Annotated in this window: 37 protein-coding genes and 2 pseudogenes; 20 read left to right on the top strand and 19 right to left on the bottom strand. The window is 61.6% G+C overall.

Annotation, left to right across the window (positions count from 1 at the left end; genetic code table 11):
- Positions 1 to 105: 105 nt before the first annotated feature.
- The 4 genes from gor to K288_RS0133570 form a co-directional block, all read right to left on the bottom strand.
- Positions 106 to 1,497, bottom strand: a complete 1,392-nt coding sequence (gene gor / locus K288_RS0133585) for a glutathione-disulfide reductase (protein WP_027583494.1) — start codon at positions 1,495 to 1,497, stop codon at positions 106 to 108.
- A 106-nt stretch (positions 1,498 to 1,603) separates the two neighbouring features.
- Positions 1,604 to 2,146, bottom strand: a complete 543-nt coding sequence (locus K288_RS0133580; protein ID WP_027583493.1) for a DUF2059 domain-containing protein — start codon at positions 2,144 to 2,146, stop codon at positions 1,604 to 1,606.
- A gap of 25 nt (positions 2,147 to 2,171) precedes the next feature.
- Complete coding sequence (gene rpiA / locus K288_RS0133575) at positions 2,172 to 2,864, bottom strand: ribose-5-phosphate isomerase RpiA (RefSeq protein WP_027583492.1); 693 nt, start codon at positions 2,862 to 2,864, stop codon at positions 2,172 to 2,174.
- A gap of 266 nt (positions 2,865 to 3,130) precedes the next feature.
- Positions 3,131 to 3,964: an SDR family NAD(P)-dependent oxidoreductase gene (locus tag K288_RS0133570; RefSeq protein WP_027583491.1), complete on the bottom strand. Its 834-nt coding sequence runs from the start codon at positions 3,962 to 3,964 to the stop codon at positions 3,131 to 3,133.
- 204 nt (positions 3,965 to 4,168) lie between these two features.
- Between K288_RS0133570 and gph the strand changes: the two genes are divergently transcribed.
- From gph to nhaD, 6 genes are all read left to right on the top strand, one after another.
- Positions 4,169 to 4,855 carry a phosphoglycolate phosphatase gene (gph, locus tag K288_RS0133565; RefSeq protein WP_027583490.1) on the top strand — a complete coding sequence of 229 codons (687 nt, stop codon included), beginning with the start codon at positions 4,169 to 4,171 and terminating at the stop codon, positions 4,853 to 4,855.
- A 150-nt stretch (positions 4,856 to 5,005) separates the two neighbouring features.
- Positions 5,006 to 5,488, top strand: a complete 483-nt coding sequence (locus K288_RS0133560) for a hypothetical protein (protein WP_043161399.1) — start codon at positions 5,006 to 5,008, stop codon at positions 5,486 to 5,488.
- A 233-nt stretch (positions 5,489 to 5,721) separates the two neighbouring features.
- Complete coding sequence (gene moaA / locus K288_RS0133555; protein ID WP_027583488.1) at positions 5,722 to 6,756, top strand: GTP 3',8-cyclase MoaA; 1,035 nt, start codon at positions 5,722 to 5,724, stop codon at positions 6,754 to 6,756.
- Between the two features lie 337 nt (positions 6,757 to 7,093).
- Entirely contained in the window at positions 7,094 to 7,633 is a 540-nt protein-coding gene (locus K288_RS0133550; protein ID WP_027583487.1) for a TRAP transporter small permease subunit, read from the top strand.
- A complete protein-coding gene (locus K288_RS0133545) occupies positions 7,630 to 9,231 on the top strand; it encodes a TRAP transporter large permease subunit (protein WP_027583486.1) in 1,602 nt (533 codons plus the stop codon). The genes K288_RS0133550 and K288_RS0133545 overlap by 4 nt, the downstream gene beginning before the upstream one ends.
- A gap of 248 nt (positions 9,232 to 9,479) precedes the next feature.
- Positions 9,480 to 10,760 (top strand): sodium:proton antiporter NhaD, encoded by a 1,281-nt coding sequence (gene nhaD, locus K288_RS0133540; RefSeq protein WP_027583485.1) that lies wholly within the window; start codon positions 9,480 to 9,482, stop codon positions 10,758 to 10,760.
- A gap of 100 nt (positions 10,761 to 10,860) precedes the next feature.
- On the opposite strand, the gene K288_RS0133535 is transcribed toward nhaD, so the two are convergent.
- A complete protein-coding gene (locus K288_RS0133535) occupies positions 10,861 to 12,213 on the bottom strand; it encodes an adenylate/guanylate cyclase domain-containing protein (protein ID WP_064737379.1) in 1,353 nt (450 codons plus the stop codon).
- Positions 12,214 to 12,347: 134 nt separating this feature from the next.
- Between K288_RS0133535 and K288_RS0133530 the strand changes: the two are divergent.
- Positions 12,348 to 12,665 (top strand): annotated as a pseudogene (locus tag K288_RS0133530) (sodium:proton antiporter); the annotation flags it as partial.
- Between the two features lie 327 nt (positions 12,666 to 12,992).
- Here K288_RS0133530 and K288_RS0133525 read toward each other — a convergent pair.
- Together K288_RS0133525 and K288_RS0133520 are read right to left on the bottom strand one after the other, a co-directional pair.
- A complete protein-coding gene (locus tag K288_RS0133525) occupies positions 12,993 to 14,114 on the bottom strand; it encodes an FUSC family protein (protein WP_027583482.1) in 1,122 nt (373 codons plus the stop codon).
- 21 nt (positions 14,115 to 14,135) lie between these two features.
- Positions 14,136 to 15,086: an HlyD family secretion protein gene (locus K288_RS0133520; protein ID WP_027583481.1), complete on the bottom strand. Its 951-nt coding sequence runs from the start codon at positions 15,084 to 15,086 to the stop codon at positions 14,136 to 14,138.
- Between the two features lie 253 nt (positions 15,087 to 15,339).
- On the opposite strand from K288_RS0133520, the gene K288_RS0133515 reads away from it, so the two are divergent.
- The 5 genes and pseudogenes from K288_RS0133515 to K288_RS51095 form a co-directional block, all read left to right on the top strand.
- The gene (locus K288_RS0133515; protein WP_027583480.1) at positions 15,340 to 16,209 is read left to right on the top strand and encodes a LysR family transcriptional regulator; all 870 of its coding nucleotides are present in this window, start codon (positions 15,340 to 15,342) and stop codon (positions 16,207 to 16,209) included.
- Positions 16,210 to 16,648: 439 nt separating this feature from the next.
- On the top strand, positions 16,649 to 17,092 hold the full coding sequence (locus K288_RS0133510; RefSeq protein WP_027583479.1) for a universal stress protein: 444 nt from the start codon (positions 16,649 to 16,651) through the stop codon (positions 17,090 to 17,092).
- Positions 17,093 to 17,268: 176 nt separating this feature from the next.
- A complete protein-coding gene (locus tag K288_RS51100; RefSeq protein WP_084799910.1) occupies positions 17,269 to 17,550 on the top strand; it encodes a hypothetical protein in 282 nt (93 codons plus the stop codon).
- A 37-nt stretch (positions 17,551 to 17,587) separates the two neighbouring features.
- Entirely contained in the window at positions 17,588 to 17,818 is a 231-nt protein-coding gene (locus K288_RS0133505; RefSeq protein WP_027583478.1) for a hypothetical protein, read from the top strand.
- 131 nt (positions 17,819 to 17,949) lie between these two features.
- Positions 17,950 to 18,117 (top strand): annotated as a pseudogene (locus tag K288_RS51095) (sodium:proton antiporter); the annotation flags it as partial.
- A 994-nt stretch (positions 18,118 to 19,111) separates the two neighbouring features.
- Here the strand turns inward: K288_RS51095 and K288_RS0133495 are convergent.
- Together K288_RS0133495 and K288_RS51085 are read right to left on the bottom strand one after the other, a co-directional pair.
- Positions 19,112 to 20,293 (bottom strand): radical SAM protein, encoded by a 1,182-nt coding sequence (locus K288_RS0133495; protein WP_027583477.1) that lies wholly within the window; start codon positions 20,291 to 20,293, stop codon positions 19,112 to 19,114.
- A 580-nt stretch (positions 20,294 to 20,873) separates the two neighbouring features.
- Complete coding sequence (locus K288_RS51085; RefSeq protein WP_084799905.1) at positions 20,874 to 21,197, bottom strand: septal ring lytic transglycosylase RlpA family protein; 324 nt, start codon at positions 21,195 to 21,197, stop codon at positions 20,874 to 20,876.
- 67 nt (positions 21,198 to 21,264) lie between these two features.
- Here K288_RS51085 and K288_RS52835 point away from each other — a divergent pair, with 67 nt between their 5' ends.
- Entirely contained in the window at positions 21,265 to 21,468 is a 204-nt protein-coding gene (locus K288_RS52835; RefSeq protein WP_152535794.1) for a hypothetical protein, read from the top strand.
- A gap of 273 nt (positions 21,469 to 21,741) precedes the next feature.
- On the opposite strand, the gene K288_RS0133485 is transcribed toward K288_RS52835, so the two are convergent.
- Positions 21,742 to 23,037 (bottom strand): serine hydrolase domain-containing protein, encoded by a 1,296-nt coding sequence (locus K288_RS0133485; protein ID WP_051334875.1) that lies wholly within the window; start codon positions 23,035 to 23,037, stop codon positions 21,742 to 21,744.
- A gap of 399 nt (positions 23,038 to 23,436) precedes the next feature.
- On the opposite strand from K288_RS0133485, the gene K288_RS0133480 reads away from it, so the two are divergent.
- Positions 23,437 to 24,690, top strand: a complete 1,254-nt coding sequence (locus K288_RS0133480) for an MFS transporter (RefSeq protein ID WP_256378865.1) — start codon at positions 23,437 to 23,439, stop codon at positions 24,688 to 24,690.
- A 66-nt stretch (positions 24,691 to 24,756) separates the two neighbouring features.
- Here the strand turns inward: K288_RS0133480 and K288_RS0133475 are convergent, their stop codons facing one another.
- Entirely contained in the window at positions 24,757 to 25,845 is a 1,089-nt protein-coding gene (locus K288_RS0133475; RefSeq protein WP_027583473.1) for a TRAP transporter substrate-binding protein, read from the bottom strand.
- Between the two features lie 458 nt (positions 25,846 to 26,303).
- Between K288_RS0133475 and K288_RS0133470 the strand changes: the two genes are divergently transcribed.
- On the top strand, positions 26,304 to 27,470 hold the full coding sequence (locus K288_RS0133470; protein ID WP_244443351.1) for a nucleotide disphospho-sugar-binding domain-containing protein: 1,167 nt from the start codon (positions 26,304 to 26,306) through the stop codon (positions 27,468 to 27,470).
- An 83-nt stretch (positions 27,471 to 27,553) separates the two neighbouring features.
- On the opposite strand, the gene K288_RS0133465 is transcribed toward K288_RS0133470, so the two are convergent.
- The 3 genes from K288_RS0133465 to K288_RS0133455 form a co-directional block, all read right to left on the bottom strand.
- Positions 27,554 to 28,642, bottom strand: a complete 1,089-nt coding sequence (locus K288_RS0133465; protein WP_027583471.1) for a TRAP transporter substrate-binding protein — start codon at positions 28,640 to 28,642, stop codon at positions 27,554 to 27,556.
- A 196-nt stretch (positions 28,643 to 28,838) separates the two neighbouring features.
- Entirely contained in the window at positions 28,839 to 29,972 is a 1,134-nt protein-coding gene (locus K288_RS0133460) for an Mrp/NBP35 family ATP-binding protein (protein WP_027583470.1), read from the bottom strand.
- Positions 29,973 to 30,090: 118 nt separating this feature from the next.
- Positions 30,091 to 30,528 (bottom strand): VOC family protein, encoded by a 438-nt coding sequence (locus K288_RS0133455; RefSeq protein WP_027583469.1) that lies wholly within the window; start codon positions 30,526 to 30,528, stop codon positions 30,091 to 30,093.
- Positions 30,529 to 30,721: 193 nt separating this feature from the next.
- On the opposite strand from K288_RS0133455, the gene K288_RS0133450 reads away from it, so the two are divergent.
- The gene (locus K288_RS0133450) at positions 30,722 to 31,591 is read left to right on the top strand and encodes an NAD(P)-dependent oxidoreductase (RefSeq protein ID WP_027583468.1); all 870 of its coding nucleotides are present in this window, start codon (positions 30,722 to 30,724) and stop codon (positions 31,589 to 31,591) included.
- 233 nt (positions 31,592 to 31,824) lie between these two features.
- Here the strand turns inward: K288_RS0133450 and K288_RS0133445 are convergent, their stop codons facing one another.
- The 3 genes from K288_RS0133445 to K288_RS55035 all read right to left on the bottom strand — a co-directional run bounded on the left by K288_RS0133445 (position 31,825) and on the right by K288_RS55035 (position 35,179).
- Positions 31,825 to 33,150, bottom strand: coding sequence for an adenylate/guanylate cyclase domain-containing protein (locus K288_RS0133445; RefSeq protein ID WP_027583467.1), 1,326 nt, complete (start codon positions 33,148 to 33,150; stop codon positions 31,825 to 31,827).
- A gap of 74 nt (positions 33,151 to 33,224) precedes the next feature.
- Positions 33,225 to 34,028 (bottom strand): class I SAM-dependent methyltransferase, encoded by an 804-nt coding sequence (locus K288_RS0133440; RefSeq protein WP_084799903.1) that lies wholly within the window; start codon positions 34,026 to 34,028, stop codon positions 33,225 to 33,227.
- Positions 34,029 to 34,177: 149 nt separating this feature from the next.
- Positions 34,178 to 35,179, bottom strand: coding sequence for an alpha/beta fold hydrolase (locus K288_RS55035; protein ID WP_275451081.1), 1,002 nt, complete (start codon positions 35,177 to 35,179; stop codon positions 34,178 to 34,180).
- 455 nt (positions 35,180 to 35,634) lie between these two features.
- On the opposite strand from K288_RS55035, the gene K288_RS0133430 reads away from it, so the two are divergent.
- The 3 genes from K288_RS0133430 (at position 35,635) to K288_RS0133420 (ending at position 38,291) form a co-directional block, all read left to right on the top strand.
- Positions 35,635 to 37,236, top strand: a complete 1,602-nt coding sequence (locus tag K288_RS0133430) for a HAMP domain-containing sensor histidine kinase (protein WP_027583464.1) — start codon at positions 35,635 to 35,637, stop codon at positions 37,234 to 37,236.
- A gap of 271 nt (positions 37,237 to 37,507) precedes the next feature.
- Positions 37,508 to 37,711: a DUF1289 domain-containing protein gene (locus K288_RS0133425; protein ID WP_027583463.1), complete on the top strand. Its 204-nt coding sequence runs from the start codon at positions 37,508 to 37,510 to the stop codon at positions 37,709 to 37,711.
- 25 nt (positions 37,712 to 37,736) lie between these two features.
- A complete protein-coding gene (locus K288_RS0133420) occupies positions 37,737 to 38,291 on the top strand; it encodes a TIGR02281 family clan AA aspartic protease (protein WP_027583462.1) in 555 nt (184 codons plus the stop codon).
- Here the strand turns inward: K288_RS0133420 and dusA are convergent.
- Positions 38,253 to 39,212, bottom strand: coding sequence for a tRNA dihydrouridine(20/20a) synthase DusA (gene dusA, locus K288_RS0133415; RefSeq protein WP_027583461.1), 960 nt, complete (start codon positions 39,210 to 39,212; stop codon positions 38,253 to 38,255). The genes K288_RS0133420 and dusA overlap by 39 nt on opposite strands.
- 169 nt (positions 39,213 to 39,381) lie before the next feature.
- On the opposite strand from dusA, the gene K288_RS0133410 reads away from it, so the two are divergent.
- Positions 39,382 to 40,470 carry a site-specific integrase gene (locus K288_RS0133410; protein WP_027583460.1) on the top strand — a complete coding sequence of 363 codons (1,089 nt, stop codon included), beginning with the start codon at positions 39,382 to 39,384 and terminating at the stop codon, positions 40,468 to 40,470.
- Between the two features lie 372 nt (positions 40,471 to 40,842).
- Here K288_RS0133410 and K288_RS0133405 read toward each other — a convergent pair.
- Positions 40,843 to 41,095: IS5/IS1182 family transposase (locus tag K288_RS0133405; protein WP_027583459.1), on the bottom strand; the 253-nt coding region annotated here is incomplete at its 5' end.

Here is a 41,095-nt window from a genome sequence, read left to right as displayed (position 1 = left end):
CATCTGGCCCTCCACGTGCCAAATATTGAATCTCTTCAATTACTTGATTCTCAGCCCCAAAAGACCGCGACCGCTTGACTCAGTAGTGCTAACCCGCCCTACGCGCTACGGCGCTACGGCGGCCTGTCTAACGTAACGCACGGTCGGGGTGCGCATGGTCACGAGTTCTTCGGCGGCGGTCGGATGCAGTGCGAAGGTCGCGTCGAAATCGGCCTTGGTTGCTTTCATCTTCACCGCGATCGCGACCGCCTGGATGGTCTCGGCGGCGCAATCGCCGACGATGTGACAGCCGAGCACGCGGTCGCTGACGCCGTCGACCACGAGCTTCATCAGCACGCGGGTGTCGCGGCCTGACATGGTCGCCTTGATCGGCCGGAAGCTGGTCTTGTAGATGTCGACGTGGCTGAACTGCGCGCGCGCCTCGGCTTCGGTCAGACCGACCATGCCGACCTCCGGCTGCGAGAACACCGCCGTCGGAATGTTGCTGTGATCGACCTGGACCGGGCGCTTGCCGAACACGGTGTCGGCAAAGGCGTGGCCCTCGCGGATCGCGACCGGCGTCAGGTTGTGGCGATGGGTGACGTCGCCGATTGCGTAGATGTTCGACACCGAGCTTTTCGACCAGGCATCGACCGCGATGCCGCCATTGTTCGGGTTGATGGCGACGCCCGCCTTTTCCAGGCCGAGATTGGCGACGTTCGGATGCCGGCCGATCGCGAACATCACCTTCTCGGAGGCGAGGCTCGAGCCGTTCGACAGATGCGTGGTGAATTCCTTGCCGTGACGGTCGACCTTGGTGACGGTGCAGCCGGTCAGGATGGTGATGCCGCGCTTCTCCATCTCGGAGCGGACGTGCTCCCGGACATCCTCGTCGAAGCCGCGCAGGATATTGTCGCCACGGTAGATCACCGTGACGTCGGAACCGAAGCCGGCGAAGATGCCGGCGAATTCCAGCGCGATGTAGCCGCCACCCTGGATCACGATGCGCCGCGGCAATTCGGCGAGATGAAACGCCTCGTTGGAGGAGATCACGTGCTCGATGCCGGGAATCTCGGGCCCGTGATTGGGCGCGCCGCCGGTTGCGATCAATACATAGTTGGCCTTCACCGTCTCGCCGGTCGCAAGACGCAGCGTGTGCGCGTCCTCGAAGACGGCCCGGGTCTTGGCGATGTGCGCGCCGGATTTCTCGACATTGGTGGTATAGGCCGCTTCCAGCCGCGCGATCTCCTTGTCCTTGTTGGCGACGAGCGTCGGCCAGTCGAACGAGACTTGCGGGATGGTCCAGCCGAAGCCGGCGGCGTCCTCGATCTCCTGATGGACGTGCGAGCCGATCACAAACAGTTTTTTCGGCACGCAGCCGCGGATCACGCAGGTACCGCCCATCCGGTACTCTTCGGCGACCATGACCTTGGCGCCATGGCCGGCGGCGATGCGCGCGGCGCGAACCCCGCCGGAACCGCCCCCGATGACGAACAGATCGACGTCGTAATCAGCCATGGCGCCTGTGTCCTAAAGCTTTCTTGAGCATGATCTCCGCGCAAACGCTTCGCGTTTGTCGCGAGGGAAAACCGGCATCCACTTTTCCGGATCGTGCTCTTGAGAATCAGATCTCCTTGCCGCGCTTGCGCATTTCGGCCCGGAACTGGGCGTTCACAATCTCGGAGAACTGCTGCGCCCACTGGTTCATATAGGACATCGAGAACTGGATTGCCCGGGGCTCGCTGGCGAGCAGCTTCTGGCCCAGCGGCGACTTGTAGAAGGTGACGAGGTCCTTCAGTTCCTGCTCGGTAAATTCGTTGGCATAGACCTTGGCCATGCCGTCGCCGATCTCCTGCTCGCGGCCGGCCAGGTTCTTGGCGACGATGGTGGCGACCTCGTTGAGGTCCTTCTGATAGTTGAGGTTCGACTGCAGCAGGCTTTCCTTGGTCTGCAGCACGATGTTGGGAACGGCGTTGGCGTACATCGCGCTCGCGTTCTTCATCTTGAGGATTTCCTTGGCGGCCGCGATCGCCGCGGGCGAGCCTTCCTTCAGCGAAGGCGCCGCCGCAGGAGCCGGCGCCTTCTGCTGCGCGCTCACCGATACGGCGGTCAGGGCCACGCCCAACGCAAGGCCGGCGGCCGACAAAATCCGTACAAAGCTCGTCATTCCAATTCTCCCCGAATTTACGGCGTCAGCGCCGTTCAACAACGCGAATTCCCTGCGCACCCGCCAGCACCACCATGCCGGCGAGGCCAATGAACAACCCATGCTCGACAACCCCCGGGATCACGCTCAGCAGCCCGGCCAGGCGCGGCGCGTCCGCTATCCGTCCAAGGTGGGCGTCGATAATCCAGTGGCCGCCATCGGTGACAAAAACGTGGCCGTCTTTGGCCGTCCGCAGCACCATCTGTCCGGCAACGCCGGCCTCCGCAAAGGCTTTGGCGATCGCCGCCTTGGTCGCCGCGAGCCCGAACGGGATCACCTCGACCGGCAGCGGGAAACGGCCGAGCGCATCGACCCATTTGCTGTCGTCGGCGATCACGATCATGCGATCGGATGCGGCCGCCACGATCTTCTCGCGGAGCAGCGCGCCGCCGCCGCCCTTGATCAGGTTGAGCGCGGGATCGACCTCATCGGCGCCGTCGATGGTGAGATCGAGGTGATCGATCTCGTCCAGCGTGGTGAGCGCAATGCCGCAGGCTTCCGCCTGCGCGCGGGTCGCCTCTGAGGTCGGCACGCCCACGACCTTCATGCCGGCCCGCACCTTCTCGCCGAGCAGGTCGACAAAATGCTTGGCCGTGGAGCCGGTGCCGAGCCCGAGCTTCATGCCGTCGCGCACCTCTTCCAGGGCACGCGCCGCGGCCTGTCGTTTCAATCCGTCCATGTCCACGTGCGACGATTTCCCAGGACTTGTTCTAGAGACTTGTTCTCGAAGCTTGTTCGCGGGACTAGTTCTTTGAGGCTTGGGAGCGGCCCCATCCCCGCTCCGGCGGGCGCATATCTAGCCCCCTTTTGCGCGCAGGGACAGCGCCAATAGCGCCTTGGGCGGCGGCGGACCGCAGTTTTAATATTCGATCAGAATCGGCCGCCAGCGCACTGTTTTTCCACGCTTTCTTCCAGCTACGCGATGCTTCGTCCTCAACCGAAAGATTAATTGGAGACCTCGTCCATCGCGGCCAGGATCGCGGCAAACCGCGCCTCGACCTGGGCCCGCATGCCGGGATGGGTGAAGATATAGAGGCGATCCTCCCGGATGGCGGCAAGGACGCGTGCGGCAACATCGGCTGGGTCGATGCCAGCCTCCAATTGCCGCGCGATCTCGGCGACCATGGCAGCCACCGGGCTGTCCGGATCGAGCGCCGGCGTCGGACCGTAGCGCGGAGGCCGGTTGCGTCCGCTCTCGCCGATACGGGTCCGCACGAAGCTCGGGCACAGCACGCTGACGCCAATACCAAATGGCTTGAGCCGCAAAGCCAGTCCCTCGGATATGCTCACAGCGGCGAATTTGGTCGCCGAGTAAGGGCTGAAACCGAGGTCGGCGTTCATCCCCGCCATCGAGGCCGTGTTGACGATGTGTCCGCCCTCGCCGTGCTTGCGCATGTGCGGCAGGAAGCTTGCGATGCCGTGCACCACGCCCAGCAGGTTGACATCGATCACCCAGCGCCAGCTCTCGAGCGAGATGGCGTCGATGCCGCCGCCGGCGGCGACGCCGGCATTGTTGCAGAGAATGTGGACGTTGCCGAAGGCATCGAACGCGGCGCCGGCGGCGTCCTCGACGCTTGCGGGATCGGCAACATCGCAGATCGTGCCCCTCACGCTCGGCCCGAACTGAGCCAGGCTCTTGACGGCGCGTTCCAGCGCCTCCGCCTCGATGTCGGCGAGCATCACCTTCATGCCCGCCTCCGCGAACGCGCGGCCGAGCGCAAGGCCGATGCCGCTGGCGCCGCCCGTGACAAAGGCTGTTCTGCCGGCAAGTTCACGCATGGAGCGCCTCCCTCAGAATCATGATCCGATTGGACGCAATCCGATCATGATCTCATCTTTTTATTTGAGCATGATGTCCGCGCAAACGCGTCGCGTTTGTCGCGAGGGGAATCCAGTTTCCACTTTTCCGGATCATGCTCTATGCGCAGCGAAGTCCGCCCTCTTCTCTTGCATGACGGCGCCGGAAACGATAGCCAAGAGACGATGAGTCCTCCCGGCATTGTCGTTTTCGATCTCGACGGTACCCTCGTCGATACCGCGCCCGACCTGATCAGCGCGCTCAATCACGTGCTGAGCCGCGAGGGCTTGGCCCCAGTGCCGCTGCCGTCGGCGCGGACCATGATCGGCGCCGGCGCCCGCAGATTGATCGAACGCGCGCTTGAGGTCGAAGGCCGCCACGTCAGCACCGACGACGTCAGCCGGCTGACCACGGATTTCATCGACTATTACGCCGCCCATATCGCCAACGAATCGCGCCCGTTCGAAGGGCTGGAAACCGCGCTGGACGAGCTTGCCACGCAGGGGTTCCGCTTCGCGGTCTGCACCAACAAACTCGAGTTCCTGTCAAGGCTCCTGCTCGATCAGCTCGGCCTGAGCGGGCGGTTTGCCGCGATCTGCGGCGCTGACACCTTCGGGGTCTCGAAACCGGATCCGGCGATCCTCCGGCAAACGGTGGCGCGGGCTGGGGGACAGTTGTCCTCCGCGGTCATGGTCGGCGATGCCGGAACGGATGTCGGGGTCGCCCGACGCGCGGGTATCCCGGTGATCGGGGTCGAATTCGGCTATACCGACGTACCTATCGCCGAACTGAAGCCGGACCGGCTGATCGGCCATATGCGCGAGCTGCCGGCGGCTGTCGATAGCCTCGCCAGGGCTGTGAATATCTCCTAACCTACTGAGCTAACGTTGCTTTTCTGCAACGCACCGCATCCTTATTAACCATCGTCGGGCGAATCCGCCCTGCGCCGTTGCGCCGCACTGCCCACCCTCATATGGTCCGGCCGGGGATTGTGGCTCTCAGCCACAGTTAGGTGGATCAATATGCGTCGTGTCATCGCGATTGCCGTCGCCGGGGCAAGCCTGGCGGGGTGTTCGTCTTTTTCTTGGGATTCGTTCAAGTCGGCGCCTGCGCCGGTCCAGGTTCAGCTCGAATCGGCGCCTCCGGGCGCTGATGCGGTGACCTCGGTCGGACCGGGCTGCAAAACGCCCTGCACCGTCTCGGTAGCGGCGCCCGACAGCGGTTTCTCCGTCACTTTCAACCTGCCGAAGTATGAGCCGGCCACGGTTCCGGTCACGGTGGTCCGCAACCCCGGCGACCTCACAACGCCCGCCTCGACCGTGCTCGACCCCAATCCCGTGGTTGCGGAACTAAAGCCCGCGGCTCCGCCGCCGAGGGCGCGCAAGCCACGGCCGAAGCGGCCCAAGCCGGCCACTGCTGCTGCAGCAGCAGCACCACCCGCGGCCGAACCTGCTGCAGCCAATGGCTCGGCCTTCCCCGATCCGAACGCGCCAGTGCAGCGCTAGAGCAATTCGGTTCTGATTGAATCAGAACCGAAGCTCTAGATTCCTTGTTTTGACGCGTTTTCCTCACGCGAACCGGTGTCCACTTCGCTCGAAAACGCTTTAAATTGCATGTTCGCACTGCACTGTTTGACGGAACGCATTGTCGGACGGTAGCAAGCTGCCTAGATTGTGTTAGCGGAGCGTCACGTCCTTTCGTCCGGCTCCGCCGAGCAAGGCGTTTGCAAGGCGTGTGAATGAGCGCGATTTCGCTTCCCTCCTCCGAATCCCTGTTCCGTCCGATGACCGATCCGTTCGGCCGGACGATCCGCTATCTGCGCGTCTCGGTCACCGATCGCTGCGATCTGCGCTGCTTCTACTGCATGTCGGAAGACATGACCTTCCTGCCGAAGGCCGATCTCCTGACGCTGGAAGAGCTCGACCGGCTGTGCTCGGCCTTCATCGCCAAGGGCGTCCGCAAGCTCCGCCTCACCGGCGGCGAGCCGCTGGTGCGCCGCAACGTGATGACGCTGTTGCGCTCGCTGTCGCGGCATCTTGGCAGCGGCGCGCTCGATGAACTGACGCTGACCACCAACGGCTCGCAGCTGGCGCGCTTCGCCTCCGAACTCGCCGATTGCGGCGTGCGCCGCATCAACGTCTCGCTCGATACGCTCGATGCCGACAAGTTCCGCGCGATCACGCGCTGGGGCGATATCGACAAGGTCCTGGCCGGCATCGAGGCAGCGCGCGCCGCAGGGCTTGCGGTCAAGATCAACGCGGTGGCGCTCAAGAACATGAACGAGGACGAGATCCCCTCGCTGATGGAGTGGGCGCACGGCAAGGGCATGGGGCTGACCTTGATCGAGGTCATGCCGATGGGCGACATCGGCGCCGGCCGCATCGATCAGTATGTACCGCTGTCGCTTCTCCGCGCCCGGCTGGAAAAGCAGTTCACGCTGACCGATCTCGACGAGAGCACCGGCGGTCCTGCCCGCTATGTCCGCGTCAGTGAGACCGGCGGCAAGCTCGGCTTCATCACGCCGATGACTCACAACTTCTGCGAGTCATGCAACCGCGTGCGCATCACCTGCACCGGCACGCTGCACACCTGCCTGGGCCACGAGGATGCCTCCGATTTGCGCAAACCGCTGCGCGCTTCGGCAGACAACGAGCTGTTGTCGGCCACGATCGACCGCGCCATCGGATTGAAGCCGAAGGGGCACGATTTCATCATCGACCGCCGCCACAACCGCCCGAGCGTCAGCCGGCACATGAGCGTCACCGGCGGCTGACGGCCGCGCGCCTCCACCCCGGCAGCCTTCGCGAAAGCGCCTGATTGGACCGGGATTCACCAAGCCCATACAGCGGCTTGTCCCCGCGTCAATATGCCCATTTTCCGATTGACGTTATCAATCCGCGCTGAAATGGTGCGGCAGCTTTCACGCCAGCCCGGCCGGACAGGCCGCTGCCCTACCCGGTGCAGCCAAGACGGCAGAAGCACACAACGGGGAGGACTGGCATTGCAATCGCTCGTAGAGGTGAGCCGTAGCACCACGCGCGTTGGCGCGGTGGCGTAGCGATGCTCGTTGATACAATCGGCGCGCGTTTGGCGTGGCCGCGGAGACTATAATGCGCCCTTTGCTGGGATTGAGTACAGCCATTGACCGGCTCAATGAGAAGATCGGCTATATCTGCAACCTCTTGGTTTTGATTGCTTGTCTCGTCAGCGCCGGCAATGCGATGATCCGCTACGCCTTTTCCTATAGCTCGAACGGCTGGCTTGAAGCGCAGTGGTACATGTTCGCCGTCCTTGTGATGTTCGGCGCGTCCTACACCTTCAAGCGCAATGAACATGTCCGGGTCGAGATCTTCTATCTCATGCTGTCCGAGCGCGGCCAGCTCTGGCTCGACCTGATCGGCACGCTGTTCTTCCTGATCCCGGCCTGTCTGCTGCTCGCTTATCTGTCCTGGCCGTTCTTCTATCAGTCCTATGCGGTCGGCGAGATCTCAAGCAACGCCGGCGGCCTGATCCGCTGGCCGATCAAGTTCGTCATTCCATCCGGTTTCGTGATGCTGGCGTTGCAAGGCGTCTCGGAGGTGATCAAGCGCATCGCGGCGCTGCAGGGCTATGTGACGATCGACGCAAAGTACGAGAGGCCGACCCAATGATTACGCTGGAGATGATGCCGCCACTGATGTTCGGTGGCATGATCATTGCCATGCTGATCGGCTATCCCGTGGCGTTCACGCTGGCCGCAGTCGGGCTTTCGTTCGGATTCCTCTCGATCTATCTCGGCTTCTTCGACCTCAACTTCCTGCAGGCGATCCCCGGCCGCATCTTCGGCAGCGTGCTCTCCAACGAGCTCCTGCTCGCGATCCCCTTCTTCACCTTCATGGGCGCGATACTGGAACGGTGCGGGCTTGCCGAGGACATGCTGGATTCGATGGGCCAGTTGTTCGGCCCGATCCGCGGCGGGCTCGGCTATTCCGTCATCATCGTCGGCTTCATCCTGGGCGCGATCACCGGCACGGTCGCGGCGCAGGTGATCGCGATGGCGCTGATCTCGATGCCGGTGATGATCCGCTACGGCTACAACATACGCTACATCACCGGCGTGCTCGCGGCCTCCGGCACCATCACGCAACTGGTGCCGCCATCGCTGGTCCTGATCGTGCTCGCCGACCAGCTCGGCAAATCGGTCGGCGACATGTATCTCGGCGCCTGGGGACCATCGATCTTCCAGATCATCCTGTTCGCCGGCTACACCTTCGTGCTTGGTATCTTCAAACCGAGTCACGTGCCGGCGGTGCCGTTGGAAGCGCGCACGCTGACCGGCTGGGCGCTGTGGAAGAAATGCCTGCTCGGCATCATCCCCTCCGCGGTGCTGATCTTTGTCGTGCTCGGCACCATGATGATGGGCCTTGCGACGCCGACCGAAGCCGGCGCCATGGGCGCGGTCGGCGCCATCGTGCTCGCCGCGATCCACCACAAGGATTTCAGCTCGACCGGCCACAAGGTGATGATCGCCGGCGTCATTGCCGCAGGCATCGGCACCATCGTCGCGATCCTCTACAGCGAGAACCTGGTCTTCAAGATCATGTTCGCCATCACCTATCTTGCAGTGGTCTGGATCTGCCTCGAGGCGGTGCGCATTCCCGATCTGCGCGACCTGATCAAGCAGGGCTACGAGACGACCATGCGTATCACCTGCATGGTCACCTTCATCCTGATCGGCTCGACCTGCTTCTCGGTCGTGTTCCTCGGCGTCTCCGGCGGCGTCTGGCTCGAGCACCATCTGACCTCGCTGCCCGGCGGCGTCTGGGGCTTCCTGATCTTCATCAACCTCTTCATCTTCTTCCTGGCCTTCTTCCTCGACTTCTTCGAAATCGCCTTCATCATCCTACCGATGATCGCACCGGTCGCGCAGAAGATCCTGGCGCCGGTCGTCGGCCCCGACGCGGCGCTGATCTGGTTCGGCGTCATGCTCTGCGTGAACATGCAGACCTCGTTCCTGCACCCGCCGTTCGGCTTCGCATTGTTCTATCTGCGCGGCGTGGCGCCGAAGGAAGTGAAGAGTTCCGACATCTATTGGGGCGCACTGCCCTGGATCGGCTTGCAGCTCATCATGGTGGCGCTGGTGATCGCCTTCCCGGTGGTCGTAACTGGCCTGCTCGACAAGCCGCTCGACGTCGACCTGGACAAGGTGAAGATCGAGGTGCCGCAGATCGAGTTGCCGCCGCTCGATTTCGGTCAGCCCAAAAACTAATCTGACGAACTAATCTGACGCACTAATCTGACGCACTGATCCGGCCGTGCCCTCCTCCGGGAGGGCACGGGGGCAAATAGCCGCAGCGAAGCTGCTGGACGGCTGCCGAGCGGGATCGTTATGGGCGGGCGAGATCACGATCCGATTGGATGAAATCGGATCATGATCTCATCTATTTGTTTGAGCATGATCTTTTCGGAAAACGGGTGCCCACTTTTCCGGATCATGCTCTAGGCGGGGATCAGGTCTTGTTAGCCGCAATCGTCGCGATCTTCATCATCGCCTACGCGGCGATCGCGCTGGAACACCCGATCGGAATCAACAAATCCGCCTCGGCGTTGCTGGGCGCGGGACTGCTCTGGACGGTGTACGCGGTAGCAAGCGGCGACCCGGCGCTGATCGATAGGCAGCTCAACGACTCCGTCTCCGCGACCGCCCAGATCGTCTTCTTCCTGCTCGGCGCCATGACGATCGTCGAGGTGATCGATGCCCATAACGGCTTCGAAGTCATCACTTCGCTGATCCGCACCAGGAAGCAAGTCAGCCTGATGTGGCTGGTCGGCTTCGTGACCTTTTTCCTGAGCGCGATCCTGGACAATCTGACGACCACGATCGTGATGATATCGCTGATGCGCAAGCTGCTCGACGATGCCAACGACCGCTTGTTCTTCGCCGCCCTGATCGTGATCGCGGCCAACGCGGGCGGAGCCTGGTCGCCGATCGGCGACGTGACGACGACGATGCTGTGGATCGGAGGACAGATCACGCCGCTCGCGATCATCAAGGGGGTGTTCCTCGCCTCGCTGATCAACCTGATCGTTCCCCTCCTGGTCGTAGGCTATTCGTTGAGGGGCAAGGAGATCCCAGCGCTCGGCGAGGTGGAGCGTGAGACGCCCGAGACCAGCATCTTCGAGCGCAACGCGATGTTCTACCTGGGCCTCGGCATCCTGATCGCGGTGCCCGCCTTCAAGACCGCAACCCACCTGCCCCCGTTCATGGGAATTCTTTTCGGATTGGGCCTGCTCTGGATGGTTGGCGAACTGATCCATCGACACAAGGAGGAAGATGAAAAGCAGCATCTCACCCTGCTCCACGCGCTGACCCGGATCGACATGGGCTCGATCGTGTTTTTCGTCGGGATACTGCTGGCAGTCGCGGCGCTCGAGCACACGCGGGTTCTGGAGATGCTGGCCAACTGGCTCGCGGCGAAGATCGGGCGCGAAGACATGATCGTCATCGCGCTCGGACTGGTCAGCGCCGTCGTCGACAACGTGCCGCTGGTGGCGGCGACCATGGGCATGTACAGCCTGGCCCAGTATCCGCCTGATAGCTTCCTGTGGGAGTTCGTCGCCTATTGCGCCGGTACCGGCGGATCAATCCTGATCATCGGCTCGGCGGCAGGCGTCGCCGCGATGGGCATGGAGAAGATCCAGTTCTTCTGGTACGTCCGGCGCATCACCGGCCTTGCCTTGCTCGGCTATCTCGCCGGCGCCGCCGTCTACATCATCCAGTACAGCCTGCTGCACTGACCCGGTGGTCCGGGTGCCGCGAAGCGCAACCCCGAGACATCTGCATCGACATCTACGTCCCGTCCCGGGTTACGCTAACGCTTCACCCGGGCTACGGCACTTAGACGAGTGCGGCATAGAGATGCAGTTCTTCCGGCAAGCCCTTGAGAAGGTGAGGACCTTGATCTGCAAAGCGCAACCCTGAACCCGCAACGAGGTCCCTAACCGTGCTCGACACCAGGGTCGAGCCCGGTCCGGCAATCCCGGCAATGCGGGCGGCAATATTCACGGCTATCCCCCCAACGTCATCATCCTTCAATTCGATCTCGCCGGTATGTAGGCCGACACGCACGTCAATGCCCAGCGAGTGCAGCGACTCAACGATGGAGGAAGCGCAGCGCACGGCGCGGGCCGGCCCGTCGAACGTCGCGAGAAAGCCGTCGCCGAGGGTCTTGATCTCGCGGCCCCGGAAACGTGCGAGCTGTTCGCGCACCATTCTGTCGTGGTTATCAACCAGGGTGCCCCACTGACGGTCACCAAGCTCGGCGGCTCGCTTTGTAGATTCGACGATGTCGGTAAACATCACGGTTGCGAGCACACGGTCAGTTTCGATCTCGCGCCGCGAGCCTGTCAGGAACTCCTCGACTTCACCTGCAACGCGATCGATCATTTCGGGTTCGTATACGAACAAATGATTCTGGCCTGGCAGCGTAACCATTTTCGCACCAGGTATATGGTTCGCGAGATACCGTCCCGCATCAATCGACATGCGAGTGTCTCTCGATCGGTGCAGGACGAGTGTGGGCGCATGAATCATCGGCAAAATGTGCCGCGCATCGATCTCGCTGTTCATCCGCAGTATCGCGGCTACCGCTGAGGGACTCGCAGATTGTCGCTCGAAGCGTGCGAGTACGGGCAATTCGACCGCGACATTGTTCGGCACAAAATACCGTTTCACGAACTCGCCGCTGCCCCACAAGCGATCTATGGAGTCGATTTGTTGTCGCAGAAAGGTCTCGTCGGTTAAGGTTGGATGGATCGCATAGCTTCCATAGAGCACCATGGCGCTAACACGCTCGGGGTAAGTGGCGGCGAAAAGGAGGCTCATTGGGCCGCCTTCCGAGACTCCGAACAGTGCTGCCCGCTCGGAGCCAACGGCATCCATGACCGCTCTGACGTCGTCCATGCGGTCTTCGAGATTGGCGATGCCAGCTATACGGTCAGACAATCCTGTACCCCGCTTATCGAACCGGATGAGACGCGAGAAATTGGACAAACGGGACACGAGATGTGACCAGCCAGGGTGTTCAAGTTGGAAATCGAGGTTACTGACAAAACCCGGCACAAAGACCAAGTCAAATGCGCCATTTCCCGTAACCTGATAGGCGATGCTCACATCTCCACTTTTGGCGTAACGGGTTTGCGAGAAATGCATCCCATCCCCAGCACTTCCCGGTGAAGGTTTGTTGGCCATGAGCGTTCCCCCTAAGGGCTGGCTGGACGAACTGCCATAAACTGGCCTGCAGGCCCGTCCTGGAACTAAGATAACACAACCAAGATTATGGTGGGCCGCTGCAGTGCGAGATTTCGAACCGACCGACGTGCGAGATCGGACGCCAGGACCTCACCGTGATCGCGCTCGGGTTGGTCAGCGCCGTCGTCGATAACGTGCCGCTGGTGGCGGCGACGATGGGCATGTACAGCCTGCCCCAGTATCCGGCCGACAGTTTCCTGTGGGAATTCATCGCCTATTGCGCCGGCACCGGTGGATCGATCCTGATCATCGGCTCGGCGGCAGGCGTCGCCGCGATGGGCTTGGAGAAGATCCAGTTCTTCTGGTACGTCCGGCGCATCAGCGGCCTTGCCTTGCTCGGCTATCTCGCCGGCGCCGCCACCTACATCATCCAGTACAGGCTGCTGCACTGACCCAGTAGCCCGGGTGCGCAACCCGGGACATCGGCATCTGCATCAAGATCTACGTCCCGTCCCGGGTTACGCCAACGCTTCACCCCGGGCGACGGCACTTGGATTCATGAATCGCTTGACCTGGCCTAAGTCTGCTTAAGCGCTCATAGCGGCGCGAACATTCCAGAACCGCCCGCTCAGGGCCAATAATCGACATCAGTACTGCACGATAGGGCGCGAACAGGCTATTTGGGAGCGACGAATGTGGCGATCAACGATGGCATTCGCGGTGTCCGGCCGCTGAAGCAACACAACGACCATCGTCGCCCGACAATGGGACGGCAGCTTTTAGTTTCCGTCGGCAATGCTACTTGTCTTCAAGGGCCAAACAAAGCTCGTCAGACACAGCATGGCGGAGCCGATTGCGATGCCGAGCAATCGCTCCAGCCCGGGAGCAATATCGGTGATCGGAGCTGGTCCCTGAACAAGGGTAACGAGTAGCCCAAGCGTGAATTGCGTTCCGAGATAGTTGATGTCCCGTCCTGTCTGGACATGGTAGCCAACCCACACGCCGGCAATGAGGGTGAGGACGGTCACGGGTAATCCTGTCCCGAAGAGGCCAATGGAGATAAGAGCGATCGCGCTGCCAAGCAGGCATCCGACCGTTCTATGGGCCATCCTCTCGTAGATCGTAACATATCGGCGTTCCCATACTACCGCCGATGGGATAATCATAACGACGTACGATGTGATCGCGGTTTGCGAGAAATCCTCAATACTGAACCATCGCCAGACTAGAGGAAGCAAGGCGACGGCCAGCGCCGCGCGCGTACTGTGCTCGAACAGCGGCCCATGCTCTCGCAGCCAGTCCTCATTCAATAGGTCGCGCAAGCGTCCGCACCAGAGCATGTCGTAGGCACGCGGTTTCCTGCAGCTAGGCTCGTCCGAGAATAGGCCTGCAACAACGAGGCACGCGCTCGTGCCGACGGTGATCTCCGTCACGCGCGTGGCAGCGAAATGCACGACAGAGTCTGGCGAGGCCAGCGCCTCGGTGGTTACCATCCCGGCCGTGAGGCCAAAGAACAGCCATGCATAACTGTATTTGGTCGCCAGCGACTGAAAGGTGCCGACCCACGACACCATGAAGAGGAAAACCATCAACAGCAAAGGGTCATCCGCTGTCCTGGGCGCGAGCAGGAGGCCCAGCAGTGCTCCTCCGGCAGTTCCGGCGACGCGCATTAGTCCCCGCGGGAATGTCTCGGCGACGCCGCCACGCATCACCATGTAGCCGCTGAACGCTGCCCAGGAGAGATCGTCAAGGTTGAGAATGGTTGCCGCCGCGACAGCGACCAGCACCGAGAGCACGGGTTTTGCTGCCTCTCTGGCGCGCGGGCCACTTAGCTGGAGCGATTTGAGCTCACGCACCAGCGCGCGCGGTATGGGACGCAGGGCCGATATAAGGAAAGGCATCGTCAAATTGCACCTTCCCGATTAGTAAATGACAAGGACCCGGGCGTCAGCACCCATGAAGAGCTGGTCGCCTCCTGGAGGGTCGAGAAGGGTGAATCGAACTGGAATCCGTCGCTGCAGGCGAATCCAGTTCACGGTCGGAGATACATAGGGCACCAGCGTCTCGCTTCCTGGCTGACGACTGATGCCGTGAGCCAGACCCTGGATGCGCGCGCGGTAGAGGTGCCAGGGATGGCTGTCGAGCCAAATCCAGGCGGCGCCGCCGGGACGAAGGTGTCGCAGATAATATTCCTTGTAGTTGGCAACGACGCGCCAGGCGTTTCCATCGACGATCGCAACTGCTGCCTGGCTCGGGGAAACCATGTCGCCGGCTTGAACGGCAAGATGCGTCACGTAACCGTCAACGGGCGCCACGACTTTGGTTCGGCTCAGGCGCCATTCGGCGAGAAGACGTACAACGTGGGCCGAGGAGACGGCAGCCTTATCCAGGCTGAGAGTCTCGCTCGCCTTCTGCAAGGCAGCTTCGGCGGCATGTTGCTGGGCCGCGCTTTGCGCCTCCGTGGTCCGGGTCCGGTCGAGGGCCTGGGCGGAGATCGTACCGGATTGCCCAAGCGGCGTGTCACGGCGCAGATTTGCCGCCGCGAGCCTCGCTGCAGCATCCGCCGATTCCTTCTGCGCCCGCAGAACCTGCAGCTGGGCCTGGTCAACTGGCAGCTGCGCCTCAGTACGCGCCTCCTCCGCGCGCGCTTGCTCTACGGCCAACCTGAACGGAACTGGATCGATGGTAAAGAGGAGCGTTCCTCGCTCCACCCAGTCGTTGTCTGTCACATGGACCGCTTCGATCGGACCCGTCACTTCCGGCGTGATCGATACAACATCGGACGTGACGTATGCATCGTCCGTGTAGGCAAACAGATAGCCAGATATCCACCAAGCGAGGACAGCCGCCGCAAAGGCGAGGAGGAACAGCAAGGCGCGCTGGCGATGCGAAAGAAGACGTGAGCGATCGAGTTCAGGTCTTGCGGACGGCGAAGGTGCAGCGACCGGAAGACCGGGTTCTCTTTCCCTAACCGTCGGCTCAGGGACTTGCCTTTCAAGTAGGGCATACGGGTTCTGGTCCAATTTCGATCGTCCAGATCAAGCGGGAGGATACGCGATATTTGGTTTCAATCAGGACCCAGTCAAATATATTGGAGAGGCGTCCTTGATAGCTTTTGGCACTGACATGGAACTGCGCCACATCCGCTACTTCCTCGCGGTTGCCGAGGAGAAAAACTTCACACGCGCCGCTGCGCGCGTTGGAATCGGGCAGCCGCCGCTGAGCCAACAGATCAAAGATCTTGAGGCAGAAGTCGGGGCTCCGCTCTTCCGTCGCATTCCCCAAGGTGCTGAACTGACCGAAGCAGGGCGCGCTTTTCTAGAGAACATACGGGTCATTCCTATGCAGGCGGAGCGCGCCATGCGAGCTGCGCAAAGAGCGGCGCGGGGTCAAATCGGTTCGCTGCGCGTGGGCTTTACCAACTCGGCACCGTTTAATCCGGTTGTTACCTCGACAATCCGATCATTTCGGCGAGCCTATCCCGAGGTGGATCTGACGCTGGAGGAGGCAAACACATCCCGCCTCGTTGCGGGCCTTCGGGAAGGCGAGCTGGACACAGTGTTCCTACGTCCCGATGAGGGCGGGGACGATCTGCAGTTCCGGCGTCTCTCCAACGAGCCGCTGCTGGTCGTATTGCCCGCAAGCCATCCGGTGGCGAAGTCGATTGAAATCGATCTTATCCGGCTAAAGGGTGATCCGCTCATTCTGACGCCGCGCGGATCGGCCTGGGTTGACACCGTGATCCGGGCTTGTCGGCGGGCAGGCTTCGAGCCGACCCTCGGGCAGTCCGCGCCGGAGATCAGCTCTGTAGTCACCTTGGTGGCAGCCGAGCTTGGTTTTTCGCTCGTGCCGGCATCAATGCGCCAGCTTCATGTAACCGGCGTCACCTATCGTGAGGTCAAAGGGGACGCTCCAATCGTGCACCTGGCCCTGGCGTTTCGGCGTGGCGAGACCTCGAAGATCGTCCGCAACTTCATTGCCCAGGCGGTGGCCTGAGGCAGGAAACGAAAGTCGGACGGAAAGCTCAAATCCCGATTTCGTCTGCGTTGGCCGCATTCCACCGTTTCGGCGTCGTCCGCACCCTAAGGCGGCTCTGGGTCACAAGCGGCCGTAGAGGCTCGCACGAGCGAGTTGCGGTGCAGCGAAGCGCAACCCGGGACATCTGCATCAACATCTACGTCCCGTCCCGGGTTACGCTGACGCTTCACCCGGCCTACGGCACTTGGATTCTTTACGTCTGCTTAACCGCTCATGGCGGCGCGAAAGCAGACATTCCAGAACCGCCGCTCAGGGCCAGCACCGGACATGTGGTCGCGGCACGATGGGCCCACCGATTGATCTATCTCAAGCTGCAACCGAAAGGCGGACCCAGTTTACATTCGGAAGGCGAAGGATCGTTTTTTAGGAGAATGTTCAACGAGCAAGGGAGCCCCCGATGTATGCCAATATTCTCTTGAGCACGGATGGATCGGATGTCGCGGGAAAAGGCGTTAAGCATGGGTTTGCTTTAGCAAAGGCCTTGAACGCTAAAGTGACATTCATCACCGTAACGGAACCACTGCCGGTTGGGAGCGGGCACGGGGGATGGATTCCCTCGCAGGAAGTGTTTGATGGCTTTGACGCAGCCTGCAAGGAACGTGCGGGCAAAGCCCTTGATGAAGCTCGAGCTATGGCGGAACAGATCGGGATATCTGCGGAACTCTTGCATGTTCCGAATGCGCACCCAGCGACTGCGATTATCGAAACGGCAAAGTCCAGAGGCTGCGACTTGATCGTCATGGCCTCTCATGGGCGTCGCGGCCTCAGGAAGCTATGGTTGGGGAGCCAAACATCGGAGGTCCTGGTGGACGGAAGCGTCCCGGTGTTGGTCGTTCACTAGCGGACATAAATGATGGTGAAGGGCTTGGAGAAACCGGCTCCTGGCCGCGGAAATCCGCAACACCGACATTGCCCGCGCGAACACCTTGCGGCGCAGCTACGGAACAGCATTTTCGCGTGAGAAATTCGCGGAACGAAACGGCTCGTCAGTCTTTCTCTGGCTTTTGGGAGGTGCCCATGAATTCTCAGGCCCTTGAAGGCGCGTGTGCGTTCGCTTGGCGGAACTACTTGCTGCACCACAGCGGTATCAGCGAGAACGATAGTAGGCGTTCCGTCCTCTATCGCTACCTCACCAATCTTCGTGACACCGGCGAATATGATTTCGATCTCTTGCAAATCGCAGCAGTCGTTTACTTGAAAAAATTGGACGAATTTCATGACGACCGAGGTGCGAGACTCGCGGCAGATCAAGCTTTGGCCGAGTGTTTGGAGTCACGACGCGCGCAAGCTGAGACTTAGTTTTTGGACCACCACACCAGAGCAGACGGAGCGAAGCATGGCAGACAAGACCTCTAACGTAAGCCGTTTCGCGCACGACCCACAAGCGCGCATCACCGCAGCGACAGCAATCGGCATGAATGCCTTAAGGCCACTCATGCACTTTCAGGTCTCAATGCTGAGGATGTGGGCCAACAGCATCGAGAGGTTCGCGGGCAATTACGAAAAGGGGTTGGAAGAAACCGCGACCACTGTCGAGGAGCAGTCAGACAAGGAACGCGCCGCGTGAGTTAACGCGAATGGTTAGGCGAAGTCCGAGTTGGGTCACAAGCAGCGGTAGAGGCTCGCACGAGCGAGCTTCGGGTCCACCCATGCGAGCGGACGTGCGAGATCGGGCGCCAGGACTTCACCGCGACCGCGCTCGGGTTGGTCAGCGCCGTCGTCGATAACGTGCCGCTCGTGGCGGCGACGATGGGCTTGGAGAAGATCCAGTTCTCCTGGTGCGTCCGCCGCATCAGCGGCCTTGCCTTGCTCGGCTATTTCGCCGGCGCGGCCACCTACGTCATCCAGTACAGGCTCCTGCACTAGGGCCTGACTCTATAGATCGCTTGTCCTGGTCTGCGTCCGCTCAATCGCGGAAGGATCATCGCAACGCCTTAACCTAGCGCACCCCGCCGAGGATCTGCGGAACCTGCGTGAGTGTTCTCGCGCTCGGGGACATTTCGGCGGTCCAAGCGCAAGTGGATGCAGGCGACACCGATCCTCGCCGAGGGAGTGTTTATCGCCGGAGGCCGTTCTTACGAATACAGGAGTAGTAGGCGTTAGCGCCAACAGAGTTCGCTTCGGCGGTAGCAGCAGGATTGGCCGAAGCCATGCCCGCTTGGGCTCTTGCCGCCTCATTGGCCTGCCTGAAGCATTCCGCGCGTATGGCTTTGACTCTATCCTGTGACGTTTGCGCCAATGACGGAGCTACAAGGAATGGAAGAATAGCGACCGCCAACAGTGTTCGCGTACCCAGCATGTTTTGCCTCCTTGAAGACGTTTGGATTACAGCACAATGCGGTCTCGCTCCGTTCGAGGCGGGCCTGACGACAATCCGGAATGTCCTCAGCTCGCCTAAGCCGGCGCCAAGGCCGCATGCAATAAACGGAAGAACGGCAAGACCACATCTTGACGTAGATCAATGGCGCGGATCGAGCGATGTGCGCTGCAACGCCAGCTCGGGCGCCGTACCTCGCTGTATCGTGCGCTAATTTGCGTCATACGACACGGGTCAAGCCGGGAGGCATCGAGCACCTTCGGTGGTAGCGGTCCATGCCGGCATTGGCCAAGCGCCAAAACTTATTTTCGCTTATTTTATATGCACTTATCGAGGTGAACGGCCCTTCCGCTACGGCAGCGTTGGCTCAGGCGCTTCTTTGGCTTCTGCAGAGGAGTCCCAGGTTGGGTCACGAGCGCCGCTAAAGGCCCGCCCGAGGATATTGCGGACCATCCATGAGAGCGGCCGTGCAAGATATCAAGCTTCTTTGGCTCTGCACCTAAACGAGCATCAGAGTCTCTGTTGGCCCTTGCCATCGAACCGCTAGGCGCGTGTCAGCGCGTCGCGCACGTTGACGCGTTCGCCGCCTTGCTTCCTGACATGAAGATGGCTCTCCAAGACTGATTGCGCATTCTCGAACATCGAATAGAGATCGTCGCAATACACCGAAGGATTGTCGTAGCCATTTGCCTTGGAGAACCGATGCGGAAGATACCCCCCTCCGCAGGCATTCATGAACTTGCACTGCCGGCACTTCTCGCAAAGATTGATTGACGCATCGCGCGCCGCTTTCCAGCGAGGCTCGTTCCTGACCTCGTCGATCGCATGATCGAAGATGTTGAACTTGGTCTGGGTGAAGCCATCGCCCGCGATCCGCAACACGTCGTGGGCCTCGACAGTGCCATCCGTCATCACCGTGCAGAGCTCGATGGGCTTGTGGCCGACGCCCTCGGTCGGCGCATTGTTGCCAAGCAAGGCGGTGATCATGTCGGTAATGATGCGGATGTTGGCAGTCGGCGCCGTGCGATTTGCGGCCAGCCACAAGTCGAACAGCCCGTTGTAGAACGAAGCAATGGATGGCGGCTTCTCATCCACCGTCGCATCGGGGATCATGATGTCGTAGTTGGCAATTCCGCACGCGGCGAAAAACTCGACATACTGCTCCGGGGCGTAAGCGGGATTGCAGACAGCCAAGGCGCTCACGCCGATGTCGCGCGACACCAGCATGCGGGCGGCGTGCTCCACCGCCGCATGGGTGCCCGTATCCTGGAACGTGCGACGGTGAAGGTCGTGAATATGCGCCGGTCCGTCGAGACTGATCGCAACCGAGATGTTGCGCGTCTCGAAGCAGTTCAGCCATTCATCGTCGATCAACACGCCGTTGGTTGTAACCGCGATGGGAATGTCGCAGCCCGTTCGGGATGAAATGCCTTCGCAGGCCTCTGCAAAACGGTGGAAATTCTCGACACCCCACAGCAAGGGCTCGCCGCCGTGCAGAACGATGGGAAAATCGACGAGGGAATATCTCGCAACGTGTTCCTCGATGCGCTGCAGCAACTGCCGCAGCACGTCCGCGCTCATCAGCTTGGGCTTATCGTAGACGGTGGCGTCGCGAAACCAGTAGCAATAGGAGCAGTCAATGTTGCATCGCGTTGCCACCTTGACCAGCAACTGCGTGATCGGCTGATCCTGGAAGGCGACAGCATTTGAATCGTCGACCAACATCCCGGCACCGATACGTGCATGAAGAAAATGCGATTAAACTAATATCCTCGGACAAAGCCCCCTCTGCGGAACCCTGGATAAGCTCCGCCTCTGCGGAATGCGCCTGCGCCCGGATAATATCCAGCCCTGCGGAAGCCGCCCACATACGGCCCTCTGCCAAAGCCTCGCCTGAAATAAACTTGGTTTACAACGGGTTGGTCGGGAACAACCGCGGGTTGGTCAGACATAAGTCCTTCTGTCGAACCCTGTTCGCGCAGTTCGCTCAGCAACGCGTCGATGCCTTGATGATCACTCTGGATTGTTGCGCCTGGTCCGTGCAGTTGCAGGAGACTCGCTAAGACCTTCAGCGTGGTAATCGCCATGGCTTCTGCTCCTCTTCGCGATGCAATTTCGCGATGCAATTCAAAGATCGAACGAAAGGCCGTTGCTTGTTTCCCTGAACCGAAAGAGAAGAGGACAATATACCTTTCCTATTGCAGCGTAAATGTGGTCGAGCCGAGGTGCTGCCATTTTTGTACGAAGCGCAGTGCGATGCGTCAGCGCCTAACGGCGTGGATCGCCGGCGGTGTTCGTTTCCACTTTAGCGGAGGGAGACTATTGCGGTCCCACTCATGCCGAGCACACGAGCCGCACCATTCGACAGGTCTATGCACCGTCCCTTCACAAATGGGCCACGGTCATTGATCCGAACCGTGACGCTACGCCCAGTTGAATGTGACGTGACCGTGACGTGAGAGCCGAACGCTCTGGAACGGTGCGCCGCGGTCATCTCGCTTGGATTCATCCGCTCGCCGGATGCGGTTCGGCCGCCGCCATAACCGTAGCGGGAAGCAGTACAAGTTTCAGCAAATGCAGGAGCAGCAAAACAAGTGAGGGCTAAAGCGGCGCATACCGGACCGATCATTATCTCCTCCTGAAAATGCTGAACGTCGAACTTTCATAGCGCCGCAAAGTTCCGAAGAACGTCATGCGTGCAAAGCCGATACGGCATCGCGCGCGACCGGGTGCTGTCAGCCCGGACGAACAGCTTCCAACACCGCGACAATGACGTCGTCTCTTATGAGGGGAATGCCGAGCGCAGCGATTTTTGCGCGAAGCGAGACGGATTAGAAATTAATATCGGCCGCGAGTTTTCTCACCAACAAAAATCGCAGATCGCCGCATTTCTTCTTTGAGAGAATTATTTTGGCGAATGTCTGATAGACGATATTTTGGATGAGAGAGCGCTAGTAGTCCCTTGAGGGCACTTGGCAAAAGCGCGCGTAGTCGAGCGCGGTCGAGACCATACCGCCACAAATTGCGAACCTTCCGGATAAATGCAAAACGCTTGATCGATCATGCGGACGGCAGATTGACAAATTGTGTTCCCACCGCTCTCCTGCATTTGCTGAAGGCCCGCCGAGAAAAATCAGCAGCAATCGCGATCGCCTTTTTCCTGCTCGGAAACGTCAATTGGCGAATGCTTGATAGACCATATTCCGGATGAGAGAGCGGTAGTACGCGCCCTGGTTTAGCGGCACCTGTATCATCAAAACGGCGATCAGGCCCTCTTTCGGATCTATCCAGAAGGTCGTCCCTGACGAGCCGGTCCAGTAGAATTCTCCAACCGATCCCGGCATCGGATTACGTCCGGCATCCGTGCGCACCGCAAAGCCGAGGCCAAAGCCTTGCCCCAGAGCCGGGCTTGGAGCGAGCGATCCGAAGCCCTGTACCGCCTGGCTTATCGGCGTTCCCGAAGGCAAGTGATCGGTCGTCATGTAGGCCACGGTCCGAGGGGAGAGAAAGCGGCTGCCCTCGAATGAACCACCGTTGAGCAGCATTTGGCAAAACCGCGCATAGTCGGGTGCGGTCGACACCATGCCGCCACCTCCGGAGAGCCAACTCGGACGCACACTCACGTCGCGCATGGGCGGTCGCTTGCCCGTCGCTGCATCCACCTGCGGTTCGGCAACGCGGCCAGCCTGCCCTTCCGATATGTAGAACCCAGTGTCGGGCATGCCCAGCGGCTGTGTTATGCGCTCGGCGATGAACCGATCCAACTCCATGCCGGACACGACTTCGACGACGCGGCCGAGAACGTCGGTGGACATGCTGTATTCAAACGTCGTGCCTGGCTGATAGGCGAGCGGCAATTGGGCCAATTTGCTCACGACTGCCGCAAGGCTGTCACCCGGTGCTCCGATATTTGCGCTGCGATACGCCTGCTTGACCAATGAGTCGCCGAATTGGCCGTAAGTCAGTCCGGAGGTGTGGCGCAATAGATCATGGATCGTCATTTCTCGCCGAGGAGGCTCCAACACGAGTTCGGGCTTGCCGGTCCCATCGTTGACCTTCTCCACGCCGACTTTGACCTCCTTGAATTCAGGCAAGAAGGTCGACACCGGCGTTACAAGCTGGAGCTTGCCCTCCTCGACCAGCATCATGGCCGCGACGGATACGAGCGGCTTGGTCATGGAGGCGATGCGGAAGATTGCATCCGGCTTCATGACGATCTGCTTCTCGCGATCTTGATATCCAAACGCGCGCGAGTAAGCGACCTTGCCATTGCGCAGGATCAGAACGACAGCTCCAGCAAGCTTTCCACGGTCCACCTCGGACTGGAAAGCGGTATCGAGAATTTTCAACCGCTGCGCAGATAAGCCCGCCTCTTCCGGCTGTGAAGCTTTCGGAAGCGGCTCGGCAACTGCAGGAAAGGCGATGCAGACGGCGACAATCGTTGCAGACAAAAACCCGCGGAGCATCATCGGAGGCCCCCAATGGTTGGAAACAGCAACGTCAGGAAATAATCACCAGCATAACTGCCACGCAGCCAGATTTCAAGTTTGGATAGAGACGAGGAATAAATACTACCCTTTCAGCTTCAAACGATGATGAAATTCAATATCCGACATCAATCAGAAGCGACGCCGAAACGTACGCGCGACTGACGCGAAGCCCCGCCACGCATCAAACTTCGGATACCGGTCACGCAATTCGGACACAGCCAAGTGCAATACGTCGACCGCGGCTGCGATGAGCGCATGGCAGGAGGACGTTCCCGATGCGTTGCAAGGACTCGTGAGCTCGCCAATAATCCGCGTTGTTGAATCGTTTCGAGGAAGTTGCGGTTGTCGATTGGCGTTGAGGGGACCAAAGAGTTCAGCGTGAAACGCGCAGCGTTTGCCGCCACGATCGGCAATATGCTCGAGTTCTACGATTTCATCACCTACAGCTTCTTCGCCATACAGATCGGGCACACCTTCTTCCCCACACAAGGCGAGTATGGCAGCCTGATGCTGTCGCTCGCGACCTTCGGCGCGGGTTTCATCACGCGCCCCATCGGCGGGATCGTGCTTGGCATCTATTCCGACCGTGTCGGCCGGCGGCCCGCAATGCTGCTGAGCTTTGCATTGATGGGGAGCGCGATCCTGGCGATCTCGATCACCCCCTCCTATAACGCCATCGGCCTCGCGGCGCCGATCATCGTGATCGTGGCGCGCTTGATGCAGGGATTTGCGCTCGGCGGCGAGGTCGGGCCGACCACGGCCTATCTCCTGGAGATCGCCCCGCCTGAGCGGCGGGCGCTGGTGGTCTCATGGCAGCCGACAAGCCAGCAGATCGCCGCCACCACAGGCGCACTGGTCGGCTTCATACTGAGCAGGACGATGACGCCGGAGGCGCTACAATCCTATGGCTGGCGCATGGCATTTCTGATCGGGGCCATCTGCCTGCCGTTCGGGCTCTGGATGCGTCGGACGCTGCCGGAGACGATCCCGCAAGACAAAAGCGGCCCGCTGCGCACCGAGAGCTCGAGCCATTTCACGCTGGCGCGTCGGCACATTCGCCTGATCGTACTGGCGCTGATGATTTTGGCGAGCGGCACGATTTCGACCTATGTGACGCAATACATGACGACCTATGCACAGAACACGCTCCACGTGGCGTCGTCTCTGGCCTTTGCAACGTCGCTTGTCAGCAATGGTCTTGGCATCGCGGGCGCGTTGCTGGGCGGCTGGCTGGCGGACCTGTTTGGCCGCAAGCCGGTCATGATCTATCCGCAACTGGTCACAGTCGCGCTGACTTATCCGATCTTCCTGTGGATCGCCGGTGCGCCCGGCGCGTGGTCGCTGTTGTTCGGCTTCGGCGCACTATCGCTGATCGGATCGCTGCCGTTCACCGCTTTCTATGCGACCTTCACCGAGGCGTTGCCCCAACAGATCCGCGGCGGCGTGTTCGCCACGGTCTATGCGGTCGCAATCGCAAGCTTTGGCGGCACCGCGCAGCTCGTGGTCACGTGGCTGCTGCATATTTCAGGAAATCCACTGGCGCCCGCCTGGTACCTGTTGCTCGCCGCCGTCGTCGGACTGCTCGCGATGAGCCTGATGCCTGAAACGGCGCCGGTGAAGGGCGGTCGTTAAGCGCATAGTTCGCAGGCGCCGCGGAGCAATACGCCGCGGCCCCTGCCCTGACCGATCCAATTCCGATCAGCTCTGCGAGTGGCGCGCCATGAAATTGTCGTAGCCGACTTCAGCGACCTGGAACCATTGATAGCCGCTGCTCGAATAGGCCGAGAGCGATTCATACAGCTTCTTGAAATTAGGGTTGCCGGCCGCGACTTCGGCGTGCAGCTCCTTTGCCGCCTTGAAGCTCGCTTCCATGATCTGCGGCGAGAAGGGGTGGAGCTTGGCGCCGCCCGCCAATAGCTTCTTCAGCGCGGTCGGATTCACCGTGTCGTACTTGGCCATCATCCAGTTGTTGGCTTGGTGACCGGCCTGCTCGAGAATCGCCTGGTAGTATTTCGGCAACGCATTCCACTTCTCGAGATTGACCATCGCCAGCAGCATCGGGCCGCCCTCCCACCATCCGGGATAGTAGTAGTGCGGCGCGACCTTCTGCAGGCCGAGCTTCTCGTCATCGTAGGGGCCGACCCATTCGGCGGCGTCGATCGTGCCTTTCTCGAGTGCCGGATAGATGTCGCCGCCGGCGATCTGCTGCGGCACGCAACCGAGCTTCTGCATCACGCGGCCGGCGAAGCCGCCGATGCGGAATTTCAAGCCCTTCAGATCGTCGACAGTGTTGATCTCCTTGCGGAACCAGCCGCCCATCTGGCACGTCGTGTTGCCGGCAAGCAGCGAAGTGACGTTGTAGCCCTTGTAGAATTCGTTCAGGAGCTCCTTGCCGCCGCCCATCATGTACCAGGCCTGATTGAGCCGTGCGTTCGGTCCGAACGGCACTGAGGAGCCGAAGGTGAAAGTCGGATCCTTGCCGAAATAGTAATAGGACGCGGTGTGGCCCATCTCGACCGTGCCGCTCTGCACGGCATCCAGCACCTGCAGGCCCGGCACGATTTCGCCGGCGGCAAACGTCTGGATCTGGAATTTGTTGTCGGTGGCCTCGCCGACGACCTTGGCCATGACCTCGGCCGCGCCATGCAGCGTATCGAGCGATTTCGGCCAGCTCGTCGTCATCCGCCATTTCAGCTCCGGCATCGACTGCGCAATGGCCGGCGCGGCGAGAGTGGAGGCACCGGCGACACCAATGCCGGCAACCTTGATGAAGTCCCGTCGTTTCATATTGCTTCCTGCCCTGTTGGCTGTGTCATTGGAGCGGGATGACCTTGAAATTTTCATCGCGCCCTGGCTCATGTCTTGAGCATGACCTTTTCGGAAATCCGGTAGCACCGTCCCCGATCATGCTCTGGCCTTCATGCCGAGGCCTTGAGCGCAGCATGGAACATCCCTTCCCCGATTGCCATCGCCAAGTTTCGCCGCGGCGCGCAAAAAAGCCTGGGGTCGGACCATTCGCCTACGGATGCAGATTACGGACGCAACAAAGATCCGATCAGATGCAATCGTCCGGTAGCGCGCGCATTTAAATCTCTCCCATCCGACCGGCGGCAGCCCGCCGTCGACTGACCCGCAATAGCCCCCTCTGATCGATCGATGGGAAACAAGCCATGTCCTACAATTTCCTGGTCGCCTCTTGGGGCGGACCTGGCCATCTCGGACCGACACTGACAGCGGCACGGCAATTGCGCGCGAAGGGCCATGGCGTTCGCTTCATCGCGCGCGCCGACGCGCGTGCGGAGGTCGAGGCGGCAGGCTTCCACTTCGCGACCTGGCAACGGACTCCTCAGATTTCTCCGATTGCGCGGACCAGCGATCCCTTTCAGTACGCCTGCGATCACCTGCTGTTTGGCCCAGCCGCCGCTCAGAGTGCGGACGTCAGAGATGAAATCCGGCGCGCCGCTACTGACGGCGTGCTGACCGACACCGCTCTCTTCGGCGCTGTGCTTGCTGCGGAAGCTGAACGCGTTCCCTGTGCCCTGCTCTCACCCACCATCAGCCTGCGACCTCTTCCAGGGCAGCCGCCTATTGGCAGCTGTTTGCCGGCGCCTCGGACGCCGGAAGATCGTGTCGCGGTCGAGGCCGCAAGCAGTCGGTTCGTTGCTGTCCTGAACGAATGGCTGCCGACGCTGAACGAGGCGCGTGCGAGCCTGCAGCTCGACCCTTCCTCCCATATCCTGGAGTTGTTCGACCGGCCGGCGCGGTTTCTGATCGCGATAAGTGCAGCGTTTGACTTTGCCCCGGACTTCCTCCCCCGCAATGTTCGCTACATCGGTCCGCTGCTGGATTCCTCGGATTGGTCGAAGCCGTGGATCTCTCCCTGGCCCCACGGGCCAGACCGTCCGCGTGCGTTAATTTCTTTCAGCACAACCAATCAGGACCAGACGGATGCGCTGCAACGTACGATCAACGCGGTCGGAAGCATCGAGATGGATGCGGTCGTGACGCTCGGACCAGCCGTGGCAGAGACGATCCTGCATGCGCCTGATAACGTGAGGCTGCTGGCGAGTGCCCCGCATGATGCGGTCATGAAGCAGGTCTCACTGGTCGTGACCCACGGTGGCCACGGTACGGTGAGCCGTTCGCTCATGCATGGCCGGCCGGTTCTCGTCATGCCGTTCGGACGCGACCAAGGCGACATTGCCGCACGCGTCGAAGCCCGCGGCTTGGGGCTGATCTTGCCGCCAACCGCTGCGGAGACGGAAATCGCCGCCGCGATCACGCGCCTCATCCGGGAGCCTCAATTCCTCATCGCTGCCCGCCAGTTCAAAGACATCATGGCCGCCGAGGTCAGCGGAGCTCCACTCGTTCGCGAACTCGAAGAGATCGTTCGAGCTGGAGCGGACGCTTAGATCCGGGACGTCCGTTCGCAACGCATAAAAAAGCCCGGCCCCCGCGAGGGGACCGGGCTGTTCGTCTGTAGCTTGAGAGCTGATCAGCCGCGGGTGCGCGAGCGGATCATGAAGCTGTCAAAGGTGTATTCGGCGACCTGCCACCACAGATATTCGTCGGAGCGATAGGCCTGCATCGCGTCGATCGACTTCTTGAAGTCGGGGTTCTTGGCGGAGATTTCGCTCCACAGCTCGTTGGTCGCCTTCAGGCAGGCTTCCAGCACCTCGTTGGTGAACGGGCGGAGCTGCGTGCCGCCGGCAACCAGTCGCTTCAGCGCCGTCGGGTTCTGCAGGTCGTAGCGCGCGGCCATCCAGCTATTGGCGTTCGCGGCCGCGTTGGTGAGGATCGCCTGGTAGTTCTTCGGCAGCGCATTCCACTTCTCGAGATTGACGAAAGCGTGGACAGTCGGGCCGCCTTCCCAGAAGCCCGGATAGTAGTAGTACTTCGCGACCTTCTGGAAGCCGAGCTTCTCGTCGTCATAGGGGCCGACCCACTCGGCGGCGTCGATGGTGCCCTTTTCCAGCGCCGGATAGATGTCGCCGCCGGCGAGCTGTTGCGGCACCACGCCGACCTTCTGCAGGACCTGGCCGGCGATGCCACCGATGCGGAATTTGAGGCCCGACAGATCGGCAACCGTCTTGATTTCCTTGCGGAACCAACCACCCATCTGGGTGCCGGTGTTGCCGCAGGGGAAACCGATCACGTTGAACTTCTTGAAGAACTCGTTGCCGAGCTGCTCGCCGCCGCCCTGATACCACCAGGAGTTCTGCTGCCGCGCATTGAGACCGAACGGGACCGAGGCGTAGATGGCGAAGGTCGGGTCCTTGCCGACATAGTAGTAGGCCACCGTGTGCGACATCTCGACGGTGCCGGTCGACGTCGAGTCCAGCGCCTGCAGGCCGGGGGCGATTTCGCCCGCCGCAAACACCTGGATCTGGAATTTGTTGTCGGTCATCTCGGCGACGTATTTCGACAGCTGCTCAGCGCCGCCATAGATCGTGTCCAGCGACTTCGGGAAGCTTGAGGTCAAACGCCACTTGATTTCGGGAGAAGACTGCGCGATCGCCGGCGCGGCAACCGCGGTCGCGGCCGCACCGGCCGCAGAAACTTTCAAAAAGTCACGACGCTTCATCTTAAGGCATCTCCTTGCGGGGCGTTTCCCATTTGTCCCCAAAAGCATCTCCTCCGGGCGGGCGAATCCTCGGGCTCCGGGGCGCTCTGGCGGGGCCGTTTAACATGGATGGCCGCCCGCGGAAACGCGACATTGGCATGACGAGACTGGACCAAAGTCGCAGGGCGCAGGCCCAAATACCGGGCAGAAATGGTCGTCAAGCCGCGGCGATCACGCGCCCGAGCTGCTCGCGGACCTTGGTCCCGATTGCGCGGTAGATTGCCGCGTGCGGCCCGTCCGGCTCGCTTTCCACCACCGGATTACCGGAATCCGAGGTGGTGCGGATCGCCATATGGAGCGGGATCTCGCCCAGGAACGGCACCCCCAGCCGCTCGGCCTCATGCCGGGCACCGCCATGGCCGAAAATGTCCGACCGCGTGCCGCAATGCGGGCACTGGAAATAGCTCATGTTCTCGACAATGCCGAGCACGGGCACGTTAACCTTCCTGAACATGGCGAGCCCGCGCCGCGCGTCGATCAGGGACAGGTCCTGCGGGGTCGAGATGATGACGGCGCCCTTGAGGGGCACATTCTGCGCCAGCGTGAGCTGCGCATCGCCCGTGCCGGGCGGCATGTCGACCACCAGCACGTCGAGCGTGCCCCAGGCGACGTCGCGCAGCATCTGCGTGATCGCCGACATCACCATCGGCCCGCGCCAGATCATTGCGGTGTCTTCCTCGACCAGAAAGCCGATCGACATAATCGAGAGCCCGAAGCGGGAGATCGGGATCATCTTCTTGTCGTCGTTGAGTGCGGGCTTCTCGCGGATTCCGGTCAGACGCGGCACCGAGGGGCCGTAGATATCGGCATCGAGCAGGCCGACGCGCAAGCCGAGATCACGCAGGCCGAGCGCGAGATTGAGCGCGGTGGTCGACTTGCCGACACCGCCCTTGCCCGAGGCCACCGCGATGACCGCGGCGATGCCGGGGATTTCCGCCTGCCGCGACATCGGCGACGGAGCGCCTTGCGGCGGCCGATGCGTCGAGGCCGGCGCGATGCCGCCCCCGGCATGACGGTGCGGTTGCGGCGGAGCGGTCGAGCCGGGCTTTCGCTCGGCGGTCAGTGCGATCATGGCGGCAGTGACGCCCGGAATAGCGCGCACGGCGCTCTCGGCCTGCGCGCGCACGCTTTCCCAGGCGCGCGCTTCCGCGGCATCGACATTGATCGAGAAGAACACCTTGCCGTCGCTGACCGTGATCGGCGACAGCACGTTGGCATTGGTTAGGGCGACGCCGCGCGGCGACGTCACCCCGGCCAATTTCTCCAGAACCTGTTGCTGCGTCACGCTCACAGCCGCTCTCCTGCCGAATATCCTCATGCTGAAGTCACAGATATGACGGATCGGCAGAAAAGGGTAGTTGTGCCGGCGCAATAGATTCCGCGGTTTGCGGCCGCGTCCCGAAAGGTTCCTACCTGCCGCCGACGTCGTCGGCGCGCTCGGACGGCGCTTCGGCGCCCTGTTCCTTGGCGACCTCGTAGTTCAGCTCGATCATCACGCCGTTGGGATCGTGCACAAAGATCTGCCAGAGATCGCCGCCCGGAACCTGCCGGGAATCGAATTTCATGCCCTTGGACTTCAGGCGCTGCTCCATCGCCGTGAAACCGCGGCTGACGAAGGCAACGTGATGGACCACGCCGGAATCCGGCTTCTGCGGCTCATCGGTCGGGGAAATGTCCACGAGATGAACCACCGGCTTGCCCTCGCTGTACATCCAGGCGCCGGGAAAGGCGAAATTCGGTCGGGCGCCCTTCTCCAGGCCCAAGACGTCCTCATAGAACTTGACGGTTTCGGCGAGTTTCCGGGTGCGGATGTTGAAATGATCGAGCACGCCTACGCTTGCGCCCATGTCTCACTCCCATTTTTGTGAGGTTTGTTGGTGCACTATCCTAGCACAAAACGCCTGATATCGGGCAAACGAAGCCGTTGCCCTCTGCGGCGCAGCCTTTATGTTGCGGCTTCCCGCCTGAAAAACACCGTCCGGCCCGTGCAATGTCGCCGGCAAATCCCAAGGCAATCAAGCAAGAAGCAAGGTAGTAGACATGGCTAAAGTCGCTTTTCTCGGTCTCGGCGTGATGGGTTTCCCCATGGCAGGACATCTCGTGAAAAAGGGTGGGCACGAGGTGACGGTGTACAATCGCACGCCGGCGAAGGCGCAGGCCTGGGTCGAGAAATTCGGTGGCCGCGCGGCGCCGACCCCGAAAGCCGCGGCCGAAGGCCAGGACTTCGTGATGTGCTGCGTCGGCAATGACAACGATTTGCGCTCGGTCACGATCGGTCCGGACGGCGCGTTCGCCGGCGTCAAGAAAGGCGCGACCTTCGTCGACCACACCACCGCTTCCGCCGAGGTCGCCCGCGAGCTCAATGCCGCCGCCGAGAAGGCCGGGTTCAAGTTCGTCGATGCGCCGGTGTCCGGCGGACAGGCCGGCGCCGAGAACGGCGTGCTCACCGTGATGTGTGGCGGCAAGGAAGACGCCTATGCCGGCGCCGAGCCTGTCATCGCGGCCTATGCGCGGATGTGCAAGCTGCTCGGACCGGCCGGCTCCGGCCAGCTGACCAAGATGGTCAACCAGATCTGCATCGCCGGCCTGGTGCAGGGCCTCTCCGAAGGCATCCACTTTGCCAAGAAGTCGGGTCTCGACGTCGCCAGCGTGATCGAGGTGATCTCCAAAGGCGCGGCGCAATCCTGGCAGATGGAGAACCGCTACAAGACCATGAACGAGGGCAAGTACGATTTCGGCTTCGCGGTGGAATGGATGCGCAAGGATCTCTCTATCTGCATCGCGGAGGCCCGCCGCAGCGGCGCCAACCTGCCGGTGACCGCGCTGGTCGATCAGTTCTATTCCGAAGTCGAGAAGATGGGCGGCAAGCGCTGGGACACGTCGAGCCTGCTGGCGCGGCTGGAGCGCTGACCGCCGTCCCCTTCCCCCTGCGATCGGTCCGTAGCCTGGGGAGCCAACGGGTCGCGCGAACGCGCACCCGATGACAAGCTCGGCGCAACCCGGGAGCACCGTCTCAACGTTTGCGAGCGGTCCCGGGTTACGCTTTCGCTTCACCCGGGCTGCGAGCCTTTCTTCTCCTCCTTCTCCTCCCCTTTTCGAGGGGAGGTTCAATGCGGCTCATGGCCCGTTTCGGGCGGTTCGCATCAAGCCGTCGCGGCGTAGACGTCCCACTTTCCCGGAAGTCCCTTCAGGTCGAAGGAACCTCGCTCTTTGAATTTCAGCCCGGCGCCGGCGACGAGATCGGTGACCACGCGCGACACCAGCACTTCGTCCGGTCCGGACTGGGCCATAACCCGCGCGGCGGCGTGCACGGCGATGCCGCCGATGTCCCTGCCTCGAATCTCGATCTCCCCGGTATGGAGTCCGGCGCGCAAAGGCAGGCCGATCTTCCGGGCGGCGACGCCGATCGCCAACGCGCAACGCACAGCGCGCCCAGGGCCGTCGAACGTCGCCAGGATCCCATCCCCAGTGCTTTTCACAAGATTGCCGCGGTGCCTGCCGACCACCTCCTCCGCGAGGCGGTCATGCTCATCCAGTACCCGGCGCCAGCGCTCATCGCCCATCGCAGCGGCGCTGCGGGTCGAATCGACGATATCGGTGAACAGCACGGTCGCCAGCACGCGTTCCAGTTCGGCCGACGAAGCGCCGCGATGGCCGGTGACGAACTCCTCGATGTCTCCGTGGAGCGCCTCGACGTCGCCGGTCCAGAAACTGTGGTCGCCATCCGCATACTCGACATAGCGGGCGCCCGGGATTTGCTCGCTGAGCCTGCGGCTGAGCGCGACGGGCACCTGGATGTCCATCTTCCGATGCAGCACCAGGGTCGGGACCCGAAGGTCGGGAAGGACGGAGGTGACGTCAATCTGCCGGTTCAGCATCAGGAGCGTCCGCATTGCGCCCGGGCTGCTCGACAGCCGCTCGAGCCTGGCAAACTGCCTGACCGCATCGGCCGAACTCGCTTGGCTCGCGGTGACAGTCTTGATCATCTCTCCGCTGCCGAACGCCTTGATGAGGTGCTCCAGCCGGGCCGGCCACAGTTCGTCGGGAATCCTGTCTGCGGCGCGCGAATAGCCTCCGACCAGAATCAGATGTGAAACCCGGCCCGGATAGGTTGCCGCGAACAGCGCGCTCATCGGGCAGCCCTCCGAGAAGCCGAACAGGACGGCGCGGCGCGAGCCGACCGCGTCCATCACCGCGCGGACATCGTCCATGCGCGTCTCCAGTGACGGCGCGTCGGTCATCCGGTCCGACAGTCCCTGCCCCCTCTTGTCCAAGCTGACCACGCGCGCGAAGCGCGACAGCCGCCGCAGGAAGGCCGTGTAGCCCGGAAGCTCATGCATGAACTCGACATGCGAGAACAGGCCGGGGACCATGACGATGTCGACCGGCCCGTCGCCCGTCACCTGGTAAGCGATGCTGATATCGTCCGACAGCGCATACCGCGTCTCAGGCAGTTCAAGATGGGACAAGGTTTCCTCCGGAGGCTTGTTCCTCCTATTTGAAACAGTCCCGCTTGCGCCTACAACCGGGACTATTGGCCTCGTCACGGCCGGGCGACCAGATATCGGAACGTATTGTTCAACCGGTAGCCCGACGCCGCCAGATATGGCGCGATGGCGGCCGCAATGGCATCGCGGGCGCGCTCGATGCTGGATGTGCGGATCGCGCGCTCCGCCGGCCCTGATGAGAGCAGACCGCTCAGGGCGGTATCCAGATTGGGATAGATCCACGGACAATCGACATCCACGACGGCGCCCGGCTTCAGGCCCGCTTCGCTTGCGAGCGCCTTGAGCTTGGCTTCGTCGGAGAGCGCGAACGGACCAGGAGCACCGGGCGGCGGTGGCGGCATCAGCGATCCCAGCGCCTTCAAATGTCCCGCCGCTTCGCAGGTTTCCGGCAAGCCCCAGACCGCGATGATGATAACGCCATCGGTATTCACCACGCGCCGCGCCTCCCGCAGCGCATTTACCGGTGACGCTGCGTATTGAAACGAGTTGAAGCCGGTGACCACGTCGAACGAATGGTCCTCATATGGCAACGCTTCCATCTCGGCGACATGGAAGTCGCCACCAGCGACGCGGCGGCGCGCAATCTCGATGAACTGTGCAGTCGCATCGACGCCGGCGACGCGGCCGATCGCCCTGGAAAACACTTCCGCGGCAAGCCCGGTGCCGCATCCGACATCGAGGATCGAACTCGCTTTTGCCACCTCGGGGCGCGTCAGCGCGCTTCGGTAAAGCGGAAGGAACGTCGGTTCCTGCACCTCGGCATAGTCACGGGCGCGTACGCCCCATAATTCTCCCTGCACCGGGGCCGACCCGGTGGCTGTGGTTGTCGTCGCGCTCATTGCGCACTCCTTGAGACGGCCGGCGCGGACGCGCCGTGATGCCGCATGATCGGCGACATCGCAGCGTCCGTCATGAGCCGCCGGTCCCAGAAGGCCGTCGAATTAGGCGGAGGCGACGAAAAGGTCTGGGACTCAAGACCCAGATAAGGTCAGTCCGTGGTGAGGTTGCGGGACCCGAGACCCGCCTCGCGCGCACGCACGATCGCCTGCGCGCGGTTCGGCGTGCCGAGCTTGCTGAAAATGCTGTTGATATGGTTGCGGACGGTCTTCTCGCTCAATGTCAGCGATGTCGCGATCTGCGGATTGTCGAGGCCGCGCGCGATAAGGTCCAGCACCTCGCGTTCGCGTGCCGTCAGTTCGAGAAACTCGGTGTCCGCAGCCTCCGTGCCGCGATCGGCGACGAACCGCGCGATCTCGTCCAGGAACTGACGCCACGCCGGCTGATGCGCGAGCAGGAGATGATTGTTGCTGTCTAGCGGCACAAATTCCGCATTCGGAATCGAATGGGCAACCAGATGGCCGTCGGCAAACGGCACCCGCCGGTCGTTCTTCGCGTGCATGACGAGGGTCGGACTGCAGATGTCGGGTAGCACGGCACCGACGTCGACGACGTTATGGGCTCGCATCAGGCGCACCACGTTCTGCGGCGATACCGTCATGCGCTGCATGTCCATGAACCAGTTATAGTGTTCCGGCCTGCTGTCGGGGATCAGCAGCGAGGAGAAGACCTGGCGAAACACCGGATTATCGCGTCCCCAGCCGAGTTCGACCAGCTTGAGCATTGTCTCGGCCTCGTCGACGTCGTGCGGCGCCGGATCGTGGGCGAGTTTCCCGCGCGCATAGGCGCCGTAGAGAATGAGGTGGCTGACGCGCTCGGGGTGACGAGCCGCATAGGCGATTGCCACTGGCGCTCCCTGGCAGCAGCCGAGCAGGATGAAGCGCTTCAGCCCGGACGCGTCGGCGACGGCTTCGAGATCGGCAACAAGATCGTCGAACGTCAGATGCTCTGGGTTCGGGTCGGACAGGCCGCAGCCGCGGCCGTCATAGCGCGTCAGGGTGTAGCTCTTCGTCAGTTCGGCCAGCCGCGCCTGCCAGATCGGGCTCTTCCAGTCGTATTCAACGTGATTGAGCCAGGTCGCGACCTCGATCATCGCCGGCCCCTGTCCGCCCTGCGTATACGCAATCCGGACTCCGTCCTTGGACTGACAGAATCGGATCCGGGTCGTGCCCATGGCTGCAAATGGCTCGGGTCGTTGTGATGTCGCTGACACCCGGGCCTATAGCATGAAGGTTCGCCGAGTTCGATCTATTGCGGGACCGCCAGCTTTCAGTTCCGCCTGAAAGGGAAAGTCGGGATGAGGGTCTGCCACGGGCGCCAGCGTTCGTGGAGGCGGGATCCCCCACCCGGCTTGCGCGTTGCACGCGCTAACCGCCCTTCCCTTTTCAAGACCCTTTCAAGGGGAGGTTTGGGGCGCTGCCAAATGGTTAATTTAACTTCTCGTTAACGAGAATCTTTAGCTTTCTAAGTCATCGCTTAATGATTTGGCGCGAGAGATAGACAATGCAAAAAGCCCGTGCGGTTCGCGGGCAGGATTTTGTGTTGTTAATGAGTGATCCCGCGGAAAAGCCTGAAGTTGTCCAGCTGCCGGCCGAGCCTCAGGCTGCCGCGCCGGTCAACAGCCGCCGCGCCGCAGCGCAACGGGTGCGAGAGGCACGGGATCGGTTAACGTCAACCAGCGGGACCCGGCCCGCATTCGACAACGAGCTGCTCCGCCAATATGCCCAGACGAGGATCTCGGCATCCTACGTCGTGATGCTGCTGGTGGTCGCCACCGGGGTGCTGTTCGGCGTGTGGCGGGAGCCGATCGTGGCGGCCGCCTGGACCATTGGCATGCTCGGCGTCCATGCCGCGACAGTGAAGAGCTGCGCCAGGTTCCTGAAGGACTCCCCCTCGCCTGCCGCGACGCGGAAATGGCGGGCACGGTTCGTCCTGCTCGATCTGCTCTACGGCCTGTTCTGGACGGTAATCCTGCCTCACCCGGCCGGCATGGATGCCGCCTCCAATGCAATGATGATGTTCCTGATGCTGCTGGTGATCGCGGTCTCCAGCATGCTCGCGGCGAGCCTTCCAGTCGCGGCACTGGCGGCCACCGCGCCGGTGGCGATCGCGACCGCCCTTAGTTTCGTGCTGAGCGGTTCCCTGGACAATTACGTGTTCGCGGTGCTCGCGCTCGGCGCCGAGTGCTATTTCGTCCTGCTTGCCCACCGGCTGCACTCGACGACGCTCGCCACGCTGCAGGCGCGCGCCGAGAAGGACGTGCTGATCGCCGAGCTCGAGCAGTCCAAGGCGATCTCCGACGAGGCGAGGCATCGCGCCGAAGCCGCCAACGTGGCGAAGTCGCGCTTCCTGGCGCAGATGAGCCATGAACTGCGCACGCCGCTGAATGCCATCCTCGGCTTCTCGGAGGTGATGAAGAGCGAGATCTTCGGCGCGCATGCGGTGCCGGTCTACAAGGAATACTCTGCCGACATCCACAATTCCGGCGTCCACCTGCTCAATCTCATCAACGAGATCCTCGATCTGTCGCGGATCGAGGCCGGCCGCTACGAGCTCAACGAGGAAGCGGTCTCGCTGGTGCATGTCGTCGCCGACTGCCACCATCTCTTGAAACTGCGCGCGACCAGCCGCGGCATCACCATTCACGAAGTGTTCGAGCAGGGCATGCCGCGGATCTGGGTCGACGAGCGCGCCACACGGCAGATCGTGCTCAATTTGTTGTCCAACTCGATCAAGTTCACCCCGCAAGGCGGCGAGATCTGGCTGAAGGTCGGCTGGACCGCCTCCGGCGGCCAATATCTCAGCGTGAAAGATACCGGCTCCGGCATCGCCGAGGACGAGATTCCGATCGTGCTGGCATCGTTCGGCCAGGGCTCCAACTCGATCAAGTCGGCGGAACAAGGCGCGGGACTGGGCCTGCCGATCGCCAAGAGCCTGATCGACCTGCATGGCGGCACTTTCACGCTGAAGTCGAAGCTGCGCATCGGCACCGAGGTAATCGTGACCTTCCCGCCGGAACGCGTGATGTCGGCGCTCGCGCCGATGGCCGAGGAAGCGCCGCCGTTGCAGCCGCAACCCTCGATTCCCTTGACCGAGGACAAGCAAAGGGGGCGCCACAAGCCGATCATGAGTGCAGGCACCGGGCTCTAGAGCATTTCCGGTTCTGATTGAATCAGAACGGAAGCTCTAGATTCTTGTTTTGACGCGTTTTCCTCACACGAACCGGTGTCCACTTCGCTCGAAAACGCTCCGGATCAATATCCGATTAATGGATTCGGATCATGATCCCAGCTCTCGTTTGAGCATGATCTTCCTGCGCAAACGCTTCGCGTTTGTGGCGAGGGGAAACCGGTTTCCACTCTTCCGGATCACGCTCCAGACGCGCTTGCATACGCGATCGAAATCGTTTCACTATCGAAGGATGAGCAAAGAAACGCCGTGTATCGCAGTCTGTATGATCGACCCCAGGACCGAGCTCTGCTTCGGCTGCGGGCGGACGCTGCCGGAGATCGCGTGCTGGCACAAGATGGACAGCGCCGAGCGCATCGCCGTGATGGCACAATTGCCCGCACGCATGGCGGAAGCGGGCCTCGAGCGGATGGAAGCGCACCCGAAGCGCGCCTGATGCGTTGGATGCGGGAAGCGGTGTCATGAGCCGCATCGTCCTCGTGCTGTTGATGCTGGTTGCGACCGCGGGCGCAGTCGTCGCCTACGGCGATCCCGAACAGATCGCGCGCGCCAGCAATCAGGTCTCGCACATGTTGCGCGGGAACGTCGTGACCCCCGGCCCCGCCGTGCAGATTCCGCGCGGACAGGGCGGCGAGTTCGCGCTGCGCGCCAAGATCAACGGCGTCAGCACGCCGATGGTGATCGACACCGGCGCGACCTCGGTAGTGTTGACCTGGGAGAGCGCAAAGGCGATCGGGCTGCCGATCGACATGCTCGACTACAATGTCGATCTCGAAACCGCCGGCGGCCACACCAAGGCGGCACGGTTGACGCTCGATCGCCTCGCGGTCGGTCGGCTGGTCGAAAAGTCGATCCCGGCGCTGGTGGTGCCGCGCGGGCAGATGAAGACCAATTTGCTCGGCATGAGCTTCCTGGATCGACTGGAAAGCTGGGGCGTCCGCGCCGACAAGCTGATGCTGAACGGCTATCCCGATGTGCTAGGCCGCCATCGGCGCGGCCGCACGGCTTCCAACTAGCGCAATCGCCTCGCGCAAGACGTTCACGCCCGCACCCGGCCTCGTGCCATGCTCGGCGAGATGCCGGCGGAAAGCGCGCGCGCCTGACACCGCGAAGAATGCGCCGACGAAATGGCGCGTGATCGCATGCAACCGCGTGCCGCGCGCGAGTTCGTCCTCGATATAGGGGATCATCGCTTCGAGCGCGTCCTGCATCGTGGCATGCGGTGCCGCCTGATCGAACAGATCGGGGTCGACCGACAACAACCGCCATGGCTCCTGATAGGCCGCGCGCCCGAGCATCACGCCATCGACATGCGCCAGATGCCGCTTGGCCTCGTCGAGGCTCGCGATACCGCCATTGATGATGATGGGAACATTGGGCATGGCGGCCTTCAGCCGATAGACGCGATCATAGTCGAGCGGCGGGATGTCGCGGTTCTCCTTTGGCGACAGGCCGTTCAGCCAGGCCTTCCGCGCGTGCACGATCAGTGCATCCGCGCCCGCCGCGATCACGCTGCGCGCCAACGTATCGAGCGCCAGTTCCGGATCCTGGTCGTCGATCCCGATGCGGCATTTCACCGTCACGGGAACCCGCACCGCGCGCTTCATCGCCGCGACACCTTCGGCAACGAGCGCCGGCTCCGCCATCAGGCAGGCGCCGAACCGGCCGTCCTTGACCCGATCGGACGGGCAGCCGACATTGAGATTGATCTCGTCATAGCCGAAATCCTCACCGACCTTGGCCGCGGCCGCGAGCTCGCGCGGATCGGAGCCGCCAAGCTGCAACGCCACCGGATGCTCGCTCGCGTCAAACCCGAGCAGCCGCGCGCGGTCGCCATGAATGACGGCGCCGGTGGTCAACATCTCCGAGTAAAGCCGCGCGCGCCGCGAAAGCCGACGATGGAAGACGCGACACTGCCGGTCGGTCCAGTCCATCATGGGTGCCACAGAAAAGCGATAGTGTTGCGATTCCAATGATTTACCTTACACTCTCAATGGGATGAAGCACGAACGTGTGCACTCCAAATTAGCCGAAATTGCACACGTTTGTACCCGTTTTGACCTCTCGGTGCACACATAGTGCACACGAAAGCCGGAGTGCACACGCGTGGCGACCTTCACTCAATTGGCATCGGGAAACTGGCGCGTCCAAGTCCGCCGCAAGACACGTTATGTGGCTGAGACTTTCCGACGGCGCAAGGACGGCGAAGAATGGGCGCTCGAAATGGAGCGCAACATTGACCGCAATGGATCGTCCAAACCACGCGTTGTGCGGGACGTTCGCACATTTGGCGATCTGATTGATCTGCACGACGAAGACATGCACGAGGTTGGAAAGCCCCCTCGCCGGTCAAAGGCTGCTGTGATGGCATCGCTTAAGGCTGAGCTCGGCAGCGTGAAGCTGCCCGCGCTCAATCGAGAGCGGCTGATCGAGTTCGGAAGAAAGCGCGCCAAGCAAGGCGCTGGTCCAGCGACGTTGGCGATCGATATGTCTTTCATCCGTACGATCATAACGCACGCCGCCGCTGTGCATGGCATCGAGGTTTCCGCTGAGGAAGCTCGCCTCGCACGCGTCGCGCTTAGCCACCTCAATCTGGTTGGAAAGAGCAAAGAGCGTGACCGACGACCAACACAAGACGAACTCGACGAACTCATCGAGTACTTTGAGACGAACCGTCGGCAATTCATACCGATGGGACGCATCGTCAGATTTGCCGTCGCAACGACATTGCGCCAGGAAGAGATCTGCAAACCCGAGTGGCCGCTGGTCGATATGAAAAAACGACTGGTGGTCATTCAGGACAGAAAGGACCCGAGGAATAAGGATGGAAATGACCAGAAAGTGCCTTTGCTCAATCTAACAGGCTATGATGCCTGGGAGGTCGTGCTTCAGCAGCGAATTGTGACGCGAGGCTATGGGCGGGTCTTTCCCCATAACCATAGATCGGTAAGTGCGGCATTCACCCGGGCATGCGATGAACTCAAGATTGAAGACCTGCACTTCCACGATCTGCGTCACGAGGGAACGAGCCGTCTGTTCGAAGCAGGACTTCCAATCGAAAAGGTAGCGCTGGTCACCGGCCATAAGGATTGGCGGCAGCTGCAGCGGTACACCAACCTTAAAGTTGAAGATCTTCTCAAGCTGCAGTACGCCCAGCAGCCGTCGATGGAAGAATTTATCAAGATGTTGGCGTAAGGCTGCGCCGGCTGCCGACCCGCATACGGACTGCCATGGCCCGACCGCGACTACACCTCCGCTCTGAGTTTTCGGAACCGGGCTCGGAATCTCAACGACGCTTAGCCCACGCGTCGCGTACGGGCGTCCTGTCAAATCCATCCACCGACGGCCAGCGTTAGCTAACCTGGGCCAGGCCAGACGCTCACGACAAACAAGCCTGCGACGGCAACGGTCCGACAACAGGTCTAGGGATCCACGGACGCGCGATGCGATCTTATGGCGCGCTCGGAGGGCGTTCGCATTGCCTGCGATTTCAATGGCTTATTCCGACAACGGCGATCGAAAGGTTCATTTCGACCCCAGAGGGACCCCTTTAGGTGGTGTGGACACTTATCTCAGCCATAAGACGATGGCTGCGAGGGTGACAACAGCGTGGTAATTTCGGGCGGTCTTTTCGAAGCGGGTTGCGACGCGACGGAACTGCTTGAGTTTTGAGAAGCAGCATTCCACGAGATGACGCTGGGCATAGAGATGCTTGTCGAGCGGATATTTGAGCGCACGTGACGGGTTGTTGGGGATGACGGCCAGCGCTCCCTTGGCGGCGATGGCTTGGCGCAAGTGATCGGCGTCATAGGCCGTATCG

Source organism: Bradyrhizobium sp. Ai1a-2 (genome assembly GCF_000426245.1).
Taxonomy (GTDB): Bacteria; Pseudomonadota; Alphaproteobacteria; order Rhizobiales; family Xanthobacteraceae; genus Bradyrhizobium.
This window is presented reverse-complemented; position numbering and strand designations above follow the sequence as displayed.

Excerpts from the sequence above, each read along its gene's own strand:
- gor (WP_027583494.1), bottom strand. The coding sequence starts at position 1,497 with ATGGCTGATTACGACGTCGATCTGTTCGTCATCGGGGGCGGTTCCGGC.
- K288_RS0133580 (WP_027583493.1), bottom strand. The coding sequence starts at position 2,146 with ATGACGAGCTTTGTACGGATTTTGTCGGCCGCCGGCCTTGCGTTGGGC.
- rpiA (WP_027583492.1), bottom strand. The coding sequence starts at position 2,864 with ATGGACGGATTGAAACGACAGGCCGCGGCGCGTGCCCTGGAAGAGGTG.
- K288_RS0133570 (WP_027583491.1), bottom strand. The coding sequence starts at position 3,964 with ATGCGTGAACTTGCCGGCAGAACAGCCTTTGTCACGGGCGGCGCCAGC.
- gph (WP_027583490.1), top strand. The coding sequence starts at position 4,169 with ATGAGTCCTCCCGGCATTGTCGTTTTCGATCTCGACGGTACCCTCGTC.
- K288_RS0133560 (WP_043161399.1), top strand. The coding sequence starts at position 5,006 with ATGCGTCGTGTCATCGCGATTGCCGTCGCCGGGGCAAGCCTGGCGGGG.
- moaA (WP_027583488.1), top strand. The coding sequence starts at position 5,722 with ATGAGCGCGATTTCGCTTCCCTCCTCCGAATCCCTGTTCCGTCCGATG.
- K288_RS0133550 (WP_027583487.1), top strand. The coding sequence starts at position 7,094 with ATGCGCCCTTTGCTGGGATTGAGTACAGCCATTGACCGGCTCAATGAG.
- K288_RS0133545 (WP_027583486.1), top strand. The coding sequence starts at position 7,630 with ATGATTACGCTGGAGATGATGCCGCCACTGATGTTCGGTGGCATGATC.
- K288_RS0133535 (WP_064737379.1), bottom strand. The coding sequence starts at position 12,213 with ATGGCCAACAAACCTTCACCGGGAAGTGCTGGGGATGGGATGCATTTC.
- K288_RS0133525 (WP_027583482.1), bottom strand. The coding sequence starts at position 14,114 with ATGCCTTTCCTTATATCGGCCCTGCGTCCCATACCGCGCGCGCTGGTG.
- K288_RS0133515 (WP_027583480.1), top strand. The coding sequence starts at position 15,340 with ATGGAACTGCGCCACATCCGCTACTTCCTCGCGGTTGCCGAGGAGAAA.
- K288_RS0133510 (WP_027583479.1), top strand. The coding sequence starts at position 16,649 with ATGTATGCCAATATTCTCTTGAGCACGGATGGATCGGATGTCGCGGGA.
- K288_RS51100 (WP_084799910.1), top strand. The coding sequence starts at position 17,269 with ATGAATTCTCAGGCCCTTGAAGGCGCGTGTGCGTTCGCTTGGCGGAAC.
- K288_RS0133505 (WP_027583478.1), top strand. The coding sequence starts at position 17,588 with ATGGCAGACAAGACCTCTAACGTAAGCCGTTTCGCGCACGACCCACAA.
- K288_RS0133495 (WP_027583477.1), bottom strand. The coding sequence starts at position 20,293 with ATGTTGGTCGACGATTCAAATGCTGTCGCCTTCCAGGATCAGCCGATC.
- K288_RS51085 (WP_084799905.1), bottom strand. The coding sequence starts at position 21,197 with ATGATCGGTCCGGTATGCGCCGCTTTAGCCCTCACTTGTTTTGCTGCT.
- K288_RS0133485 (WP_051334875.1), bottom strand. The coding sequence starts at position 23,037 with ATGATGCTCCGCGGGTTTTTGTCTGCAACGATTGTCGCCGTCTGCATC.
- K288_RS0133475 (WP_027583473.1), bottom strand. The coding sequence starts at position 25,845 with ATGAAACGACGGGACTTCATCAAGGTTGCCGGCATTGGTGTCGCCGGT.
- K288_RS0133465 (WP_027583471.1), bottom strand. The coding sequence starts at position 28,642 with ATGAAGCGTCGTGACTTTTTGAAAGTTTCTGCGGCCGGTGCGGCCGCG.
- K288_RS0133455 (WP_027583469.1), bottom strand. The coding sequence starts at position 30,528 with ATGGGCGCAAGCGTAGGCGTGCTCGATCATTTCAACATCCGCACCCGG.
- K288_RS0133450 (WP_027583468.1), top strand. The coding sequence starts at position 30,722 with ATGGCTAAAGTCGCTTTTCTCGGTCTCGGCGTGATGGGTTTCCCCATG.
- K288_RS0133440 (WP_084799903.1), bottom strand. The coding sequence starts at position 34,028 with ATGAGCGCGACGACAACCACAGCCACCGGGTCGGCCCCGGTGCAGGGA.
- K288_RS55035 (WP_275451081.1), bottom strand. The coding sequence starts at position 35,179 with ATGATCGAGGTCGCGACCTGGCTCAATCACGTTGAATACGACTGGAAG.
- K288_RS0133430 (WP_027583464.1), top strand. The coding sequence starts at position 35,635 with ATGAGTGATCCCGCGGAAAAGCCTGAAGTTGTCCAGCTGCCGGCCGAG.
- K288_RS0133425 (WP_027583463.1), top strand. The coding sequence starts at position 37,508 with ATGAGCAAAGAAACGCCGTGTATCGCAGTCTGTATGATCGACCCCAGG.
- K288_RS0133420 (WP_027583462.1), top strand. The coding sequence starts at position 37,737 with ATGAGCCGCATCGTCCTCGTGCTGTTGATGCTGGTTGCGACCGCGGGC.
- dusA (WP_027583461.1), bottom strand. The coding sequence starts at position 39,212 with ATGATGGACTGGACCGACCGGCAGTGTCGCGTCTTCCATCGTCGGCTT.